Origin of the sequence: Streptomyces sp. NPDC002698 (assembly GCF_042888945.1) — a bacterium.
Taxonomy (GTDB): Bacteria; Actinomycetota; Actinomycetes; order Streptomycetales; family Streptomycetaceae; genus Streptomyces.
In genome coordinates, this window is record NZ_JBIAQM010000014.1 from 1 (window position 1) to 56,393 (window position 56,393).

50 protein-coding genes (1 of these 50 running past the window's edge) are annotated in these 56,393 nt (G+C 72.5%); 29 read left to right on the forward strand and 21 right to left on the reverse strand.

Going from position 1 to position 56,393, the window contains the following annotated elements:
• Together ACFYW9_RS20795 and zapE are read right to left on the reverse strand one after the other, a co-directional pair.
• A partial coding sequence (locus ACFYW9_RS20795; protein ID WP_389152200.1) for an SPFH domain-containing protein occupies positions 1–235 on the reverse strand: 235 nt, incomplete at its 3' end.
• 135 nt (positions 236–370) lie between these two features.
• Positions 371–1,516, reverse strand: a complete 1,146-nt coding sequence (gene zapE / locus ACFYW9_RS20800) for a cell division protein ZapE (RefSeq protein ID WP_389152203.1) — start codon at positions 1,514–1,516, stop codon at positions 371–373.
• On the opposite strand from zapE, the gene ACFYW9_RS20805 reads away from it, so the two are divergent.
• The 5 genes from ACFYW9_RS20805 to ACFYW9_RS20825 all read left to right on the forward strand — a co-directional run bounded on the left by ACFYW9_RS20805 (position 1,515) and on the right by ACFYW9_RS20825 (position 6,421).
• Entirely contained in the window at positions 1,515–2,327 is an 813-nt protein-coding gene (locus tag ACFYW9_RS20805; RefSeq protein ID WP_389152206.1) for a pyrimidine reductase family protein, read from the forward strand. The two genes, zapE and ACFYW9_RS20805, sit on opposite strands and share 2 nt — an antisense overlap.
• Before the next feature lie 113 nt (positions 2,328–2,440).
• Positions 2,441–2,914, forward strand: coding sequence for an indole-3-glycerol phosphate synthase (locus tag ACFYW9_RS20810; protein ID WP_351861417.1), 474 nt, complete (start codon positions 2,441–2,443; stop codon positions 2,912–2,914).
• Between the two features lie 204 nt (positions 2,915–3,118).
• Positions 3,119–4,507, forward strand: a complete 1,389-nt coding sequence (gene murC / locus ACFYW9_RS20815) for a UDP-N-acetylmuramate--L-alanine ligase (RefSeq protein ID WP_389152210.1) — start codon at positions 3,119–3,121, stop codon at positions 4,505–4,507.
• 46 nt (positions 4,508–4,553) lie between these two features.
• The gene (gene msrB / locus ACFYW9_RS20820; RefSeq protein WP_351861413.1) at positions 4,554–4,961 is read left to right on the forward strand and encodes a peptide-methionine (R)-S-oxide reductase MsrB; all 408 of its coding nucleotides are present in this window, start codon (positions 4,554–4,556) and stop codon (positions 4,959–4,961) included.
• A gap of 503 nt (positions 4,962–5,464) precedes the next feature.
• Positions 5,465–6,421, forward strand: a complete 957-nt coding sequence (locus tag ACFYW9_RS20825; RefSeq protein WP_389152214.1) for a hypothetical protein — start codon at positions 5,465–5,467, stop codon at positions 6,419–6,421.
• On the opposite strand, the gene ACFYW9_RS20830 is transcribed toward ACFYW9_RS20825, so the two are convergent.
• Complete coding sequence (locus ACFYW9_RS20830) at positions 6,407–7,135, reverse strand: hypothetical protein (RefSeq protein WP_389152217.1); 729 nt, start codon at positions 7,133–7,135, stop codon at positions 6,407–6,409. The genes ACFYW9_RS20825 and ACFYW9_RS20830 overlap by 15 nt on opposite strands.
• Positions 7,136–7,202: 67 nt before the next feature.
• A complete protein-coding gene (locus ACFYW9_RS20835) occupies positions 7,203–8,309 on the reverse strand; it encodes a lysylphosphatidylglycerol synthase domain-containing protein (protein ID WP_389152220.1) in 1,107 nt (368 codons plus the stop codon).
• A 752-nt stretch (positions 8,310–9,061) separates the two neighbouring features.
• Between ACFYW9_RS20835 and ACFYW9_RS20840 the strand changes: the two genes are divergently transcribed.
• The gene (locus tag ACFYW9_RS20840; protein ID WP_389152223.1) at positions 9,062–10,489 is read left to right on the forward strand and encodes a YhgE/Pip domain-containing protein; all 1,428 of its coding nucleotides are present in this window, start codon (positions 9,062–9,064) and stop codon (positions 10,487–10,489) included.
• A gap of 34 nt (positions 10,490–10,523) precedes the next feature.
• On the opposite strand, the gene ACFYW9_RS20845 is transcribed toward ACFYW9_RS20840, so the two are convergent.
• Entirely contained in the window at positions 10,524–11,393 is an 870-nt protein-coding gene (locus ACFYW9_RS20845) for a LysR family transcriptional regulator (protein WP_389152226.1), read from the reverse strand.
• 193 nt (positions 11,394–11,586) lie between these two features.
• Complete coding sequence (locus ACFYW9_RS20850; protein ID WP_389152230.1) at positions 11,587–12,555, reverse strand: helix-turn-helix domain-containing protein; 969 nt, start codon at positions 12,553–12,555, stop codon at positions 11,587–11,589.
• A 209-nt stretch (positions 12,556–12,764) separates the two neighbouring features.
• Between ACFYW9_RS20850 and ACFYW9_RS20855 the strand changes: the two genes are divergently transcribed.
• From ACFYW9_RS20855 to ACFYW9_RS20875, 5 genes are read left to right on the forward strand one after another with little or no spacing between them, the layout of a single operon-like run.
• Entirely contained in the window at positions 12,765–14,201 is a 1,437-nt protein-coding gene (locus ACFYW9_RS20855; protein WP_389152233.1) for an ATP-binding protein, read from the forward strand.
• On the forward strand, positions 14,198–14,611 hold the full coding sequence (locus ACFYW9_RS20860) for a roadblock/LC7 domain-containing protein (protein ID WP_351861396.1): 414 nt from the start codon (positions 14,198–14,200) through the stop codon (positions 14,609–14,611). Before ACFYW9_RS20855 ends, ACFYW9_RS20860 begins: the two co-directional genes overlap by 4 nt.
• Complete coding sequence (locus ACFYW9_RS20865) at positions 14,608–14,973, forward strand: DUF742 domain-containing protein (protein ID WP_389152236.1); 366 nt, start codon at positions 14,608–14,610, stop codon at positions 14,971–14,973. Before ACFYW9_RS20860 ends, ACFYW9_RS20865 begins: the two co-directional genes overlap by 4 nt.
• On the forward strand, positions 14,951–15,553 hold the full coding sequence (locus ACFYW9_RS20870) for an ATP/GTP-binding protein (protein WP_389152239.1): 603 nt from the start codon (positions 14,951–14,953) through the stop codon (positions 15,551–15,553). Before ACFYW9_RS20865 ends, ACFYW9_RS20870 begins: the two co-directional genes overlap by 23 nt.
• Before the next feature lie 38 nt (positions 15,554–15,591).
• Positions 15,592–16,950, forward strand: coding sequence for a cytochrome P450 (locus ACFYW9_RS20875; RefSeq protein WP_389152649.1), 1,359 nt, complete (start codon positions 15,592–15,594; stop codon positions 16,948–16,950).
• Between the two features lie 130 nt (positions 16,951–17,080).
• On the opposite strand, the gene ACFYW9_RS20880 is transcribed toward ACFYW9_RS20875, so the two are convergent.
• From ACFYW9_RS20880 to ACFYW9_RS20890, 3 genes are all read right to left on the reverse strand, one after another.
• Positions 17,081–18,325 carry a cytochrome P450 gene (locus ACFYW9_RS20880; RefSeq protein WP_389152242.1) on the reverse strand — a complete coding sequence of 415 codons (1,245 nt, stop codon included), beginning with the start codon at positions 18,323–18,325 and terminating at the stop codon, positions 17,081–17,083.
• A gap of 189 nt (positions 18,326–18,514) precedes the next feature.
• A complete protein-coding gene (locus ACFYW9_RS20885) occupies positions 18,515–18,934 on the reverse strand; it encodes a DUF6114 domain-containing protein (protein WP_351861388.1) in 420 nt (139 codons plus the stop codon).
• Complete coding sequence (locus ACFYW9_RS20890) at positions 18,928–19,599, reverse strand: DUF6230 family protein (protein ID WP_351861386.1); 672 nt, start codon at positions 19,597–19,599, stop codon at positions 18,928–18,930. The genes ACFYW9_RS20885 and ACFYW9_RS20890 overlap by 7 nt, the downstream gene beginning before the upstream one ends.
• 716 nt (positions 19,600–20,315) lie before the next feature.
• Between ACFYW9_RS20890 and ACFYW9_RS20895 the strand changes: the two genes are divergently transcribed.
• A complete protein-coding gene (locus tag ACFYW9_RS20895) occupies positions 20,316–20,981 on the forward strand; it encodes a Tat pathway signal sequence domain protein (RefSeq protein ID WP_389152247.1) in 666 nt (221 codons plus the stop codon).
• Positions 20,982–20,999: 18 nt separating this feature from the next.
• Here the strand turns inward: ACFYW9_RS20895 and ACFYW9_RS20900 are convergent, their stop codons facing one another.
• Positions 21,000–21,956, reverse strand: a complete 957-nt coding sequence (locus tag ACFYW9_RS20900; protein ID WP_389152250.1) for a lytic polysaccharide monooxygenase — start codon at positions 21,954–21,956, stop codon at positions 21,000–21,002.
• A gap of 398 nt (positions 21,957–22,354) precedes the next feature.
• Here ACFYW9_RS20900 and ACFYW9_RS20905 point away from each other — a divergent pair, with 398 nt between their 5' ends.
• Positions 22,355–23,554 carry a damage-control phosphatase ARMT1 family protein gene (locus ACFYW9_RS20905; RefSeq protein WP_389152253.1) on the forward strand — a complete coding sequence of 400 codons (1,200 nt, stop codon included), beginning with the start codon at positions 22,355–22,357 and terminating at the stop codon, positions 23,552–23,554.
• Positions 23,555–23,740: 186 nt separating this feature from the next.
• Entirely contained in the window at positions 23,741–25,918 is a 2,178-nt protein-coding gene (cyc2, locus tag ACFYW9_RS20910) for a germacradienol/geosmin synthase Cyc2 (protein ID WP_389152256.1), read from the forward strand.
• 21 nt (positions 25,919–25,939) lie between these two features.
• On the opposite strand, the gene ACFYW9_RS20915 is transcribed toward cyc2, so the two are convergent.
• Positions 25,940–27,436 carry a hypothetical protein gene (locus ACFYW9_RS20915; RefSeq protein ID WP_389152259.1) on the reverse strand — a complete coding sequence of 499 codons (1,497 nt, stop codon included), beginning with the start codon at positions 27,434–27,436 and terminating at the stop codon, positions 25,940–25,942.
• A gap of 197 nt (positions 27,437–27,633) precedes the next feature.
• Here ACFYW9_RS20915 and ACFYW9_RS20920 point away from each other — a divergent pair, with 197 nt between their 5' ends.
• The 4 genes from ACFYW9_RS20920 to ACFYW9_RS20935 all read left to right on the forward strand — a co-directional run bounded on the left by ACFYW9_RS20920 (position 27,634) and on the right by ACFYW9_RS20935 (position 31,366).
• On the forward strand, positions 27,634–28,395 hold the full coding sequence (locus tag ACFYW9_RS20920; RefSeq protein ID WP_389152262.1) for a PDZ domain-containing protein: 762 nt from the start codon (positions 27,634–27,636) through the stop codon (positions 28,393–28,395).
• 120 nt (positions 28,396–28,515) lie between these two features.
• The gene (locus ACFYW9_RS20925; RefSeq protein WP_389152265.1) at positions 28,516–29,136 is read left to right on the forward strand and encodes a LysE family translocator; all 621 of its coding nucleotides are present in this window, start codon (positions 28,516–28,518) and stop codon (positions 29,134–29,136) included.
• 94 nt (positions 29,137–29,230) lie between these two features.
• Entirely contained in the window at positions 29,231–30,355 is a 1,125-nt protein-coding gene (locus ACFYW9_RS20930; protein WP_389152267.1) for a M24 family metallopeptidase, read from the forward strand.
• Between the two features lie 63 nt (positions 30,356–30,418).
• Complete coding sequence (locus tag ACFYW9_RS20935) at positions 30,419–31,366, forward strand: aminoglycoside phosphotransferase family protein (protein WP_389152269.1); 948 nt, start codon at positions 30,419–30,421, stop codon at positions 31,364–31,366.
• A 71-nt stretch (positions 31,367–31,437) separates the two neighbouring features.
• Here the strand turns inward: ACFYW9_RS20935 and treZ are convergent, their stop codons facing one another.
• A complete protein-coding gene (gene treZ, locus ACFYW9_RS20940; protein WP_389152271.1) occupies positions 31,438–33,183 on the reverse strand; it encodes a malto-oligosyltrehalose trehalohydrolase in 1,746 nt (581 codons plus the stop codon).
• A gap of 193 nt (positions 33,184–33,376) precedes the next feature.
• Between treZ and ACFYW9_RS20945 the strand changes: the two genes are divergently transcribed.
• From ACFYW9_RS20945 to ACFYW9_RS20955, 3 genes are all read left to right on the forward strand, one after another.
• Positions 33,377–33,940 carry a DUF1707 and FHA domain-containing protein gene (locus tag ACFYW9_RS20945; RefSeq protein ID WP_328446933.1) on the forward strand — a complete coding sequence of 188 codons (564 nt, stop codon included), beginning with the start codon at positions 33,377–33,379 and terminating at the stop codon, positions 33,938–33,940.
• A 219-nt stretch (positions 33,941–34,159) separates the two neighbouring features.
• On the forward strand, positions 34,160–35,485 hold the full coding sequence (locus tag ACFYW9_RS20950; RefSeq protein WP_389152275.1) for a M14 family zinc carboxypeptidase: 1,326 nt from the start codon (positions 34,160–34,162) through the stop codon (positions 35,483–35,485).
• Positions 35,482–35,901: an SSI family serine proteinase inhibitor gene (locus ACFYW9_RS20955; protein ID WP_389152278.1), complete on the forward strand. Its 420-nt coding sequence runs from the start codon at positions 35,482–35,484 to the stop codon at positions 35,899–35,901. The genes ACFYW9_RS20950 and ACFYW9_RS20955 overlap by 4 nt, the downstream gene beginning before the upstream one ends.
• A 1-nt stretch (position 35,902) precedes the next feature.
• On the opposite strand, the gene ACFYW9_RS20960 is transcribed toward ACFYW9_RS20955, so the two are convergent.
• Positions 35,903–37,153 (reverse strand): M14 family zinc carboxypeptidase, encoded by a 1,251-nt coding sequence (locus tag ACFYW9_RS20960; protein ID WP_389152281.1) that lies wholly within the window; start codon positions 37,151–37,153, stop codon positions 35,903–35,905.
• Between the two features lie 642 nt (positions 37,154–37,795).
• Here ACFYW9_RS20960 and ACFYW9_RS20965 point away from each other — a divergent pair.
• A complete protein-coding gene (locus ACFYW9_RS20965; protein WP_389152284.1) occupies positions 37,796–38,887 on the forward strand; it encodes a cytochrome P450 in 1,092 nt (363 codons plus the stop codon).
• Here ACFYW9_RS20965 and treY read toward each other — a convergent pair.
• The gene (gene treY, locus ACFYW9_RS20970) at positions 38,847–41,294 is read right to left on the reverse strand and encodes a malto-oligosyltrehalose synthase (protein ID WP_389152288.1); all 2,448 of its coding nucleotides are present in this window, start codon (positions 41,292–41,294) and stop codon (positions 38,847–38,849) included. The genes ACFYW9_RS20965 and treY overlap by 41 nt on opposite strands.
• A gap of 126 nt (positions 41,295–41,420) precedes the next feature.
• Positions 41,421–43,529: a glycogen debranching protein GlgX gene (gene glgX, locus ACFYW9_RS20975; RefSeq protein ID WP_351861353.1), complete on the reverse strand. Its 2,109-nt coding sequence runs from the start codon at positions 43,527–43,529 to the stop codon at positions 41,421–41,423.
• Between the two features lie 178 nt (positions 43,530–43,707).
• Here glgX and ACFYW9_RS20980 point away from each other — a divergent pair, with 178 nt between their 5' ends.
• From ACFYW9_RS20980 to ACFYW9_RS20995, 4 genes are all read left to right on the forward strand, one after another.
• Entirely contained in the window at positions 43,708–44,529 is an 822-nt protein-coding gene (locus ACFYW9_RS20980; RefSeq protein ID WP_389152292.1) for a Tat pathway signal sequence domain protein, read from the forward strand.
• Positions 44,530–44,585: 56 nt separating this feature from the next.
• Entirely contained in the window at positions 44,586–45,902 is a 1,317-nt protein-coding gene (locus tag ACFYW9_RS20985) for a copper amine oxidase (protein WP_351861349.1), read from the forward strand.
• 119 nt (positions 45,903–46,021) lie between these two features.
• A complete protein-coding gene (locus ACFYW9_RS20990; protein WP_351861347.1) occupies positions 46,022–47,260 on the forward strand; it encodes an SAV2148 family HEPN domain-containing protein in 1,239 nt (412 codons plus the stop codon).
• A 106-nt stretch (positions 47,261–47,366) separates the two neighbouring features.
• Positions 47,367–48,089: a 3'-5' exonuclease gene (locus ACFYW9_RS20995; RefSeq protein ID WP_389152296.1), complete on the forward strand. Its 723-nt coding sequence runs from the start codon at positions 47,367–47,369 to the stop codon at positions 48,087–48,089.
• Between the two features lie 159 nt (positions 48,090–48,248).
• On the opposite strand, the gene ACFYW9_RS21000 is transcribed toward ACFYW9_RS20995, so the two are convergent.
• Both ACFYW9_RS21000 and ACFYW9_RS21005 read right to left on the reverse strand, forming a co-directional pair.
• Positions 48,249–49,112, reverse strand: a complete 864-nt coding sequence (locus ACFYW9_RS21000) for a phosphotransferase enzyme family protein (protein WP_389152299.1) — start codon at positions 49,110–49,112, stop codon at positions 48,249–48,251.
• 260 nt (positions 49,113–49,372) lie between these two features.
• Positions 49,373–51,646, reverse strand: coding sequence for an MMPL family transporter (locus tag ACFYW9_RS21005; protein ID WP_389152302.1), 2,274 nt, complete (start codon positions 51,644–51,646; stop codon positions 49,373–49,375).
• 297 nt (positions 51,647–51,943) lie between these two features.
• Between ACFYW9_RS21005 and ACFYW9_RS21010 the strand changes: the two genes are divergently transcribed.
• The 3 genes from ACFYW9_RS21010 to ACFYW9_RS21020 all read left to right on the forward strand — a co-directional run bounded on the left by ACFYW9_RS21010 (position 51,944) and on the right by ACFYW9_RS21020 (position 53,726).
• Positions 51,944–52,492 carry a DUF1697 domain-containing protein gene (locus tag ACFYW9_RS21010; RefSeq protein WP_389152305.1) on the forward strand — a complete coding sequence of 183 codons (549 nt, stop codon included), beginning with the start codon at positions 51,944–51,946 and terminating at the stop codon, positions 52,490–52,492.
• Positions 52,485–52,877, forward strand: a complete 393-nt coding sequence (locus ACFYW9_RS21015; RefSeq protein WP_389152308.1) for a DUF4440 domain-containing protein — start codon at positions 52,485–52,487, stop codon at positions 52,875–52,877. The genes ACFYW9_RS21010 and ACFYW9_RS21015 overlap by 8 nt, the downstream gene beginning before the upstream one ends.
• 231 nt (positions 52,878–53,108) lie before the next feature.
• Positions 53,109–53,726, forward strand: a complete 618-nt coding sequence (locus ACFYW9_RS21020; RefSeq protein ID WP_389152311.1) for a DsbA family protein — start codon at positions 53,109–53,111, stop codon at positions 53,724–53,726.
• A 37-nt stretch (positions 53,727–53,763) separates the two neighbouring features.
• Here ACFYW9_RS21020 and ACFYW9_RS21025 read toward each other — a convergent pair whose 3' ends face one another.
• The 4 genes in view from ACFYW9_RS21025 to ACFYW9_RS21040 are tightly spaced (at most 36 nt apart) and all read right to left on the reverse strand, a layout consistent with a single transcriptional unit that may run on beyond the window.
• Positions 53,764–54,510 (reverse strand): sirohydrochlorin chelatase, encoded by a 747-nt coding sequence (locus tag ACFYW9_RS21025; protein ID WP_389152314.1) that lies wholly within the window; start codon positions 54,508–54,510, stop codon positions 53,764–53,766.
• A gap of 7 nt (positions 54,511–54,517) precedes the next feature.
• Positions 54,518–55,420 (reverse strand): ABC transporter permease, encoded by a 903-nt coding sequence (locus tag ACFYW9_RS21030; RefSeq protein ID WP_389152317.1) that lies wholly within the window; start codon positions 55,418–55,420, stop codon positions 54,518–54,520.
• Entirely contained in the window at positions 55,407–56,195 is a 789-nt protein-coding gene (locus tag ACFYW9_RS21035; protein WP_389152320.1) for an ABC transporter ATP-binding protein, read from the reverse strand. The genes ACFYW9_RS21030 and ACFYW9_RS21035 overlap by 14 nt, the downstream gene beginning before the upstream one ends.
• A gap of 36 nt (positions 56,196–56,231) precedes the next feature.
• Positions 56,232–56,393, reverse strand: the 3' end of a protein-coding gene (locus ACFYW9_RS21040; RefSeq protein WP_389152323.1) for an aliphatic sulfonate ABC transporter substrate-binding protein. 957 nt of this gene lie beyond the right edge of the window; 162 of the gene's 1,119 nt are visible here — the last part of the coding sequence; its start codon lies off the right edge, out of view — the gene reads right to left on this strand; the stop codon is at positions 56,232–56,234.

Here is a 56,393-nt window from a genome sequence, read left to right on the forward strand (position 1 = left end):
TGATGCCCTCCTGGGCCGGGATGGGCAGGGTCACGATCTGCATGTTGACCTTGCGCAGCCGGTCCACGAACGGCACGACCATGGTGAAGCCGGGGGAGCGGACCTCTCCCGCGAGCCGCCCGAGGCGGAAGACGACCCCGCGTTCGTACTGCTTGACCACCCGGGCGCCGGCCGCGACGTAGATCACCGAGGCGGAACAGGCCGCCGTGATCGCCACGATGAGTTCCTGGACCATGACGACCCCCTTCCGAGCCGCCTGACAAGTCTGGCCATTCCACTCTACGTCGCGGGGGCACGGTTGTTGCCGGGTCGGCGAGGGGGTTCCTGGTGCCCTGCCCCGCGTCCCGCCGCATCATCCCAACGACGGACCCTAGGCTCCCGGGCCCTCCACGAGCCCCTTCGCGTCGCGGGCGAGCGCGGTCAGCCGGGAGATCGCGCGGAAGTACTTCTTGCGGTAGCCGCCGTTCAGCATCTCCTCGCTGAACAACTGGTCGAAGGGCATTCCGGAGGCGAGGACCGGTACCTCGCGGTCGTACAGCCGGTCGGCGAGCACGACGAGCCGCAGCGCCGTCGACTGGTCCGGGACGGGCTGGACGTCGGTGAGGCAGACCGCCTGGATGCCGTCCGTCAGGGCGCCGTACCGGCTGGGGTGTACGCGGGCGAGATGGCCGAGCAGGTGCGGGAAGTCGTCGAGGGACGCGCCGTCGGTGGCGTACGCGGCCTTGGTGACCTGCTCGTCGGAGAACGGGGCGGGCGCCTCGGGCAGCCCGCGGTGGCGGTAGTCCTCGCCGTCGATGCGCAGCGGGCGGAAACGCGCGGACAGGCCCTGGATCTCCCGCAGGAAGTCGGCGGAGGCGAACCGGCCCTCGCCGAGCTTGCCCGGAAGCGTGTTCGAGGTGGCGGCGAGCGCCACGCCCGCGTCGACCAGCTTGCCGAGCAGGGTGGAGACGAGGACGGTGTCGCCCGGGTCGTCGAGTTCGAACTCGTCGATGCACAGGAGGCGGTGCCCGGAGAGGGTCTGCACGGTCTTCTGGAAGCCGAGCGCGCCGACCAGGTTGGTCAGCTCGACGAAGGTGCCGAACGCCTTGAGCGCGGGCTCCGCCGGGGTCGCGTGCCACAGCGAGGCCAGGAGGTGGGTCTTGCCGACGCCGTAACCGCCGTCCAGGTAGACACCCCGGGGACCGGCCGGCGTCTTCGGGGCCTTGCCGCGGCCGAACAGCCTCCGCTTGGGCGTACCCACGGCGTGCGCCCCGCCGAGACCCCCGGCGAAGGCCTCCAGGATGCCTACGGCCTCGACCTGGCTGGGCTGGTTCGGGTCCGGGATGTACGTGGCGAAGCGGACCGAGTCGAAGCGCGGCGGCGGCACCATCTCGGCGACGAGCCGGTCGGCGGGGACGTGCGGCTCGCGGGCGCACAGGGACAGCGGGGCCGCTTCGGCTATCGGGTCGATCGCGGAGGCGGTGGAGGTGGACGACACGGTTACCCACTCTATGCGCCGTGCCACACTGCAACCCATGCGACGCCTGTTCCCTGTGACCTACGAAACAGCAGCCCAGCCCTCCGGCGAGGCTTCCGGGACGGATGGGACGGAGCGTGAGTGGGAGCTCGGGGAACTGGCCGAGGCGTACGCCTACCCCGACGTCCGCCTGCCCTGGCTCCGGGCCAACATGGTCTCCACGCTCGACGGCGCCGCCCAGCACGACGGGCGCTCGCAGCCCATCTCGAACGCCACCGACATGAGGATCTTCGGTGTGCTCCGGGGGCTCGCGGACGTCGTGGTCGCCGGCGCGGAGACGGTGCGGCAGGAGGGCTACCGGCCGGCCCGCGCGCGTGAGGCCTTCGCGGCGCCGCGGGAGGCCGCTGGGCAGGGCCCCGCGCCCGCGATCGCGGTGGTCACGGCGAGCCTCGACCTGGACTTCTCGCTGCCGCTGTTCACCTCGCCCCTGGTGCCCACGCTGGTGCTGACCGGTGCCGCGGCGGCCCCGGACCGGGTCGCCGAGGCCGAGCGGGCGGGTGCGCGGGTGGTGATCGCCGGGGACGGCGTGGGGATCGATCCCGCGCGTGCCGTACGGGTCCTGGGCGACCTCGGGCACACCAGGCTGCTGACCGAGGGCGGGCCCAGGCTGCTGGGTCAGTTCGTCGCGGCCGGTGTCCTGGACGAGATGTGTCTGACGCTGGCCCCGATGCTCGCCGCGGGTGACGCCCAGCGGATCGCGGGAGGGCCCTCGGTGTCGGTTCCCCAGCACTTCGAACTGGCGTCGCTGCTGGAAGAGGCCGGGTTCCTGTACAGCCGGTACCGTCGATCCGGCCGACAGTCGGAACAGTAGATTCCGTTTCTCTTCGGACGGGCACACTAATTCGCGCAGTACCCGTGCTGTCACGGGGCAGGATGGTTTCCGCAGGGGGCCGGGACGGCCCACGGACGAGAAGGGCGCCTGGCGTGTTCACGAGCGTATTGATGATCGAGAAGGCCCTGACGTCCGCCGACGTGGAGTTCGTCACCACCTTGCACGGTGACGAGGCGGTCACTTTCCATGTGCTGCTCCAGCCCCGGGGCGACCAGGCGGACCGGCTGCTGCGGGCCATCGACGACGTCGCGATGGGCGAGCTCGACGAGGCGACCCGCGAAGGCGAGACGCCGGAGGGCGAGGAGGCCGTCGGCCAGGGCGAGCGGGCGCTGGAGGTGTCGCTGACGGCGCTGCGCGGGTCCGGCAGCACGGCCGAGGGCCGGCTGATCGAGGACCACCCCCTCGACGCGCTGAAGACCTTGGTCGACCAGGTGGAGGCCGACGAGGTCATCGTGCTGACCGACCCCCACTACGTGGAGGAGTTCTTCCACCGCGACTGGGCCTCCCGGGCCCGCCACAAGGTGGGCGTGCCGGTCCTGAAGCTGTTCTCGCACAGCAAGGCGTGAGCCGGCTCCCGGTGCCGGGGACCGGTGTGAGCAGGCTTCCGGTTCCGGGGACATGGGAGCGGCCCGGGCGCGTGTCCCCGGGCGTCCGGGCCGGTCCGCCGGTGTCCCTTGTGAGGCGCCGTCCGCCGCACCCAATAGGCTGGGCCCGCGTTCCCCTCGGGAGAACGCGCCCACCTTCGTACCGGATCTTGGGGAGATACACGCATGGCACCCGGCCTTCCTACCGCGATGGACCGACCGCACTTCATCGGCATCGGCGGCGCCGGGATGTCGGGCATCGCGAAGATCCTCGCGCAGCGTGGAGCCCAGGTGGCGGGCAGCGACGCGAAGGAGTCCGCCACCGCCGAGGCGCTGCGCGCGCTGGGCGCCACGGTCCACATCGGGCACGCGGCCGGCCACCTCGCCCCCGACGCCACCTGTGTCGTGGTCTCCTCCGCGATCCGCGCGGACAACCCGGAGCTCGCCCGCGCGGCCGAGCTCGGCATCCCGGTCGTCCACCGCTCGGACGCCCTCGCCCGGCTGATGGACGGCCTGCGCCCGATCGCGGTCGCCGGCACGCACGGCAAGACGACCACCACCTCGATGCTGGCCGTGTCCCTGTCCTCGCTCGGCCTGGCCCCGTCGTACGCCATCGGCGGCGACCTCGACGCCCCCGGTTCGAACGCCCTGCACGGCGAGGGCGAGATCTTCGTCGCCGAGGCCGACGAGTCGGACCGCAGCTTCCACAAGTACGCGCCCGAGGTCGCGATCATCCTCAACGTCGAACTCGACCACCACGCCAACTACGCGTCGATGGAAGAGATCTACGAGTCCTTCGAGACGTTCGTGGACCGCGTCACCGAGGGCGGCACGCTGGTGATCTCGGCGGACCACGAGGGCGCCCGCGAGCTGACCCGGCGCCTCACCGGCCGTGGGGTGCGCGTCGTGACGTACGGCGAGTCCGCCGACGCGGACGTCCGGGTGCTCTCCGTGGTCCCGCAGGGCCTGAAGAGCGAGGTGACGGTCCTGCTGGACGGCGCCGAGCTGACCTTCGCGGTCTCCGTACCCGGCCGCCACTACGCGCACAACGCCGTGGCGGCGCTGGCCGCCGGTGTCGCCCTGGGCATCCCGGCCGCCGAGCTGGCCCCCGCGCTCGCCTCGTACACCGGCGTGAAGCGCCGCCTCCAGCTCAAGGGCGAGGCGGCCGGCGTCCAGGTCGTCGACTCCTACGCGCACCACCCGACCGAGATGACCGCAGACCTGGAGGCCATGCGCGCCGGCGCCTCGGGCCGCATCCTCGTGGTCTTCCAGCCGCACCTGTTCTCCCGCACCCAGGAACTGGGCAGGGAGATGGGCGAGGCCCTGTCGCTGGCGGACGCCTCGGTCGTCCTGGACATCTACCCGGCCCGCGAGGACCCGATCCCCGGGATCACCAGCGAGCTGATCATCCAGGCCGCGCGGACCGCGGGCGCGGAGGTGACGCCGGTCCACGACAAGGCCGAGGTCCCGTCCGTCGTCGCGGGAATGACGAAGCCCGGTGATCTCGTTCTCACCATGGGCGCCGGCGACGTGACGGATCTCGGACCCGAGATCCTCGCCCGCCTGGCCGAGTGACCGTGGCCCCTCAGTGGGCCTCCTTGAACGTGAGGGGTTGAGCTTCATGTCGTACGACATCGAAAAGCCGGACGAGCAGTGGCGCGCGGAGCTGACCCCGGCCGAGTACACGGTGCTGCGCAAGGCGGGCACCGAGCCCGCCTTCACCGGTGAGTACACCGACACCAAGACGACGGGCGTCTACTCCTGTCGCGCCTGCGGCGCCGAACTCTTCACCTCCACGGAGAAGTTCGAGTCGCACTGCGGCTGGCCGTCCTTCTACGACCCGAAGGACTCGGACGCCGTCGAGCTGATCCAGGACCGTTCGCACGGAATGGTGCGGACGGAGGTGCGGTGCTCCCGCTGCGGGTCGCACCTCGGCCATGTGTTCGAGGGTGAGGGGTATGCGACGCCGACGGACCAGCGGTACTGCATCAACAGCATCTCGTTGCGGCTGACGCCGGACGAGGGCTGACGCGGCTTCGGCCCCGAAGGCGCCTCGGCGCCTTCGGGGCCTGACCGGGGCCGGCTCCATGAAGGCTCGCTCCGGTGCCGTGCCCTCGACGCGGTGGCATCGCGGGGCCTACCTTCTAGGTCCCTCGTTCTTCCCGTGCAGGGGGACTCCATGCCGTCGCTCAGACCCGGGCCGCTCACGGCGGTACGGTTGCTCCTACGCCTTCAGATGATGTTCTCCGGAGGCAAGTTGCCGGGATTCGGCTGGCCTCTCGCGAACGCGCGCCTGTTCATCTGCACGGCGCCCGAGGGATGCCGCTGGGCCCGGTTCCTGCTCCATCCCACGAACCGTGATCACTGTCCGGATCACGGCCTGGGCACCCGCCATCCGGCCGAGGACGGTGACCGGAACCTGGACGTGAGGTGCCCGGAGCCCGGGTGTGCCGTGGAGACGCGCATCGACGCCTACGACGAGGCACGTCACCACGCGTCCTTCTTTCGCTGCGCGAGCCATGGGGAGAGCGGATGAGTCAGCTGAGCGCGCTGGGAGTCGTGGACGCCGACCTCACCCCGAGGCTGAAGTTCGTCAACATCCTTCCCTCCGCCCTGCTCATCACCGTGGTGGTCGCGCTGGTTCTCGGCGGTGCGCCTTCCCACGCTCCCACCATGAGCCTGCTTCTCCGCAACGCCGGTTCGCACGGCTGGGCCGGTGCCGTGGTCGCGACAGCGGGCGCGCTCGTCGCCGGGCTGCTGCTGCAGCCGCTCGAGCTCGCCTCCATCCGGCTCCTGGAAGGCTACGTCAGCCCCACGGGCCCGCTCGGGCCACTGGCCCGGCTGCGCACCTGGGTGCACGAGAACCGCAGGTCCAGGCTTGCCTGGCAGAAGACCCACCTGCGGGACGAACCGGGCACCGAGACCGCGCGGTCCAGGCTCGCCCTCATGCCGGACCAGGCGCCCGTCCTGCCCACCACCCTGGGCAACCGGCTTCGCGCGGCCGAGGAACGGGCCGGCCGCCCCTACGACCTCAAGGCCCTGCTGGCGTGGCCGCGCCTGTACTACGTCCTTCCCCAGGACGTGCTGCGCTCGATCTCGGACGACCGCAACCAGCTCGACACCGCGGCCCGGTTGTGCCTCTCCTTCGCCCTCACCTCGGCCACCACGGCCGGGCTCCTGCTGCCGCACCCTCGGTGGCTGGTGCTTCCGGCGGTCTTCGCGGTGCTGTCGTGGTGTGCCTACCGGGCTTCCGTCCACGCGGCCACGACATACGGGGAGTCGGTCGCGGCCGTGTTCGATGTCTACCGGTTGAAGCTGTTGCAGGAGATGAACCTCGCGATTCCGGCCGACACGGCGAAGGAACGCGTGCTCAACAGGCGGCTCATGGACTACTGGTCACGGGACGACGACACCGCACGGCCCCGCCCGCTGACGTACGACACCGGCAGCGGCGGATCCGGCGGACAGGGCGGTTCAGCGGCTCCCTGACGCCTCGTCGGACGTACGGATCTCGATCCCGCCGAGCAGCGAGAGCCCCTTGATATGGAGGGTCGGCTTCGCCGGCGGACCGGGATCGAGCGGCTGCGGTCGGCGCCAACCGGCGGAATAGCGCTCGACCTTGAGATCCCAGTCCGCCGGGACCACTATGTCGATTCCGCTGAGCACGGCCGTCACGTCGAGTCTGGCCTCGTGTCCGACCCTGCCGTTGCTGTCGACCGTTTCGTGGAGCCGTGCTCCCCGCAGGTCGATCACACACCCGCTGGCGATCGCGGTGACCGTGGCGAGGGAGAACACCCCGCGCGGCCACACCACGCTTCTGGCCTCCGCCACCGAGACCAGGCGTGTCACGAGCGGCCCGTCGGCGGGGGGCGTCGTGACCGCCATGCCGACGAGCATGAACGTGCCCGCCAGCAGCAGTGCCAGTGGCCACAGGTAGGGGCGGACGGAGTCGGGGAGGGGGTCGCGGGTCAGGAGGAGGAGCAGAGCGCCTGCGAAGGTCACGGCCAGGGGGCCGCGGAGGACGTTCTTGGCGGCGAGGAGGAGCCGGAGGGTGCCGCCGAGTCCGAGGGCCACCAGGGCGAGGGGCCACCAGTCGCGCAGGAGGGTGAGGAGGTGCGCCGTGGGCGCGAGCCGGTCCACCAGGGCAGCGAGACCGGTGGCGGACAGCGCCAGTGCGATCCATATGCGCAGATGGCTTCTCACGGAAGCGAACGTTAGCCCATCGTCCGTACACCGAGTGCGGGTGGCGGACGCTTCGCCGTCGCGCCGTTCACAGCACCTTGCGGTGCACCAGGGCTGACAGGATGAGCGTGCCGGGGAGCAGCGGGATCCAGACCGTCAGGACGCGGTAGCCGATGACGGTGGCCGTCGACAGGCCCGTCGGGGCGCCCAGCGAGACCATCGTGAAGACCATGGCCGCGTCCACGGGGCCGATTCCGCCCGGTGCGGGCACGGCGCCGACGGCGGTACTCGCGATCAGCAGCGCGAACACCACCTGGGCCCACGACAGCGGCAGCCCGAGCGCGAAGCCGACCGCCGCGATCGTGCTCCCCTGGAGCACCGGGGCGACGGCCGAACCGCCCCAGAGGGCGAGCACGCGGCTGGGCCGGGTGTGCAGGATCCGTACATCGGTCAGCGCGGTGCGGACGAAGTCGACGGCCGGGCGGCGCAGTGGACGGACCGTCGTCACGAGCAGGCAGACGGTCGTGAGACCGAGCGCCGCGCTTCCTGCCGCCGTCAGCAGCGTCGAGCGGTCCGGGGCGAGCGCGCCGAACCGCAGGGTGTCTCCGACGGCCACCAGGAAGACGATGAGCACCGGAATCCTCGCCACCGGCTTGACCAGCGAATACAGGGCGAGCGAGGCGGTCGCGCGGGCCAGGGGTATGCCTCTGCCCCGCAGGAAGCGCAGGGTGACCGCGTGGGCGCCGATGCTCGCCGGCAGCACGTGGTTGGCGGCGCCGGCGGCCAACTGCGACGCCAGCAGCAGGCCGGGCGGCAGCCGTTCCGGCAGGGCGCCCTGCCGGACGCACGCGGCGACGACCCAGCCCAGCAGGGTGAAGAGGAACCCGGCCAGCAGCCACCAGGGATCGGCGTCGCCCAGCCGGGCGACGCCGTCGAGCACGGCGCTCCGGTCCAGCGCCGCCCACGTCCCGATCAGCAGCAGGGGGAACAGCGTCACCACCAGGCGGGTGAGGCGCGAGAGGGACGTGGGGCGGGCGGCGGCGGGAGGGGAGCAGGTGGTTGTCGACGGGGAGTGCGCCGATGCGGGGTGGGCGGGGCAGGACACGTCGCCGGCCGCGGGGATGGTGGTGCGTGTGGGTGACGGTGCCGCTGGGGGCGTGGTGGCGGGGAGGCTGTCGAGCGGAGGCAGGGACACGGCGCACGTCGTCCTTCCGCGTCACGCCCGGGTACGGACGGACGGATCCAAGGCGAAGCAACGGGGACGGGGGAAACGTGCCCGCCCGGTGTGACGCCACGGTGTCCGGGAGTGGAAGGGGGACCAGCGCGTGAGCGACACGGCGCCCGGCAACGGAGCGGCAAGGGAGGGGAACGGCGCGAGACCGCCACGGCCGAGGTGCCGCCCCCGGTGCCGGACGCCCCGCGAACCCCGGTGGTCGAGGTGTCGTTCCCGGTGGCGGATGCCTGGTGAACGCCGGGTTCGGGCGCTCTGCCGACCACGGTGACGGAGGTGTTGATCCCGGTGGCGGATGCCTCGTGGTCCCGGTGGTCGAAGCGCCGTTCCCGGTGTCGGATGCCCGGTGGACCCCGGTGGTCGAGGTGTCGTTCCAGGTGGCGGGTGCCTGGTGGACGCCGGGTTCGGGCGCTCTGCCGACCACGGTGACGGAGGTGTTGATCCCGGCGTCGGGTGCCCCGTGGTCCTCGGTGGTCGCTCGGCGGACTCCGGTGCCGGACGCCCCGCGAACCCCGGTGTCGGATGCCCGGTGGAGCCAGGTGGTGTGGGTCCGGTCGGCCCCGGTGACGGACGTCCGTGCCCGGGGAATCGGCGAGTCGCCGTCCGAGGCACACGCGCACCCCCGATCCTGACCTGACGCGCGGCCCTGGACTCCCCGGCCCGAGGGCCGCGCGCCCATCGCCGCTCCCGTGCCGCCCCGGAACCTACGGAGAACCATGGACGCCGACAGCAATCACCCCGCGGACGACGGCGCCGAGGACCCCACGGGCACCGCGGGCGAGGACGACGGTGCCGTCACCCGCCCCGGCGGACGCGACGGTACGGACGACGGCGCGGCCGCCCCCGCAGGCGCCCCCGTCCAGGCGCGCGCCGCCACGCTCCTGCGCCACCCGAAGCTGTGGCTGGTGCCCACCGTGCTGACGGGGCTGCTCGCGCTGCTGCTGTCGCTGCTGTACATGGGCGGCATCGTCGACCCCAGCGGGCATCTGCGTCACCTGCCGATCGGCCTGGTCAACGAGGACACCGGCGAACCCCCTCCGGGGCAGCGGCAGAACGCGGGAACCCAGGTCGCCGCGGCCGTCGTCGCGAGCGACACCTCCGGCACCGTGCGCTGGCGCAGGCTCACCCGCGCTCAGGCCCAGGACGAACTCGCCTCCGGCAAGATCTACGGCGCTCTCGTCGTCCCCCGGAACTTCACCGACTCGCTGACCGCGCTGACCACGGCGAACGCCACGGTCCGGCCCACCATGACGGTGCTGACCAACCCCGGTACGGGCAGTCTCGGTTCGTCCCTCGCGAGCCGGATCACCACGGCGGCCGCCCAGCGGAGCTCCACGACCATCGGCAAACAGCTGACGGCGTCCCCGGCGACCGCGAAGGCGGACGCCACGACACGACTGCTCCTCGCCGACCCCGTCCAGGTCGTCACCCGCATCGGGCACCCCATCGGCACGCACAGCGGCCTCGGGCTGAGCGCGTTCTACTACACCCTGCTCCTGGTGCTGGCCGGCTTCCTCGGCGGCAACCTCATCGGCACCGGCGTCGACACGGCCCTCGGCTACGCCGACACCGAGATCGGCCCCTGGCACACCCGCCGTCCGACCGTGCCGATCAGCCGCACCCAGACCCTGCTCCTGAAGATGGTCATGACCGCCGGGATCACCGTGCTCACGGTCTCCCTGGTCATGCTGGCCACCGTCGCGATCCTGGGCATGGACGCCACGCACCTGCCGTTGCTGTGGATCTACTCCTACTGCGCGAGCCTCGCCGTCGGACTGGGCGTCCAGGCGATCAACGCGGCGTTCGGCGGGATCGGGCAGCTCGTGTCCATGTTCGTGTTCATCGTGCTGGGCCTTCCGTCCTCGGGCGCCACCGTCCCGCTCCAGGCGGTCCCCGGCTTCTACCGGTTCCTGTCCGTCTTCGAGCCCATGCGCCAGCTCAGCGACGGGGTGCGCGCCATCCTCTTCTTCGACGCGCGGGCCGACGCCGGGCTGGGCCGCGCCTGGCTCATGATCGGCGTCGGCGCGGTGCTCGCCCTCGTCTTCGGCTTCGCGATGACCCACTACTACGACCGCAAGGGCCTGGACCGGCTGACGCCCCAGCCGCCCACCCGCCCGGCCACCCGTCCCGCGGCGTCCACCTGACCGGGCCGGCGGCTACGCGCGGTCGGGCCCGTCCTCAGGTCAGGTGGCGCAGGAGCGCGCGGACCGCGGGAGGGGGATCGCCACGGGGGTGCACCATCATGATCTTCCAGTGCGGGGCGTGCCGGGCGAACGCGTGGGTGCCGAGGCCCGGGAACCGTCCCGCGATCGAGGCGGGCATGACACAGACGCCCAGGTCGTCGCGGACGAGTTCGGCCGCGGCCACGATGTCGTCGACCTCGAAGACCGCCTCCCGTTCCACACCGGCGGCACGGAACGCCCGGTCCACGCAGAGACGGATCGCCCAGCCCGGCGCGAAGTCCACCAGCGGCAGCCGGGCCGCCTCGGCGAGGGTGACCGTACCGTCCGGGCCGGCTCCGGAGAGCGGGCGTGAGGGGGCGGACACCAGCACCATCTCCTCGTACGACAGCAGCCGGGTCACCAGGCCCCGCTGCCGCTGCCGGTCGAGTGCGACCACGGCCAGGTCGACGCTGCCCTCGCGCAGCCCGTGCCGGATGTCGGCCATGGACCCCTGCCGCAACCGCACCACCACGCCCGGATGCTCGGCCCGCAGCGCGGCCAGCGGCCGGTGGAGGTCGGCCCAGACACCCCGCGCCGTGCCGATGGTGACCCGGCCCCGCAGCTGCCCCCGGACCAGGTCGACGGTCGCCCGCGCCTGTTCCGCCGCCCGCAGAGCGGCGCGCGCCGCCGGGACGAAGGCCTCGCCCGCCGGGGTCAGGACCACCCGGTGCGTGGTGCGGTCGAACAGAGGGGTGCCCAGCTCCCGTTCCAGCGCGAGGACGGCGCTCGACACGGCGGACTGCACCACGTGCAGCCGCTGGGCCGCGGCGGTGAAACCGCCCTCCTCGGCCACCGCGACCACGACCTCCATCTGCCGCAGATCCATCTCCGCTCCCGGGGCAGCAGCCCGTCGTGTACCGGGATCCCGTACTGGAGCGGGATTCCGTCCCGTACCGATCGTCGGTACCGATCGTCCGTACCGATTGTCCCAGGACGTGATCGTCCGTGGGGGCGGCGGAAGCGGCGGCCGGGGCAGGCGCGGGCGGGTGGATGTACGGGGGAGGGGATCGGGTGAGCGGTCACGTCCCGCGGACACCGTTGCGCATCTCGCGCGGGCTCACCCCGAAGCGCTGCCGGAAGGCGGTGCTCAGCGCGCTCGCCGACGAGAACCCCGAGGCGTAGGCCAGATCGGTGATCGTGAGGCGCTCGCAGTCGCCGCACCGGAGCCGTTCGCGGACCAGCCGCAGCCGCTCCTCGCGGATCAGGTCGCGGGGGGTGGTGCCCGCGTGCTGAAGGGCGAGCTGGATCTGGCGCAGCGACCAGCCGAGGGCGCGGGCCATGGACGTACCGGTGAGGCCGGGGTCGGCGGCGTTCTCGCGGACGTGGCGGCGCACCACCGTCTCCACGTCGGACAGGTGACGGGCGCCGTCGGGGCGGTCGTCACCGGCGGTGAGCATGCACAGCAGTTCCACCACCCGGTCGGACACGGCGTTGAACTGGGCGTCGGTGAGGTCGTCGCGCTCGGCGTGCAGACCGTCGAGCATCGAGCGGACGACACGGCCGAGGCCCCTGCTCAGGTCGAGGCCGGTGGCCAGCGGCGACTTGCGGTTCAGCGGGCCGTCCAGCTCGCGGGCCGGGATCGTGAGGACGAACGCCTGCGTGGCGGCGTCCTGGACGCACTGGAACGGCGACCCGAACGAGACGATCGTGCCCGTCCCCGGCGTCAGCCGTGCCTCCTGACCGTCCTGCCGCAGGAGGATCTGCCCGGTCAGCGGCAGCAGTAACCGGTAGTCCCCGTCGGGATCCTCACGGATCTGCCCCACGGTCCTGCTGTACTCGATCTCGTCCGACCGGAACCTGACGAGCTGATACGCCTCGGTGCGCTGTCGGACCGTCTCGCCGCGGAAGTCGTCGGTGCGGCTGTACCGGTAGTCCATCCGGGGCTGGTACGACCCGATGTGCTCGCTCCAGAAGTCGGTCCGCTCCGACGATTCCACCGCACCCGTCGACCGGGTTTCCACCAGGTAGTTCCCCGTGGGCAAGGCCACCATCGACTCCCGTGCGGGTGAGGGCAGTTACACGGTGTCAGCCTAGTGCACACAGCCGGTGCGCATGGCGGCAACTTCCTTGCGCGCAGGGGAAAGCGCGAACGCCGACGCGCGGCTACCGTCATGCGCCCCGCCAACTCGCACCACATCCCTCACTGTTCCAGCTCGTGCCCCAGCAATGCGTTTCCGCATAAGAGGACTTGAGGACCATGACCGAACGGATACCGGAGGCCGCGTCCTGGTGCCTGGCGGCCGGGCTGCTCGCCGTCACCGTGCTGCTGCTGCGCCAGCGCGGGATCAGTTCGCGGCAGCGCCGGCGGACCGGCGATCTCACGGAGGACCTGCGCGCCCGCGACGAGGAGCTGCGCCACCTGGCCGAGGTCCGCCTGCCCACCCTGGAGGACACCCCGCACCAGCACGTCACCCCGGGTGCTCCGCCCACCGCTCTGCTCGACGCCCGCCTGGCCGGCACGGACTTCGCGAAGCACCTCGACGGCGTCCTCGAACGCTTCTCGGAGGCGGTGGGACACGCACAGGCGCGGGCCGACCGGTCCGCGAAGTCCGCGCTCAAGGCGTCGATGCGCTCGATCCAGGCCCTCGCCAACGAGCAGCAGGTGTCCATCGCCGAGATGCAGGACCGGCACGATCACCCCGACGTGCTGCGCGATCTGCTCGAGATCGACCACACCAACGCCCAGTTCGGCCGCCGAGCCCAGGCGATCGCCGTCCTGTGCGGCTCCTGGCCCGGCCGGCAGCGCGGTGCCTCGGAGCTGATCGAGGTGGTGCGGGGCGCGACCTCCCGCGTCCGTGACTACCGGCGCGTCCGCGTCAACGGACAGGTCGACGTCGCCGTCGAGAGCCGCGCGGTGGAACCGGTCGTCCTCGCCGTCGCCGAACTGCTGGACAACGCGGCACGCCACTCACAGCCCGGCACCACCGTCGAGGTCACCGTCCAGTCGGCGCACAACGGCGCCTGCGTGGTCGTCGACGACGCCGGTGTCGGCATGGACGGCGGAGCGGTCGAGCGCGCGGCCGGGCTGCTGACCGGCCGCGACCTGGTGGACGTGACCCGGCTCGACGACCCTCCGCAGTTCGGCTTCGCCGTCATCGGCGTACTCGCCGCACGGTACGGATTCAGCGTCTCGGTGGACACCCGGTCCCCGTACGGCGGCGTGCGAGCGGTGGTCTTCCTGCCCACGACGCTGCTCACGCATCCGGCCCCGGCCGTGACGGTGCCCCCGTGGGCCGGGCCCACACCGACGGCCGGAAGGCCGACGGGCGCGCCGCCGGTGCTTCCCACCCGGCGGTCGGCCGAGCCCGTCGAGACGACGACGGCCGGTGGCCTGCCGAAACGGCGGCGCCGGGTCCCGGCGCCGCCGGGCCTCGCGGGACAGTCCGCCGCCGTGCCTGCCGTGCCTGCGCCCGCCGAGGACGTCAGCGCACGGTCGGCCGAGGAGAACGCCCGGCGCATGGGGGCGTTCGCCCGCGGCACCCGCTTCGGCCGCGCGGAGCAGGACACCACCGGGACCCGGGCCGTCCCGCAACCGCCGCACGCCCCCGGCACCCCCGGTAACCCTGGTACCTCCGAGACCTCCGAGACCCCGTACGGAACACCCCACTCGATCGAAGGGAGCACACAGGGATGACCGCGCCCATGACCAACGAGCTGGGGTGGATGCTCGACGAGGTCCTGAAGGTGCCGGAGGCCCGGCACGCGATCCTGCTGTCCACCGACGGCATGCTCCGCGCCCACTCCGCGGACATCGGCCGGGACGACGCCGAGCGGCTGGCCGCCGGCCTGTCCGGCGTGCAGTCGATCAGCCGCAGCACCGCCGAGTTCTGCGGCAGCCCGGACACGCCCTGGCGGCAGACCCTGATCGAGTTCGCGCACGGATACGTCTTCCTCGTCGCCGCGGGAGAGGGCACCCACCTCGCGGTGTCCACGACCGAGAACGTCGACATGGAGGCGGTCAGCTACCGCATGCACAAGATGGTCGACCGGCTCGGCAAGGAGCTGACCAGCCCCGCCCGCGAGGACACCGGCAGCCCGGCATGACACCGCCCGGACGTCGTCCCGGGGAACGGCTGGTGCGGTCGTACGTCGTCACCGGCGGCCGCTCGCAGCCCTCACGCAACACCCTCGACCTCGTCACGCTGCTGATCGCCGCCGCCGGCCCGCCGCTCACCGGGCTGAGCCCCGAGGCGCGGCGGCTGATGGAGCTGTGCCGGCCCGGGGCCCTGTCGCTGGCCGAGGTGGCGGGCCATCTGGAGCTGCCCGTCAGCGTCACCAAAGTGCTGGTCGCCGACCTGATGGACAGCGGTCACCTCGTCACCCGCGCGCCGATCCCCTCCGCCGGGCCGTCGTCCGACACCCGCATCCTCAAGGAGGTGCTCGATGGACTGCGCTCCCGCCTCTGAGACCGCGTATCTGCCAGAGGGCGTGCGGACCGCCGTGAAGCTGCTGGTCGTGGGCCACTTCGCGGTCGGCAAGACCACGTTCGTCGGCGCGCTCTCCGAGATACGCCCGCTGCGCACCGAGGAGGTCATGACCCAAGCCGGTTCCCTCGTCGACGACTTGACGGGATCCCGGGACAAGACCACCACGACGGTCGCCCTCGACTTCGGCCGCGTCACCCTCAACGACACCCTGGTCCTCTACCTGTTCGGCGCCCCGGGACAGCGGCGCTTCACCGGACTCTGGCGGGACCTGACATGCGGAGCGCTCGGCGCGCTCGTTCTCGCCGACACCCGCCACCTGGACCGGTCCTTCGAAGTCATGGGCCTGCTGGAGGAGTTGGGGCTCCCTTACGCCGTGGCCCTGAACGACTTCGACAACAGGCCCGCGTACGGCCTCGACGAGGTGCGCGAGGCTCTCGACCTGCTGCCCTCCACCCCGCTGCTGCGCTGCGACGCCCGCGACCGGGTCTCCGCCACCGAGACCCTGATCGCCCTCGTCACTCATCTGCTGGCCCGCACCGGCGAACTGGAGAACGCGTGAACGCCGTACCTCCCCCCGGCTGCCCGGCCCGCCGGTCCCTGTACGGGCCGGAGTTCGCGGCCGATCCGAGGGCGGTCTACCGGCTGCTGCGGGAGTCGGGACCCACCGCGCCCGTCGAACTCGCCCCCGGCGTCCGGGCCACCCTTGTCACCGGGTACGACGCCGCGCTGCACGTCCTGCGCAGCCCGGAGACCTTCTCCAAGGACCCGCGGCACTGGAAGGACCTCGCCGGCGGTACCGTCCCGGCGGACAGCCCGGTTCTCCCGATGATGACGTACCGGCCCAGCGCCCTGTTCACCGACGGCGAGGAGCACGCCCGGCTGCGGGGCGCCATCACCGACACGCTCGCCCGCGTCGAGTCCGGCACGCTGCGCGGCTATGCCGAACGCGGCGCCGACACCCTCATCGACCGGTTCGCGCCGCGCGGCACGGCGGATCTGCTCGGCGAGTACGCACAGGTCCTGCCCCTGCTCGTCTTCAACCACCTCTTCGGCTGCCCCACCGGGCACGGTGTCCGGCTCGTCGAGGGAATGTCCGGGATGTTCGACGGGGTGGACGCCGAGAAGGCGTACGAACTGCTCATCGACACTCTGCTCGACCTGGTCGCGCTGAAGCGGCGCCGGCCGGCCCCCGACCTGACGTCCTGGCTGATGGAACACCCGGCCGCGCTGACCGACGAGGAGCTGATCCACACCCTCGCCGTGCTGATGGGGGCAGGCACCGAACCGCAGCAGAACCTGATCGCGAACGGCCTGCGCCTGCTGCTGTCCGACGACCGCTTCGCGGGCGACCTGTCCGGCGGGACCCTGCCGGTGGAGGACGCCCTCGACGAGGTGCTCTGGACCGACCCGCCGATCGCGAACTACGCCGTGCACTATCCGCGGTACGACGTCGTGTACGAGGGCACGCCCCTGCGCGCGGGCGATCCGCTGGTGGTGAGCCTCGCCGCCGCGAACACGGACCCTGCGTTGACGAGCCGTCAGCGCACCGGCAACCGGGCCCACTTGGCGTGGAGCGCCGGTCCGCACACATGTCCCGCGCAGGGTCCGGCACGGCTGATCGCGTCCGTCGCGGTGGAGAAACTCCTGGACCGGATCCCCGACATCGAGCTGACGGTTCCCGTGGAGGAGCTCCAGTGGCGTCCGGGCCCGTTCCACCGCGCGCTCGCCGCCCTGCCGGTGAGCTTCCCGCCCGTCCCGGCCGTCGAACGCTCGGAGAACGGACGCTCGGAGAACGGACGCTCGGAGAACGGACCGCCCGGGGGTGGACGCGCCGACGGCCCGGAGCGGCCGTCGGTCGACTCCTTCCCGCCGCCCGCGTTCGAGCCCTGGGCCCCGGGGACCGGCCGCCCGCGGAGCGCCTGGGCGCGGGCGGCGGCCTGGTGGCACGGGGAGTGACCCGGTCCCGGTGAGGCCGGACATCAGGCACAGGACCCTGGGAACCCGACCCGAGGAAGGAACCCGACCCGAGGAACCCAACCCCAGGAACCCAGGAACTCGAACCCAGGAACCGACCTGGGAAAGCGCCCTAGGAAAGACGGACCGGCAGTGAGCGGTGGCCGTTGGAGATGAAGGAGCCGACCGGCCTCAGCTCCTCCTCCGGGACGGCGAGCCGGAGGTCCGGGAAGCGGCCGAACAGGGCCGGCAGGGCGATCCGGGCCTCCAGGCGGCCCAGCGGCGCTCCCAGGCAGCGGTGCACGCCGTGGCCGAAGGCGAGGTGCTCCTTGTCGGCGCGGGTGACGTCGAACTGATCGGCGTCCTTGCCGTGGCGCTCGGGATCACGTCCGGCGGCGGCGTAGGCCACGAGGATCGCCTCGCCCTCGGCGATCACGGTCCCCTCGGGGCCGCCGAGTTCGGACAGGGCGATGTCCTCGACGGCGTACCGCAGCGGCAGACTCGCGACCGGCGCGTCCGCCCGCAGGGTCTCCTCGACCACGTCGTCCCAGTCGGCGCGGCCCTCCCGGACGTGCGCGAGCTGGGCGGGACGGGTGAGCAGGGCGTGCACGGCGTTGTCGATGAGGTTGACCGTCGTCTCGTGACCGGCGCTGACCATGAGGCTCAGGGTGTCCAGCAGTTCCTGTTCGCCGAGCGCGGTGCCGTTCTGGTCGTCCCGGGCGGCGATGAGCCCGGACGTCAGGTCGTCGCCGGGCGACTTCCGCTTGGCGGCGACGAGTTCGGCCAGGACGGCGAGCAGCCGGCCGTGGGCGGCCGTCATCTCGCCGGGGTCGGCGGAGGTGTCGAACAGACGGTCCACCAGCTCGCGCAGCTCGGGACCCCGTTCCTCGGGCAGTCCGAACAGTTCGCTGATCACCTGGATCGGCAGCGGGTAGCAGAACTCCTCGCGCAGGTCGACGACCCGGGAGCCGCGTCCGGCCTCCTCCACGCGGTCCAGGAGCTGCCGGGTGATCTCCTCGACGCGCGGCTGGAGTGCGGCCGTCCGGCGGGCGGTGAACGCCTTGGAGACCAGCGTGCGCAGGCGCCGGTGCTCACCGCCGTACGCCGTGAACATGTTCTGTACGGTCACCCAGGTGAACAGCGGCCACTCGGGCGTGATCGTGCCGTTCGCCAGCAGGGGCCAGTGCTGCTTCGCGTCCTTCGACACCCGGGGATCGACGAGCAGCCGCTTCAGGAGTTCGGGGCCGCTCACCGCCCAGGCCTCGACGCCCCCGGGAAGCTCCACCCGGGCCAGTGGCCCGCTCTCGCGGATCCGGGCGGCCTCCTCGTGGATGTCGCGTCCGGTCACGTCGATCACCAAAGGACGTGGACTTCCCATCAGGAACCTCCCGGCAGTCGAACTCCGATGTGCATACGGCGCGTCACGGTACGCGATGGCGCGGGATCGTCCGCAGGCGCCGGTGCCGGATGCGTACGGTGTCAACTTCCTTGCGCGTAGGGGCAATTACGTCTTCCCTGCGTGTGCGGGCAAGCCAGTGGGGGTCCGGATCACGCCGGGCCTCCCGCCTCAGGCGTGCTCGCGGCGCAGCAGCCGTCTGCGCGGCTTCTGATCGGGGAGCCAGCCGAAGGCGAGGCAGCTTCCGACGACCCCGAGGAGCAGGCCGATGAAGAAGCCGCCGAGGTTGGAGGTGACCCAGGTGCCGAGCGACAGCAGGATGCCCAGCAGGGAGTAGAACAGGCGCTGGGCCGGGTTGAAGAGGATCAGCAGGCCGCACAGCAGCATCACGGTGGGCAGCAGGTAGCCCGCGAGGCCCTGCATCCCGATGTGCAGGACGACCTTCAGCGACGCCTTCTCGGTGAGCAGGATCTCCGCCCCCGCCAGGGTGAGCAGCAGCCCGCCCCAGAAGGGGCGGTTCGCGCGCCACCGCCGGAAGGAGCCCCTCAGGTCCCGGGAGTCGTCCGTCCGCGCTTCGGTGCTCATCAGCATCCTTGGTCGCTGAAGCGGAGCTTGAGGCCCGGGAGCTTGAACACCCCGGCCGTCGTCGCGTAGTTGGTCTGGCGCAGGTTCGCGATGCGCACGGTGTCGGCCTGCTGGCTGAACACGCCCTTGGGGCCCTGGACCCCGGCCTTGTCGAGCGTGCTGGCGTCGTTGCCGATCTCGATGTTGTTGAAGGAGGCGTTGCCGGACAGTTCCGTGGAGTCGGTGGTCAGGTTGGTCGCCTGGACCTTGTCCGCCCCGCTGCCGGCCGTGATGAGCAGGTTCGTGCCCCCGAGGTCGACGCTCTGGCACAGGTGGTCCAGGGTCGCGTTCTTGATCGCCGAGGTGACGATGAGGACCTGGCCGCCCGTGTCGCCGGCGTTCGGGCTGTCCTCGGCCATGTTGTCGAGGCCGCCGAACTGCTCGAAGCCGGTACCGTTCAGCTCGGTCGCGGTGACCGTGAACGGCATGCCGGAGATGGCGAACTGGACACCGAGGGCCCCCTGCGCCGTCGCGATCATCAGCCCCGCGGCGACCGCGGTGGCGGGTATCGCCATCACGGCGGCGCGGCGCAGCCGGACCCGCCCGCGTCGGTCCTGTCCGGCGGCTGAACCGCTTTCCGGGGTCTCGGGCGTGGAACCGTTGGACGCCGTGGCGTCCGAGGACGAAGCCATGTCTGCTCCCTGGGCACGTTCGATGCGGGTATCGATGCGGGTTGGGCTCAGTGGCGCGTTGTCCTGGCGCGGACAGCGGCTGCCGCGTACGCCTCCTCGCGCCTCCCGGCGGTTGCAAGGGCTTTCTCGTTACGCGGCAGTAGCCTTCGAGGAAGTTACCGGGGGTTACACGCACGGTCAAGGCACGTGTGGGAAACCCGTGCCCGTTGTGCCTCACCTGTGAACACGCGTCGGCCGGAGAGTCGTGCTGACCTCCAACTTCCTTACAGCGCCTTGACGTTGACCCTTCATCAGGTCTACAACTCTCCCTGTTTCCCGGATCCGTGGCGCCGGATCCGTCCGCCGACGCGCCCGTCACCTCCCGGACCCCGCTCTGCGGGGCGGTCATGGCGTGTTCCGGAGCGGCCCTGACGCGTACGCCGAAAAAGGCACGCCCCTCGGCCGATCCCCGAACCCGTGGCACCGGCGCGGTCACCTTCCCCCGAGGGCCGTACCGGTCGCCCGGCTGTCGCCGCCGGTCCGTGACGTACGGAGAAGGCGTCACGGACCGGCGGCGGTCCATCACCGCACCACTCCCGCGGGCGGGCCCGGTATTCCGGCCCGTCGTCGCGCGCGGCCCGTTCGACCCCGCACACCCGCGCCACCTTCTCGACCCGCACCCCCGCGCCCCGGCGCGGTCAGGCACCCACACCCCCATCGGAGAAGAGGCACCCCCCATGCGTACTCGATCCCTGCTCGCCCTCGCCGGCGCCGTCGCGGCTCTCTCGGCGTCCGCCGTCGTCCCCGCCTCCGCGGACGACGTCGCGGTGCTCACCACCGGCAGCGCCGGAGGAACCCCCGTCGCCGTCGGCGACGTCCTCACCGCCTCGCTGGCGAGCGGCACCAACGCCACGCTCTACTCCAGCAGCACCGGAACGAGCGGCGTCTCCTGTTCCGCGTCGACCTTCACCGCGACCGCCGCCGACAATCCGGCGTCCCCCGGCACGGCCACCGAAACCCTCACGGGCCACACCTTCGGCGCCAGTTCGTGCAGCAGCAACGTCGTCGGCGTCCTCGGCGTCACCAGCATCACGGTCGACAACCTGCCCTACAGCACCGCGGTGGGCTCCGACGGAAGCGTCACGGTCACCCCGGCCGCCGGCTCCAGCATCCAGACCACGGTCAAGCTGCGCTCCCTGCTGGGCACGCTGACCTGCGTCTACCGGGCGGCGAGCCTCACCGGAACGACGGACAACTCCGACAACAGCCTCAGCTTCACCAGCCAGCAGTTCACCAAGTTCTCCGGCTCGTCACTGTGCTTCGCGAACGGCTTCTTCACCGCGAAGTACGCCCCCGTGACCGACACCAGCCAGGCGGGCAGCCCGGCTGTATTCGTCAACTAGCCCCCGCGGGAGCCCGGTTCACTGCCGGCGTCGTAGCACGACCGCGACGCCGGCAGTGAGCAGCAGGGCCGCGCCGGCTCCTCCGGCGACCAGGGGGAACGCGGGGCCGCCGCCCGTGGTGCTCTCGGCGGCGGGCGCCAGCCGGTCGGTGCCCGCCTGCGCGGCCGCCGAACCGGCCTCAGGAGAAGGCGAGTCGGCGGACGGCGACGGGGCGGTGGGGCTGGGTGCCGTGGATGCCGGCCGTGTCGCCTTGGGGGATTCCTTGGTGCTCTTGCCGGCGGAACCACTCCCGGCGGTCCCCGGGGTCCCGGCGGTCCGGGCCGGCTTCGACGTCCCGCTCCCGCCGGAGAACACCACGTCCGAGCACGAGTAATAGGTGTCCGCCGTACTGGAGTTCTGCCAGATCGTGAACAGCATCTGGCGGCCGGTGCGGTCGGACGGCAGCGTCGCGTTGATCCGGTAGGCGCCGCCGACCAGGGCGGGATCGGTGACCGTGGCGAACGGCCTTTCCGGCAGGTCGGACCACTTCAGCGACCGCGTCGGGCTGTAGCCCTGCTTGGTCAGATAGAGCTTGAACGTCCCCGTGTGCGCGATCGTCGAGCTGTACTTCATGGTCATGGCCGCACCGGGCGTCAGACGCGTGGCCGGGAAGTCGGAGCGGGCCAGGTCGAGGCCCTTGTAGGCGGGCAGACCGCCGCTGCACAGCTTTCCGTCCGGGATCACCGAGCGGTCCCGGCCGTTCACACCGCCCACCCGCAGGTTGTCCCACGCCGTGAACGGCGAGCCGTTCGCCGCGATCGCCGCCCGGCAGGCCGCCGTGCCCTGGCTGCCGCCCTCGGGCGAGCACGCGTACACCCGGCTGACCGGGGACGTCGGCGCGCCGTGCGCCGACGCGGTCCCCGCCGCCCACGTCGTGAGCAGCAGCGGAGCCGCCAGGGCGACAGCGGCCGCGGTGGCGGTGCGGTAGGCGGTCATCCGGAACGTCTCCTCGGTGCGTGGGCGAAGCGGCGCGCCACCGCGCGCGGCCGGGACGCACTCCTCGCACGGGGCACGGGGGGATACGGATCCGGAGCGCGGAGTGTTCAGCCGGATCCGCAATCCGTGCGAATCGGGACCACCTCGCCGCGTCACGGGCGGGCGAGGGCCGAACACCGCCCGGATCGAGGGTTTTCCCGCTATCCCTCCGCCGGGCCGCCTGCCTATCGTTCAGCGCGACCGCCGGGGGGCGCCGCACCCCGGATCATGGGCACGACCGCGCGGCACCCGCAACGGCCGACAGCTCGAAGTCGACCGCTGGGCTCTACGGGGGGAGGGGCCGCTCGGCGCGCACCGCGTCGGACGGCCCCTTCTGTTCTGCCGGTACGGTGAGCCGCATGCGCGATCCCGACGCCCCCGCCCCCTCGGCCGCCGATCCCGACGACGCCCCGGTGGTCGTGAGCTCGGAGCGGGGCTCGTTCCCCTGGAGCGTGCTGGCGCAGCGGCATCCGGCGCTCATCCGGAAGGTGCGGGACGCCTTCCCGTACGGTCCCGAACAGCGCCACGCGCTCGACGCCCTGCTCGGGAACTGCGCCGAGGGGGTCGTCGAACCGCTCATGGAGCCGGCGGCGGACCGCGGCCGGTGGGATGCCTGGGGTGGCCGGGAGTACTACGGCCGGTCCTGGTTCGACCTGCCGTTCCTGTGGTCCGAGAGCTACTTCTACCGCAAGCTCCTCGAAGCCGTCGGCTACTTCGAGCCGGGCCCCTGGCAGGGCATCGACCCCTTCCGCCCCTTCAAGCTCGCCGAGCTCGACACCCCGGAGGCGGACGAGGAACTCGCCGCGCTGGACGACCTCGCGCGGCGGCCGGCCGGGGAACAGGAGGAGGCGCTGCTGCACGGCTCGCTGTGGGGCAACCGCGCCGACCTCGGGTTCAGCCTGGCCGGCACCGGGGGCGGGACGGCGGCCGAGTCCCAGCTCGTGGCGAACGACGCGGACGTGCTGCGGTCCCTGCTCGACGGCGGCACCCTCTGTCTCGTCGCGGACAACGCGGGCCGGGAACTCATTCCCGACCTCCTCCTCGTCGACCACCTGCTCCGGCACGGCCGGATCGGGCGGGCCGCCCTGCACGTGAAGCCGTACCCGTACTACGTCTCCGACGCCACGACGGCGGACGTGCTGGACGCCCTGCGCCGGCTCACCACCGCGAAGGGAGCGGCCGGCGAGGCCGGGAACCGTCTCTGGGCGGCCCTGTCCGAGGGCCGGCTCACCGTCCGGACCCATCCCTTCGCCTGCGGCCCGCTGCCGTACGCCGATCTGCCCGACGACCTCCGGCGGGAGTTCGCCGCGGCCGACGTGACCATCCTGAAGGGCGACCTGAACTACCGCCGGCTCATCGGCGACCGGCTCTACCCCGCCACCACCCCGTTCGCCGCCGCCACCGCCCGTTTCCCCGGCGCGGTGGCCGCGCTGCGCACCCTCAAGTCCGATGTCGTCGTCGGGCTCACCCCCGCCGTCGAGGCGGCCCTCGACGCCGCCGAGGACGACCGCTGGCGCACCGGCGGAACCCACGCGCTGATCCAGGCGAGACGCGGATGACCACACGCCGGGCTCCCGGAGCCCGTGGCGCCGGCTGAAGCGGCAGGGACGGGAACGGCGAGGCGGCGGGGTGGTCCCGACCTGATGGAGAGGCCGTCGTGCGCGGCTTTCGGCGCGGTTCACGCGATGGTGTGATCATGTCCTGGCCTGCGGATGTGCGTGCGGGGCCCTGGGTAGGGCCCGGCCATGACGCAGCCGTTCGAACTCCCCCACTTCTACATGCCGTACACCGCCCGGCTGAACCCGCACCTGGACGAGGCGCGGGCGCACTCGGTCGAGTGGGCCCGCGACATGGGCATGCTCGAAGGCTCGGGCATCTGGGAGCGGTCCGACCTCGACGCCCACGACTACGGCCTGTTGTGCGCCTACACCCACCCCGACTGCGACGGACCGGCCCTCTCCCTCATCACCGACTGGTACGTGTGGGTGTTCTTCTTCGACGACCACTTCCTGGAGACCTTCAAGCGCACCCAGGACCGCGGCGGCGGCAGGGCCTACCTGGACCGCCTGCCCCTCTTCATGCCGCTCGACCTGTCGACCCCCGTCCCCGAGCCCGAGAACCCCGTCGAGGCGGGACTCGCCGACCTGTGGGCCCGCACGGTGCCCTCGATGTCCACGGCATGGCGCAGGCGGTTCGCCGTGTCCACCGAGCACCTGCTCAACGAGTCGATGTGGGAGCTGTCCAACATCGACGAGGGACGGATCGCCAACCCCGTCGAGTACATCGAGATGCGCCGCAAGGTGGGCGGAGCCCCCTGGTCGGCGGGGCTCGTCGAGTACGCGACCTCCGAAGTGCCCGCGTCCGTAGCGGAGTCGAGGCCGCTGCGCGTCCTCATGGAGACGTTCTCCGACGGAGTCCACCTGCGCAACGACCTCTTCTCCTACCAGCGGGAGGTCGAGGACGAGGGCGAGCTCAGCAACGGCGTCCTCGTCCTGGAGACGTTCTTCGGCTGCACGACCCAGCGGGCCGCCGAGACCGTCAACGACGTACTCACCTCACGGCTCCACCAGTTCGAGCACACCGCGCTCACCGAGGTGCCCGCCCTGGTCGCCGAGAAGGGGCTCACCGCGGCGGAGACCGGCGCCGTCGCCGCGTACACGCGGGGCCTCCAGGACTGGCAGTCCGGCGGACACGAATGGCACATGCGCTCCAGCCGCTACATGAACAAGGGCGTCGTCGAGGAGGCGCGGCCCTTCGGCACGGGCGGGTTCGGGACATCGGCGGCGGACGTCGGGGCGCTGCTCTCCGCGGCCGGGGCGGAGCGGCTGCGCGCGTACACCCACGTCCCGTTCCAGAAGGTCGGACCCTCCGTGCTGCCCGACTTCCACATGCCCTTCGAGGTCACCCTCAGCCCGCACCTCGCGGGTGCCCGGGACCGCCTCGTCACCTGGATGCACACCACGGGCATGCTCCAGGAGGGCGTCTGGGACGAGGACAAACTCATCGCCTACGACCTGCCTCTCTGCGCGGCGGGCATCCACCCCGACGCGACACCCGAGGCCCTCGACCTCAGCTCGCAGTGGCTGGCCTGGGGCACCTACGGCGACGACTACTACCCGCTGCTCTTCGGCAACCGCCGCGACCTGGCCGCCGCCCGGCTGACCACGACGCGCCTGTCCGCCTGCATGCCCGTCGGGGGTGAGGAAGCGCCCGTCCCGGTCAACGGCATGGAACGGGGACTGATCGACCTGTGGCGGCGCACCACCGCGGACATGACCCCGGACGCCCGGAGCACCCTGCGCGCGGCGGTGGACGTGATGACGGAGAGCTGGCTGTGGGAGCTGTCCAACCAGACGCAGAACCGCGTCCCGGACCCGGTCGACTATCTGGAGATGCGCCGGGCGACGTTCGGTTCCGAGCTCACCATGAGCCTGTGCCGCCTCGGACACGGCCGGACGGTCCCGCCGGAGGTCTACCGCAGCGGCCCCGTCCGTTCGCTGGAGAACGCGGCCATGGACTACGCGATGCTCCTGAACGACGTCTTCTCGTACCAGAAGGAGATCGAGTACGAGGGGGAGATCCACAACGGCATCCTCGTCGTGCAGAACTTCTTCGGCTGCGACTACCCGGCCGCGCTCGGCGTGGTCCATGACCTGATGACCCGGCGCATGGAGCAGTTCCAGCACGTCGCCGCCCACGAACTTCCCCTCCTGTACGACGACTTCAAGCTCTCGGAGGAGGCGCGTGGGATCATGCGGGGCTATGTGGCGGAGCTGGAGAACTGGCTGGCCGGAATCCTGAAGTGGCACCAGGACTGCCGCCGTTACGGCGCGGCGGACCTGGCCCGGCGCGCCCACGGCTTCGTGCCGGACCGGGTTCCCGCGCCGCCGATGGCCCTTCGGGCGCAGCCCGTCGCGCTCTGACGGATCCGCGGGGCGCGGGAGTCAGCGCCGGACGCTGCGGCGGGCCGCCTCGGAGAGCTCCGACAGGAGGACCGCCGCGGCCTCGGTGACCTCGCGGACCTCCTCCGCGAGGCCCGGGTCCGTGGCGGCCGCGCGGGCGACCTCGTGGTGCTCGTCGACGATGAACACGCCGAGGTTCGTGCCGCGCCAGTGCTTCAGCGAGTTGCCGGGCACCTGCGCGGTCTCCCCGGAGCCCGGTTCCGCCATGAGCGTCTCTCTGAGCCGCGCCAGGGTCCGGGCGGCCTCACGGGGCCGGCCCGCCTCCCGCTCCAGCCGGGAGAGCGTCAGGAGCGCCGAGACCCTGCTCCGGCCGATGCCCTGGAGCGAGGTGTGCAGCCGCTGGGCGCGCAGCGCCTGCGACGTGTCGCCCAGATCCATGAACTCCCGTGCCAGTCCGGACAGTTCGGAGATGCCCGACCCGGCCGACTCCCGGGCTTGGGCCCGCAGGTCGATGCCGTCGAGCCGCCGGATCAGCGCCACGCGCGCCACCTCGTCCATTCCCTGCTCGCGGGCGAGACCGGTCCAGGTGGACTCCGGTTCGTCGCCCGGATCGGTCCCGAAGAACGAGAAGTCGAGGCCGCGTGCCCACTCCCGCAACTCCTCGCCGCTCGCGCCCGGTTCCGGTATCCCGCCGAGTCCGCACCAGGTGTCGTACGTCGTCTCGCGGACGGTGTGCAGCAGCGGGAGGTCCTCGGCCAGGCCGTGCAGACCCACGAGGACGGCGGCGAGCCGCAGTTCGTCGGTCATCGAGGCCTCGGCCTCGTGCGCGAGGAGGTGGCGCAGCAGGGGCAGGTCGGTGTCGCGCCTGTCGTACTGGGCGGCGCGCAGCGCGAGCGCACGGCGGACCGGGTCGCGCGCCACCTCGTCCCGGGCGGTGCCCTGCCGCAGGAGGGCGAGGTCGGCCCTGCCCTGCCCGAGCACGGTGTCCCACAGGGGTGTGCGGGGGTGGTGGTCCAGCAGTTCGTAGGCCCCGCCCTCCTCCGCGTTGAGCAGCAGGAAGTCAGGCTCGGTGCGCAGCAGGGCCGCATGCAGCATGCCGACCAGTTCCACCGGTGAACGCTCGGGCAGTCCCAGCGCCGCGCGGAGTTCGGCGCGCTCGGCGTCGATTCCGTAGGACTCGCGTATCTCCTCCTCGGTCTCGGCGACCGCCGCGAGGATCACCTCAGGGCCGTCGGCGGGCGTCAGGTCCAGGTGGTCGTGCCAGCCCGGCAGCCCGATCACCGTCTCCAGCGCCTCGTCGACGCTGTTTCCGATGATCCCCGCACGGCCCTCGGAGTCGGCGTACAGCACCGAGCCGTCCGCGCACACGAAGTACGTGCCCCCCGTGTCGTCGCCCGCCACCGGCTCCAGCGGGCCTCCCGAGGCGAGCCGGACGTCCTCGCAGTGGTCGGCGCGGTCCAGGTCGAAGTCGAAGGGGAAGGCCGCCAGTTCGGCCAGGCGCGAGGTCTCGCGGAGGAGCCGCAGGGCGTGATCGCTCATGTCACAGAACGTAACAGCCGCCACTGACAAGGGGCCGGCCGTCTCCTGGGTCGGAGACGGAGACGGAGACGGAGACGGGGTCGGAGGCGGGCGGGGGCGGGGCGGCAGTCTCACTCGTTCGGGGATCGTCGTGGGCCGGAGCGCGGGGTAGAGCATCAGCCGAAGGCGGTCCGTAGAACATCTGCCGGAGGCGACCCATGGAACAGACCGCGCTGCGTCCCAAGCCGATGCCCGGCGGGGATCCGTCCGGCGGCACCCGTCCGTACGACAGCACCCGTCCGTCCGGCGGAGCCCGGCGCCCGCACGCGGCGCGGCGTCGTGGAAGGCGTCTGATCACCGTGGTGGCCGGGGTGTCCGCCGGAGTGGTCCTCGTCCTGTCCGGCGTGGGGCTCGGCGCGGTGGGCGCGACCGTGATCGGCGTGAGCAGGCTGGCGGACCTGCAGAGGCAGACCGGCGCGGCCGGGCAGCCACATCAGCCCTCCGCCGCCTCCGAAGCGCCGAAGCCGGGCGGTTCCGGGGCGCCGGGGCCGGGCGGCACCGGAGTGCCGAGGCCGGGCGGTTCCGGGGCGCCGGGGCCGGGCGGCACCGGAGTGCCGAGGCCGGGCGGTTCCGGGGTGCCGCGGGCCGGTGGGGTCACGGCGGAGTCCGGCGGCGGACCGGTCCGGCCGGGGGAGTCCGAGCGGCGGTCCGCACGGGGGACCCTCGGGGTCGAGGCGGTTGACGCCCCCGGCGGCGCGGGCGCGCTCGTCGTGGGGGTGCACCTCCCCGGTCCCGGCTACAGCGCGGGCCTGGTGCGCGGCGACACCCTGCTCGCCCTCGACGGGACCGGGATCACCTCGGCCGCCGACCTCGCGCGCGCGGTGGCGGACGCGGCGCCGGGCGTCGAGGTCACCCTGCGCGTGCGCCACGCGAACGGCAGCCGCGGACAGCTGTCCGCCGTCCCGGGCACCGCGACCTGAGACCCGGAGCCGCCGCCCCCGCCCGGGAGCCCGGAGCCGCCTCGCGGGCACGCACCCCGTTCCGGTGGGGCCGGGAGAAACATGCTGGTCAACGGCTCCGCGGCCCGCCATGATGGCCGCATGCTGAGCACCCTCGTCGCCTTCCTCGGCGCCTGCACCCTCATCGCGGCCTCGCCCGGACCGAGCACCGTGCTGATCATCAAACGGTCCCTGGGAAGCAGGCGGTCCGGTTTCCTGACCGTGCTCGGCAACGAGACGGGCGTCTTCCTGTGGGGCGCCGTCGCCGCGTTCGGCCTCACCGCCCTGCTCGCCGCCTCCGAGATGGCCTACGGCGTCATGCGGATCGTCGGCGCCGTGGTGCTCGTCGGCTTCGGCGTACAGACGCTGTGGCAGGCACGCCGCTCCAAGGGCGCCGCCGACGGCGGCTGGGAGGGCGCGGAGAGGAGCGGCTGGGCGTCCTACCGGGGCGGGCTGCTGCTCAACCTCGCCAACCCGAAGGCGGCCGTCTTCGCGATGTCCTTCCTGCCGCAGTTCGTGCCGGAGGGCGCCCCGCACCTGCCCGCCATGCTCGGCCTCGCCGCGCTCTGGGCGGTCTACGAGGTGGGGTACTACGGCGTCTACGTGTGGTTCGTCGGCCGGATGAAGGCCGTACTGTCCCGGACGGGCGTGCGCCGGCGCCTGGAGCAGGTCTCCGGAGGCGTCCTGCTGCTCCTGGGCGCCCGCCTCGCCCTGGAGGGCTGACCGGGCGCGGGCACGACCGGCTCGCGTACACCCCACCGGAGGGGCAGGATGCTGCCGTAGCCCCCTGGGGAACTCCGCACACACGGAGGCATGGATGACCGCCGCCACACCCGAGCCCTTCACCGCCGACGACTACGAGGCCCGTATGCGGCGTGCCGCCGAGGCCGCGGCCGACGCCGGGCTCGACGGCGTCCTGGTCGCGCCGGGACCCGACCTGGTGTGGCTGACCGGGTACCGCCCGGTGGAGACGGAGCGGCTCACCCTGCTGGTGCTGCGGGCGGGACAGGACCCGGCCCTCGTCGTGCCCACCCTGGAGGCGCCCGACGCGGCCAAGTCGGCCGGCGCCCCCGCGCTGACCCTGCACGCCTGGACCGACGGCACGGACCCCTACGCGGCCGCCGAGCCCCTCATGGGCCGCGCAGGCCGCTTCGGCATCAGCGACAACGGCTGGGCCCTGCACCTGCTGGGCCTTCAGAAGCTGCTCCCCGCGACCCGCTACTCGGCCCTGACCGAGGTCCTGCCGATGCTCAGGGCCGTCAAGGACGCGGCCGAACTGGAGCGGCTCGCGGCCGCCGGAGCCGCCGCGGACGAGGCGTTCGAGGAGATCCGCAAGGTGCGCTTCGCGGACCGCAGGGAGTCGGAGGTGTCCAAGGACCTCGCCGATCTGCTGCGCCGGTTCGGACACTCCCAGGTGGACTTCACCATCGTCGCCTCGGGCCCCAACGGCGCCAACCCGCACCACGAGGCCGACGAGCGGGTGATCGAGGCCGGCGACATGGTGGTCCTGGACTTCGGCGGACTCAAGGACGGCTACGGCTCCGACACCTCCCGCACGGTCCACGTCGGCGAACCGGACGACGAGGAGCGCAAGGTCCACGACATCGTGCGCGAGGCGCAGGAGGCGGGCTTCCGCGCCGTGCGCCCCGGGGCCGCCTGCCAGGACATCGACCGCGCCGCGCGCGCCGTCATCGAGGCCGCCGGGTACGGCGAGTACTTCATCCACCGCACCGGGCACGGCATCGGCGTCACCACCCACGAACCGCCGTACATGGTCGAGGGCGAGGAACAGCCCCTGGTCCCCGGCATGTGCTTCTCCGTGGAGCCGGGGATCTATCTGCCCGGCCGTTTCGGGGTCCGTATCGAGGACATCGTCACGGTGACCGAGGACGGCGGACGCCGGCTCAACAACACATCCCGCGAGATGGTGATCGTCGACTGACATGCGCCCGCACACCGCGCGGCGATCCCTTCGCCCCCGCCCCCGGACGACAAGGGCGCGACCATGAACCCGACACCGGCACCGGCCCCCGTACCGACCTCCGAGACCGTCCGCCAGCTGGTCCGCGCCCTGCTCTCCGACGACGCCGCGCCCGGTCCGGGACCGGACGTACGGCCCGTCCGCGAGCAGGGCGGGCACACCTGGTGGGTGGGCCGACGCCATGTGCTGCGGCTCGCCCCGGACCGTGAGGCCTCCCTGCGGCAACGCCGTGAACTGCGGCTGCGCGATCTGGTCCGCCCGTTCGTCGGGGGCACCGTTCCCATGAGTGTGGCGCAGGGCGAGTGGGCGAGCGGACTGACCTACACCCTGGACACCAGGGTGCCCGGTGTCCCGGGCGAGGAACAGGCCGTCTCGGCACTCGGCGAGGCCGACCTGGCCGACCTGCTGACCGGGCTGCGCGAGGTCCCCGTACCGCAGGCCGAGACGCTGGGGGTGCCGCGGACCCCGCAGCGCTCCCTGGAGGCCCTGCGGGCCGCCGCCGTACGAGCCGCCGAACGGATTCCCGCGGAGGAGTTCGACCCCGCCCGCTTCGACCAGCTCGCCGCGTCCGCCGCCGTGCAGCTCGGCGCGCAGACCGGCGCCCCGGTGCTCGTCCACCACGAACTCCTCGGCGAACACCTCGTGGTCAGTCCCGACGGCCGGGTACGGGGCGTCCTCGACTGGACCGGCGCGGTGACCGGGGATCCCGCCGAGGACATCGCGGGACTGGCCCTCGCCGTCGGCGCCCCCGCGGCCGTACGCGCCGCCACCCTCGCCGGTTACGGCGCCCGCCCCTGTCTGCGCGGCCTGTGGCTCGCCCGCTGCGACACCGTCATCCGGCTCGCCGACCGCCTCCGCGGCGACGACGCCGGACAACTCGCGCTCGCGGAAGCCCGGTTGGCGCGCACCTGGGAGCCGATCCTGCTGGAGCGGGTCACGGACCTGCGGGACCCGCCGGACGGGACGCCGTAGGGACGCGCCGGACGGGACGCCGCAGGGACGCGCCGGACGGGACGCCGCAGGGACGCCCGTCCGGAACGGCCTCACCCCTGGGTCAGCACCACGCACGACTCGCCCGGCACGTTCAGCACCCCGTCCGTGCCCGGTGCCTCGACGGGGTCCCAGGCCGCGAGGACGCGCGCCCGGCGGATACCAAGGGGAATCGACGCCGGGTCCTTGCCGAGGTTCACGGCGATCCGGACGTCCCCGCGCCGGACGGCGACCCAGCGGGCCCCCGGATCGTGGGCGACCCTGACCGCCGCGAGGTCGGGGTCCGACAGGTCGGCCTGGCTCCGGCGCAGGGCGATCAGGTCGCGGTACCAGGCCAGCAGGCGCGCGTGCGGAGCCCTTTCGGGTTCCGACCAGTCGAGACACGAGCGGTCCCGGGTCGCCGGGTCCTGCGGATCCGGCACGTCCTCCTCGGCCCAGCCGTGCGCCGCGAACTCTCTCCGCCTGCCCCGCCGCACGGCGTCCGCGAGCTCGGGGTCGGTGTGGTCGGTGAAGAACTGCCAGGGGGTCGTGGCGCCCCACTCCTCGCCCATGAAGAGCATCGGCGTGAACGCCGCGGTGAGCGTCAGCCCGGCGGCGCAGGCCAGCAGCCCGGGGGAGAGGGCCGCCGACAGCCGGTCCCCCTGGGCGCGGTTGCCGATCTGGTCGTGGGTCTGGGTGTAGCCGAGCAGCCGCTGCGCCGAGACCCGCGCCCGGTCGAGCGGACGGCCGTGACGGCGCCCGCGGAAGCTGGAATAGGTGCCGTTGTGGAAGAAGCCCGACGTCAGCGTCTTGCACAGCGCGGCGAGCGGGGGGTGCGCGAAGTCCGCGTAGTAGCCCTGCGCCTCGCCGGTCAGCGTGGTGTGCAGCGCGTGGTGGAAGTCGTCGTTCCACTGGGCGTGCAGCCCGAGGCCGCCCTCCTCGCGGGAGGTGATGAGCCGCGGGTCGTTGAGATCCGACTCGGCGATCAGGAAGAGCGGTCGGCCCAGGTCGCCGGCGAGCGCGTCCACGGCCGCCGACAGCTCCTCCAGGAAGTGCACCGCCCGGGTGTCCCGCAGCGCGTGCACCGCGTCGAGACGCAGCCCGTCGAGCCGGTAGTCGCGCAGCCAGGCCAGCGCGCTGCCCACGAGGTACGCGCGCACCTCGTCCGAGCCGGGCGCGTCGAGGTTCACCGCGGAGCCCCAGGGCGTCTGGTGGGTGTCCGTGAAGTAGGGCCCGAAGGCGGGCAGGTGGTTGCCGGACGGGCCGAGATGGTTGTGCACGACGTCCAGGACGACTCCCAGGCCGAGTTCGTGCGCCCGGTCGACGAAGCGCTTCAGCGCCTCGGGACCGCCGTACGGCTCGTGCACCGCCCACAGGGAGACACCCTCGTACCCCCAGCCGTGCCGGCCGGGGAACGGGCACAGCGGCATCAACTCGACGTGGGTGACGCCCAGTTCCGCGAGGTGTCCGAGCCGGTCCGCCGCCGCGTCCAGGGTGCCCTCGGGGGTGTACGTCCCCACGTGCAGTTCGTAGAGGACCGCGCCCGGCAGCGGGCGCCCGGGCCAGTCGGCGCGCCACGCGTACCCCGCCGGGTCGACCACGGCGCTCAGTCCGTCGGGACCGTCCAGCTGACGGCGCGAGCGGGGATCGGGCAGGACCGGCCCGTCGTCCACCGCGAACCCGTACCGGGTCCCCGCCGCCGCCTCCGCCTCGCCCGTCCACCATCCGGCACGCCCGGGATCACGGTCCAACGCGCGCGTGACACCGGCGCAATGGAGCGTCATCCGCTCGGCCCGTGGTGCCCACACCTCGAATCGCATGGACGCTTCCCCCTCGTAGGCTCGCAGTGACTCAGCCCGTCCATGGTGCTCCACCGGAGATCAATTCGCTTTCGTATCCACCCTTTTGCCGCGTGTTCGTCGCCCTTTGGTCGCGCGAACGGCCGCACGCGGCCCCACCAGCCGTTTCCGGGTCTTCTGGACACCCTGTCGTTACTGGCCGACAATCACGAGCGTGACGTCGTCCTTCGAGTTCCACACGTACCCCGCGCGGCTGTCCGACGCGGAGCGCGACCGGGCGCTCAAGTCCCTCCGTGACGGTGTCGCGCTCGGCCGTCTTTCACACGACACGTTCATCCGCCGTATGGAGCTGGTGCTGTCCGCCCGCCGCTCCGAGGAACTCGCCGTGCTCACCGCCGACCTGCCCGGCGACGGGCCCGCCGCGCGGCGCTGGTCGAAGCGGGTGTTCGGCACCGTGGAGGCCGTGTCCGGCTTCACGGTCCGGCTGCGCCGGGCCTGGCAGGCCGAGCGGCTGCCCAAGCTCCAGCTGCCCGACCCGAGGGACGCCTACCCGCTGCGCATCGGCCGCGACCCGGCCAGCGGACTGCGCCTCAACCACGAGACGGTGTCCCGCGTGCACGCCGAACTGCGCCGCCAGGACGGTGTCTGGGTACTGCGCGACCTCGGCTCGACCAACGGCACGACCGTCAACGGGCGGCGCGTCATCGGCGCGTCCGTGGTGAAGGCCGGCGACCAGATCGGCTTCGGCCGCATGCTGTTCCGCCTCGCCTCGGCCTGAGCCGCGGCGCCGCACGGGAGTGCCGAGGAGCCCTGGCGCGCCCGGAGAGCGGGCCCGGCCCCGGGTTCACCCGCCGGCCCCCGCAACATCCTTTCGCTCCCGTGGTGTTGACGTACCCCGGGACTCGTGACTGACTGTGTGTACTTCGTGCACATCAGGTGAACGACGGCACCGTTCGAGTGGAGGTGTGCCCTGCCGCCACTCCGTCGCTACCCGACCGTGGACGAACTCGGCGTCCGCGCCGCCGCCCTCGTCGCCAGGCGCCCCGACGACGCCCGGCTGCGCCGCGTGGGCACCTCCCGGGCGGGCACACCGATGCTGCTCCTGTCCGTCGGACACGGCAGCCGCCAGGTCCTCGTCGTCGCCGGACCGCACGCCAACGAACCCGTCGGCGGCGCGACCGTCCTGCGGCTGGCCGAACGGGCCCTCGCCGACCCCCGCCTCACCGAGGGCGCGGACGCCACCTGGAACCTGCTGCTCTGTCTCGACCCCGACGGCTCCCGCCGCAACGAGGCCTGGCTCCAGGGCCCTTACACACTCGGCCACTACTTCCGGCACTTCTTCCGGCCCGGCTTCCTCGAACAGCCGGAATGGCTGCCCGAGGGCCCGGACGCCGCCGCCCTGCCCGAGACCCGCGTCCTGCTCGCCCTCCAGGACGAGCTGCGCCCGTTCCTCCAGTGCTCCCTGCACGGCGTCGACGTCGGCGGCGCCTTCGTCGAGCTGACCCGCGATCTGCCCGGCCTCTCCCAGCGGGTCGCGCACAGCGCGGCCCGCCTCGGCATCCCGCGCGAACTCGGCCCCTACGACACCCTGTACTGGCCCGCGCTCGGCCCCGCCGTCTACCGCGTCCCGCCGCCGCGCCGGGGAGACCTGGCCGCCGCCATCACGGAGGCCGCGGTCGACTCCACCTGGTTCCACCCCCAGCCGCACGGCACGGTCACCGCGATCGTCGAGGCACCCATGTGGGGCGTCGGCGCCGTCGAGGACCGGGCCCGCCCCGCCGATCCCGACGCGGTGCTGCGTTCCGTCAGCCACACCCTGCGGCACGACACGGCGGTCCTGGAGGACATCCTGGCCCGGGTGCGGCCCGGCCTCGGCGGCTCGTCGGAGGCGGCCCGTCTGCTCGCGCCCGTCGACGACTATTTACTGGTCGGACCCGGACTCGCCGACTCCTGGGACCCCGACGTGCGCGACGCCGACGGGCGCGCCCTGCCCTCGCTCGACACCGCCCGGCTCACCGCCCTGCGCCTGGCCGGGCGCAGGGTCGCGCTGCGCACGGCCGGGCTGCTGCACCAGCTCGTCACCGCCTCCGGCCAGGACCCGTGCGGCGCGCTGCCCGAGCTCGACCGGCTGATCGACGCGTGGTGCGCCGAGTACCGCGACGGCTGCGGAGCACGCTGGATCCCGGTCGCGCGCCAGGTCGAGTACCAGGCCCGGGTCGTGCTGGCCGCGTTCGAACTCGCCGGGCGTCACACCGGCACGCGTTCCCGTTCGGGTGACTCCGGCTGGACCGCGCAGGCCACGGTGCCGATGCACCGGGAATGACGACAACCCTTCGAGCGATCCGCGCCGGCCTGCTCGTCCCGCTCGCGCTCCTCCTGGCGGGCGCGGCCCCCGCCGCCCACGCGGCACCCGGACACGACCTGCCCGGCGACTGGCTCCGCCTCGCCGTCACCCGCGGCGACGCCCCCACCGGCGACGCCCGCGGCGTCCTGCTGCTCTGCGACCCGCCCCGGGGCCACGCCCACGCCGAGAAGGCGTGCCGGGAACTCGCCGCCGCCGGGGGCGACATCGGCCGCATCCCGCGTCGCGCCGGTGCCATGTGCCCGATGCTCTACGCGCCGGTGACGGCGTCGGCGTACGGCGTGTGGGACGGCCGCCGGGTCGACTACACGCACGCGTTCTCCAACTCCTGCGTGATGGGGGCCGAGACGGGCGCGGTGTTCGACCTGCCGGGCTGAGTCAGGCGGCGCCGTCGCGTGCGTGTCGGGCGGCCGCCATCACCGTACGGGCCTGGTGCTCGACCTGGTTCTCCAGCGGCACCCAGCGGGCCCGGAAGCGTTCGGCGAAGGCGTCGCTCCAGCCGGCGACCAGCTGTCCGAGGCGGGGCGCCTCGCGGTCGCCGGCCTCCTGGAGGACGCGCAGCAGCATCGACGCGGCCCGCAGCGGGATCCTCCGGCCGAACGCGTCCACGCTGCCCACGTACGCCATCGTCGTGTCCACGGGGGGTGGCAGCGACCAGTCGGCCGCCAGCCCCGGCACCAGTTCCAGCGCCCACTTCGCGGCCCGCAGCAGCGGCCCGTCGGGACCCCGCAGCCGGGGCAGGGCCCGCCCGAGCACCTCCTCCACCTGACCCGCGTCCGTCACCAGCCGCTGGGCCAGGCGTCGCATCGCCGCCGCGGGCGCGGGGTGCGGCGCAGGGTCGTCCACCAGGTCGCTGGCCCACATCGGCACCTCCACGACGGCCGTCAGACCGCCGTACCGGTGGGCGTGGTACCAGGTGCTGTGCCGGGCGTCGTCCGGCATGCTCGGGTACGCCGTGACCGAGCCCGGCGCCGGCATCACATGCACCCCGGGCCCGGAGGCGGGCCAGCCCGCGGCGTCCGAGGCGGCCGTCTCGACCGGGATGCGCAGCTCCGCCGCCGACTTGGCGAACGGCTCCGCGAGGCCCGGGATGTCCTTGGTCAACTGCACCCAGCTGCCGCCCAGATCGGTCCCGTGCAGCGTCACCTGGAGATAGGGCCGCACCTCGTCGATGACCCGGGTCAGCGCCCGCGTCTCCGGCGGCAGCCGGTCGGGCGGCAGGACGGAGGGCGACCACTCCGGCTGCTCGGGCCCGGCCGGACGGAAGAAGCCCAGGTGGTAGTCGAGGAGCGTCCGGGGCGCGGGTGTCACATGAAGGCTCGCCCCGTCGGGGTCCGCGCACAGCAGGAAGTGCCAGGAGGTGTCCCTGCGCAACTCCCGCCGGTACAGCACACGTTCGGCCAGGGACAGCAGCGTCGAACCGCCCGTCGGTTCGTTGGCGTGGGCCCCCGCCACGACGAGCACCGCGTGCCGGGCGTGACCGACGGACAGCAGGTGGAGGGGTCTGCCCGCGCGGGAGGTGCCCACTTGTCTGAGGACGCACAGGTCTGGCCGGCGGGCCGCCAGCGCCCAGGCGGACGACACGATTTCGGTCACACTGGGGTAGCGCAACTCCGGCAGATGACTCACCCCCGACTTGTCCGCCCTGCGTCGCTTTTGGCAGTACTCCACGGTCTCGGAGAACTGTCAAGGACACGTCTGCGCGGCCGCGAGGGAGTCCAGGTGGCATTTTCCGCCGGCAACGGGCGGTGGAAGGTGCGCGGCCTTTCCCGGCCGGAGCGGACGGCGTCCCGCAGGCCTGCGGCGTACCGGACGGGACTCCCGCAAGGGGCGCTCGGGAGGAGACGGCCGGCGTACGCGCGCGCCACGGGCGGGAGGACCGGGACGACGTACACGATTCACTCGTCCGGGTGTACGGGAACTGCGGTCCGGGGCGGTCGGTGGTCGACTCGGAACAACCGCGCGCGGGTCCGGCGCGCAGACCCGAGGTGGTGGCCCGCGGTGCTGTGTCCACACGGCCTTCCCGGCGAAGGCGCCCCGCCGGCGACCCCCACGGTCCCACCGGCCCCGATCCCGTCACCTCCACCGCCCGACGCGGAATCGTTCCTGCCGTTCGGCGCCGGGACCTTCCCGTCGTCGGACGCCGGGACCTTCCCGCCGGTCGCTGCCCCGGCGCCGGCCCACGCGCCGGTGGTGCCGTTCGCCCCGTCCACCCGCTCGGCGGACGGGCCGTGCGGGCCCTACACGCCGCCGCGCGGGTCGTCCGCGCGCGTGGGCGTACCCGCGAGCCTGCTCGATCCGGGAACCGAACGTGACCCCCACCCGCTCTACCGCACCCTGCGCGGAAACTTCCCCCTGGTCCACGACGAGCCGTTCGGCGCCTGGCTGATCAGCAGGTACGCCGATGTGCGCGCCGCGCTCGCGGACCCGCGGCTCGTCGCGCCGTCACCCGGCCCGGTACCGGCGCACGGGGAGCGCCGCACGCACGACGCGTACCGGGCCCTCGCCTCCGCGGCGCTGAGGAACCAGGTGTCGGCCGCTCTCCGGGCGGGCGTCGAGCGCACCGCCCACGTCCTCGCGAGCCGCCTGGCGTCCCGTCAGGAGGCCGACCTCGTGTCCGAGTTCTGCCGATGGCTGCCCGCCGCCGCGGCCGTCACCGCGCTCGGACTGCCGTACGAGGACACCCTGCGCGTACACGCCTGGTGCCGGACGGGACTCGACCACCTCGGCGGTCACCGCCCCGGACTCGACGCCTACCTGCGCCCCCACCTGGTCCGCCGCCGCGCCCACCCCGGTGACGATCTGCTGTCCGCGCTGTGCGCGGCCCGCCTCGACGGACGGCCGCTGCCGGACGGGACCGTGACCGAGCTCGCCGGTACCGTGCTGGGCGCGGCCGGCGAGACGACCGCGCGCGCCCTCGCGTCGTTCCTCGCCAACCTCCTCGACCGTCCGGGCCGACTCGACCTGATCCGCGCCCGGCCCGGGCTGGCGGGCGCCGCCTGGGCCGAGTCGCTGCGCCGCGACCCGCCGCTTCAGATCGTGGCCCGCCGGGCACTCGAACCCATCGGCCCGATACCCGAGGGCGCCACCGTGGCGTGTCTGCTCGGCGCCGCGGGCCGCGACCCGGCCCGGTTCGCCGACCCGGACCGCTACGACCTCTTCCGCGCCGACCCGGGCGACCTCGCGTACGGCTCGGGACCGCGGCACTGCCTCGGCGCCGCGCTGGCCCGGCTCACGGCGGAAGCCGGGCTGCTCGCCCTGCTCACCGTGCTGCCGGGCCTGCGCGGGGCCCCCGGACCCCGGCCGCGCCCCGAGGGTCTGGTCAGCCGTTCTCCCCGGACCCTTCCGGTGTGTCCGCGCTGACGCGCTCCAGCAGCACGACGGGTGACCTTCCGAAGAGGTCCGCCACGCGCGCGCGGCCCGTGAACTCCCGCTCCGCGGAGCCGGAGGTGAGCACATCGGCCCACCGCCCGCCGGGGAGCGCGAGCACGGTGTCCCGCCAGCCGCCGGCCTCGGCGAGCCCCAGCGACAGCCGGGTGACGGCCGTGATCACCTCTCCCGACCGCACGAACGCCACGCAGTGGTCGGCGGCCGGCCCCTCGGCCCACAGCGGCGCGTACGTCGCCGCGTCGCCGAAGACGTCGGGCCGCCGGGCGCGCAGCCGCAGCGCGGCGGCCGTGAGCGCGGGCTTCTCCGCGGCCGGGTCGCGCGGCGCGAACGCCTCCCGGTTGTCCGGGTCCACCAGCGCCCGGTACTCGTCCTCGGTGCCCTGGTACACGTCCGGCACCCCGGGCATCGTCAGATGGACCAGGGCGGCGCCCAGGACGTTCGCCCGCACGTGCGGTCCCAGCGAGGCCCGCAGGGCGGCCACGTGCCGTCCAGGGGGCCCGCACGGCCCGTCGGTGACGAACGCCGCCACCGCGTCCTCGTACGCGGGGTCGCGTTCGGTCCAGGCGGTGCGCGTGCCGGCCTCCCTGACGTGCTTCAGCAGGGCGTCCCGGACGCGCTCCGTGCGGACCTCGGCCCCCTCCCCGGCGGTGGCCGGGCCGAGCCCGAACACCGTCTGCCACGCGGCCCACGCCACCTGCGGGTCGGGGCTCCCCGGTCCCTCGCCGGTCACCTCCGCCAGGACCTCGGACCAGGCCTCCGGGCACTGGGTGAGGACCGAGACGGCGGCGCGCACGTCCGCGCTGCGTTTCGTGTCGTGGGTCGACAGGACGGTTCCGGTGGCGGGCCAGTCGCGCTGCACGCGCGCGCAGTAGGCGTGGAAGTCGTCCGGGGACACCGCGGGCCGGCCCGGATCGCCGCCCACCTCGTTCGCCGACAGCAGCGGCACGTAGCGGTAGAACGCCGTGTCCTCCACCGACTTGGCGCGCAGCGCCGACGACGTCTGCGCGAACCGGGCCCGGAAGGCGGCCTCCCCGGGTCCGTCGCCGTCGCCGATCAGCAGATCCCGTACGACGTCCACGGCATGTGCCTCCTCGGGCACCCGGAACGCCGACCTGGCCTCGGCGGCGGCCCGCTCGGTGACCACCCGGGACGCGTCCGTGGACGGGTAGGGCCGGTACACCTCCAGCCGGACCAGGAGTTCCCGCAGCGCGGCGCCCAGGGCCCAGGGCGCGTGGTCGCGGGCGGCGGGGTCGGGGGCGGCGGCGCACAGCGCGCTCACCTCGCGGGTGAGGCGCTCGACCTCCGTGGCCAGTTCGTACGTGATCACCTTGTACGCCGCCCGGCGCACCGTGCTCTCCCAGTGGCCGCCCCGGTCGGCCTGCGGGCCCGCGAACCGCCGGTAGCGGCCGAGCATCCGGCTCGCGCCCGCCTCGTCCGTGAAGAGGCCGTCGACGTACCGCAGCGCGTCGTAGCCGGTGGTGCCCGCCACGGGCCACGCGGGCGGGAGCGGCTCGCCGTCCGCGAGGATCTTCTCGACCACCGTCCAGCGGCCGCCGGTCGCCTCGTGCAGCCGGCGCAGATAGGCGTCCGGGTCCGCCAGTCCGTCCGGGTGGTCCACGCGCAGTCCGTCGATCACGCCGTCGGCGACGAGCTGAAGGATCTTCACGTGGGTCGCCGCGAACACCTCCGGGTCCTCGACGCGCACCCCGATGAGCTCCGAGATGCTGAAGAAGCGCCGGTAGTTGAGCTCGGTGCGGGCCAGCCGCCACCACGCCGGGCGGTACCACTGGGCGTCCAGGAGCCGGGGCATCGGCAGATGCGCGGTGCCCTCGCGCAGCGGGAACACGTGGTCGTAGTAGCGCAGTATGTCGCCGTCGACCTTCAGCTCGCCGATCTCGGCGCCGAGGCGGTCCCCGAGCACCGGCAGCAGCAGCCGCCCGTCCTGGGCGTCCCAGTCGATGTCGAACCAGCGGGCGTACGGCGACCCGGGGCCCTCGCGCAGCACCTCCCACAGGGCGTGGTTGTGGCGCGGGGCCATCGCCATGTGGTTCGGCACGATGTCCACGACGAGGCCGAGGCCGTGCTCCCGCGCGGTGCGCGCCAGGGAACGCAGCCCCTCCTCACCGCCCAGTTCGGCCCGTACGCGCGCGTGGTCCACCACGTCGTAGCCGTGTGTCGAGCCGGGGACGGCCTCCAGGACGGGGGACAGATGCAGGTGGGAGACGCCGAGCGAGGCCAGATAGGGCACGGCCGCCTCGGCGCGGCGGAAGGGGAACTCCGGCTGGAGCTGGAGCCTGTAGGTGGCGGTCGGCACGACGGGGACGACCGGGCCGGGGACGACCGAGTCCGCGATCGCCGGTTCGGGGCGCTCAGGGGTCATGCGCATCTACGTACCCCTCCGGCCGGCTTTCTGTCAGCGCGGCCCGAGGAAGGGCACGCACGGCCCCGCCCCGAGCGCGTGGGTCCGCGTCGTGGACCCACGCGCCCGGGCGGGGAAGAGGCCGCCCTAGGCGGGCCGCTGGAGCACCGTCATGCTCCGGTCGACCAGGGTCAGCCGGTCACTGGCCGCGACCTTCGCGCCCGTACCCGGGGCCACTCCCTCCGGGAGGGACGTGTCCACGACGACCTGCCACTGGCGGCCGTGGTCGACCGGCACGACGAATTCCAGGGGCTTGGGGGAGGCGTTGAACATCAGCAGGAAGGAGTCGTCGGCGATGCGCTCCCCGCGGGCGCCCGGCTCGGAGATCGCGTTGCCGTTGAGGAACACGGACAGCGCCCGGGCCTGGGCGGAACCCCAGTCGCGCTGGGTCATCTCCTGGCCCTCCGGGGTGAACCACGCGATGTCGGAGAGCTCGTCGTGGGTGCCCTGGACGGGCCGCCCGTGGAAGAAGCGCCGCCGCCGGAAGACGGGATGGTCCCGGCGCAGCCACACCATCGCGCGCGTGAAGGCGAGGAGCTCGCAGTCCTCCTCCGGCCACGGCACCCAGGCCAGCTCGCTGTCCTGGCAGTACGCGTTGTTGTTGCCGCCCTGGGAGCGCGCGAACTCGTCGCCGTGGCTGAGCATCGGCACCCCCTGGGAGAGCATCAGGGTGGCGATGAAGTTGCGCCGCTGCCGGGCCCGCAGCGCCAGCACGTCCGGGTCGTCCGTCTCGCCCTCGGCACCGCAGTTCCAGGAGCGGTTGTGGCTCTCGCCGTCCCGGTTGTCCTCGCCGTTGGCCTGGTTCTGCTTGTTGTTGTACGACACGAGGTCGTTCAGGGTGAAGCCGTCGTGGCAGGTCACGAAGTTGATGGAGGCCAGCGGACGGCGTCCGTCGTCCTGGTAGAGGTCGGAGGAGCCGGTCAGGCGGGACGCGAACTCGGCCAGCGTGCGCGGCTCACCGCGCCACAGGTCCCGCACGGTGTCGCGGTACTTGCCGTTCCACTCCGTCCACAGAGGGGGGAAGTTGCCCACCTGGTAGCCGCCCTCGCCGACGTCCCAGGGCTCGGCGATCAGTTTCACCTGGGAGACCACCGGGTCCTGCTGGACGAGGTCGAAGAACGACGACAGCCGGTCCACCTCGTGGAACTGCCGGGCCAGCGTGGCCGCGAGGTCGAAGCGGAAGCCGTCCACGTGCATCTCGGTGACCCAGTAGCGCAGCGAGTCCATGATGAGCTGGAGCACGTGCGGGGAGCGCATCAGGAGCGAGTTGCCGGTGCCCGTGGTGTCCATGTAGTAGCGGGGGTCGTCCGCCAGCCGGTAGTACGAGGCGTTGTCGAGGCCCCTGAAGGAGAGCGTCGGTCCCAGGTGGTTGCCCTCGGCCGTGTGGTTGTAGACCACGTCGAGAATGACCTCGATACCGGCCTCGTGCAGCGCCCGGACGGCCGACTTGAACTCCAGGACCTGCTGTCCCCGGTCGCCCCAGGAGGCGTAGGCGTTGTGCGGGGCGAAGAAGCCGATCGTGTTGTAGCCCCAGTAGTTGTTGAGGCCCATGTCGACCAGCCGGTGGTCGTTCACGAACTGGTGTACGGGCATCAGCTCCAGCGCCGTGACGCCCAGCTTCGTCAGGTGTCCGATGATCGCCGGGTGCGCGAGCGCCGCGTACGTGCCGCGCAGCTCGTCCGGCAGCTCCGGGTGCAGCATCGTGAGGCCCTTCACATGGGCCTCGTAGATCACCGTGTGGTGGTACTCCGTTCGGGGGCGCCGGTCGTCGCCCCAGTCGAAGTACGGGTTGACCACGACCGACGACATGGTGTGCGGCGCCGAGTCGAGGTCGTTGCGCTTGTCGGGTGAACCGAACGGATAGCCGTACACCTCCTCGCCCCAGCTGACGGAGCCCGCGATCGCACGCGCGTACGGGTCGAGCAGCAGTTTCGCGGAATTGGCGCGCTGCCCGCGCTCGGGCGCGTACCGCCCGTGCACCCGGAAGCCGTACCGCTGTCCGGGCATGACGCCGGGCAGGTACGCGTGGCGCACGAACGCGTCGGTCTCCCGCAGTTCCACGGCCGTCTCCGAGCCGTCGTCGTGCAGAAGACACAGCTCAATACGGTCGGCGGCCTCCGAGAAGACCGCGAAATTGGTGCCGGCGCCGTCGTACGTGGCACCGAGTGGATACGCCTCACCAGGCCAGACCTGCATGGATATGACTCTTCCAGTAGTGCCGTGCCCCTGGGGGCGAGTCCGAGCCGAGTCTCCCCGAAAGTGATGGAACCTCACATGACTTACATCCCTCTTACCCCGCGACCAGGCATATCTCGTATGCCGAACCAGTGGGACTCGAACGACTCCTGGGGACGTAGGGGGAGTAGGGGGAAATGTGCGCAAGATAGTGCACCGCCATCTGGGCAAGGTGGTGGCGGGTGCGGCCATCGCGGTGGCCGGGACGGCCGTGATGATCGGAGTCACCCTTCCGGGGGCGGCGGGGGCCGAGGAACAGGGCGGGGGCCTTCGGGCCGACGGGACCGCGCAGCAGGCGGCGCAGGACGGGCAGGGCGAGCAGGACGGAGCCGTTCGGCCCGGCGTCGTCGAGCGGGCGCCGGCCGAGGGTCAAAAGGGCAAGGGCCGTGACCCGCTGACCGACGACGAGATGCGGCGCGCCGAGCGGATCGCGGTGAACCGGGCGCTCTTCGACTCCAGCGAGAACGTCGAGGGCGCGCGCGGACCACAGCGCATCGGAGTCGACCTCGCCGAACCCGACACGGCCGATCTGGACAACCCGAACGCGCCGCGCCGCGCCGACATCACGTTCTACGACTACAAGGACGACACGCTCGTCACCAAGACCGTCGACCTCGACACCGGGAAGGTCGACCGGACGGGCGTCCAGCACGGTGTGCAGCCGCCGATCAGCCGTGACGAGATGGCCGAGGCCGCCCAGCTGCTGATCGCCGATCCGCTCGGCGCCGGCCTGAAGGCCGACTTCAAGGACGCGACCGGCAAGGAACTCACCTCGCCCGACCAGCTGATGCTCAACAGCATGGTCTACCGCGCGACACCCGGCGTCCGGCCCGCCGCCCTCGGCGTCTGCGGCGAGCACCGGTGCGTGCGGCTCTTCCCGAAGGTCAAGAACGGGCCCTGGATCGACAGCCGTGACCTGGTGATCGACCTGAGCGCCCGCAAGGTCGGCAAGCTCGGCTGAGCGCCGCCCGTCTTTCCTTCCCACCTTCACAGCTTTCCGCAAGGAGTCATCTCTTCATGCGCGTCAACAGAAACAGCCGTGCCCGCAGCCGGGCCGCCGTGGGCCTCTCGACGCTCGCCCTGGCCGCCGGCGCGACGACGGCCGCGGGACCGGCCGTCGCACAGCCCAGGTCCGCACCCGCCCCGGCCGCCGACTGCAGCGCCGCCTACCGGATCGAGCAGAAGCTCGCCACCGGCACCACCTGGCGGATGTGCTGGCACTACGAGAGCGAGGCCGGGCTCGTCCTGGAGAACATCTCCTACCAGCCCCCCGGCGAGGCCCAGCCGATCAAGGTCCTGAGCACGGCCAAGCTCGCCCAGATCGACGTCCCCTACGACGACGGCTCGGTCGAGTACAGCGACCTGACCGGCGCGGGCTTCGGCCAGGGACTGGTCGACATGGTCCCCGCCGAGTGCCCCGGCGGCGCCATCAAGACGGTCAAGGTCCCCGACGCCTGGGACCCGCAGCACGCGAACGTCAAGGGCCTGTGCACCACGACCCGTTCACGCGGCCACGCCTACCGGATGGAGTCCGAGACCGGGAACAAGGTCTTCCAGAAGCAGGGCAAGGACCTGCTCGTCTACACCGTCAACAAGGTCGGCTGGTACGAGTACATCACCGAGTGGCGCTTCCAGGACGACGGCACCCTCAACATGAACGTCGGCGCCACCGGCAGCCTCTCGCCCTTCGACTACGACGCGGGCGACGGCCGCGGCTGGCCGCTGGGCAAGGGCGCCAAGGACTACGCCACGAGCCACAGCCACAACGTCTTCTGGCGGCTCAACTTCGCCTTGGACGGCTCGTCCAAGGCGAAGGTCGAGCAGTACGACTCCGTGGTCAGCCCGCCCGCGCAGGGCGCCCAGGCCCCGAGCAACAAGACCACGGTCACCAAGGTCACCAAGGAACTCGCCGGCGACGCCAAGAACATGCGCTGGTGGCGGATCGTCAGCAACTCCGGCAAGAACAAGGACAATCACGCACGCTCGTACGAGTTCGTCCCGGGCGCGACCACCAAGTACCTCGGCCGTGCCTTCACCAAGCACGACATCTACTTCACCGAGTACAACAAGTGCGAGCAGTTCGCGAGCGACAACCTGCGCAACTGCGGTGCCGGGCACGGAAAGTCCGTCGACAAGTGGGTCGACGGGCAGACGCTCACCCACCCCGTGGCCTGGGTCAACGTGGGTTTCCACCACGTCGCCCGGGACGAGGACCAGCAGCCGATGCCGGTCCACTGGCAGGGATTCTCCATCGCCCCGCGTGACGTGACCGCTATGAATCCGCTCACTCCTCCGGAGCTCGCGAACCAGAACGGGCATGTCGAACCAAGGTAGTTGGGAAACGACATGTGCATCGGGCTGCACCGCTCGCCGCTCCCGGAGTACCCTTCCTTGATCGTTGATTGGGGCTTGGCCCCTGGGGAGTGCTCGGGGGAGCGGAAGGCGGTGCGCGGGTGGGCTCGGGAGGGCTGGAGCTGCCTCCTGGTGACGAGGGTCACGAGGGGAACTCCACAGATGTCCCACCCGGCGCGGTGTCACTGGCGCGGCCGATGGAAATGGGATCCATCGGACCGGAACTGGACTGGGGCGCCGACGCCTGGGGCGAGGTGCGTACGCGTGCCCAGCGGGCCGGGCGCGCCTACATCTGGCTGAACCTGGTCGAACAGCGGCTGCGCGCGGTCGTGGCCGCTGTTCTCCGGCCCGTCTACGAACCCGTCCACGGCGACGACTGGGTGGTCGCCGCCGCCGGCCCGGCCGGCCAGGAATGGGTGCAGCGCGCCGTCGCCGTACGCGAAGTCAGCCGCCGCAAGGGCTACTTGCTCGACCCGGCGGACGACAACGTGCTGAGTTTCCTCACGTTGCCCCAGTTGCGCGAGCTGATGGTGCAGCACTGGCCGTGCTTCGAGCCGTACTTCGACGAGCGCAGGGACGTCGAACTCGCCCTGGACGAGCTGGAAGTGACCCGGAACGTCGTCTCGCGCAACCGGGCGCTGTCCGAGGCCGTCCTGAACCAGGCCGAGCGGGCGGCGGCGAAGCTGCTGGAGATCCTGGGCGCCGGGAGCGACGTGCCCTCCGCGCGCCGGCTGCCCGTGGACGCCGTCGAGGAACTCGTGGGCGACCGCTACGCGGACGTCGTCGGGGTGCACTCCGACCGCGTGCGGCTGCTGCGCCAGTTCCCCGCCGAGGACCTCTTCGGCGGAGCCCGCCGGCTCGACGCGATCGGCATCGGCCTGAACCTGCTGGTGCAGAACTTCTCCGGGCGCCGGCTGGTCCGCCTCGCCGAGTCCGGCTGCCGGACACGGCTGCTGTTCCTGAACCCCGCGTCCAGCGCGGTCAAGCGGCGCGAACGCGAACTCGGCATCAAGCGCGGCGAGCTCAGCCGGTCGGTCGAGATGAACATCCTGCACATGCGCCGGGTGCGGTCCCGGCTGCGCGACCCGGACGCCTTCGAGATCCAGGTGTACGACGAGACGCCCCGCTTCACCGCGTACCTCGTCGACGGGGACGGCTCGGACGGCGTCGCGGTCGTGCAGTCCTATCTGCGCCGGACGCGGGGCATGGAGGCGCCGGTCCTGGTCCTGCGCGGCGGAAGCCGGGTGCTCAAACCGGACGAGATCGGCGAGGAGGGGCTCTTCCCCACCTATCGCGAGGAGTTCGAGGTGGCTTGGGCCGATTCGCGGCCTGTGTCCTGAAAGGCCGTTTCGTCCGGTCCGATGGAACGCGGTCCCCGGATTGTCAGTGGCCCGTGGGATCGTGGAGACCACTGGGGGAAAGCACCACGAAGAAGGGGGGCCACCCATGGGCTGGCACCGGGAGCTGCTGATCGGCTTCGACCTGGAGACGACCGGGACCGATCCGCGCGAGTCGCGCATCGTCACGGGCGCCGTGATAGAGGTCAAGGGCGGAGAGCCGCTGGGCCGCCGCGAATGGCTGGCCGATCCGGGCGTGGAGATCCCGGTCGACGCGGTGGCCGTGCACGGGATCACCAACGAGCGCGCGACCGCCGAGGGCCGCCCCGCGGACGAGGTCGCCGACGCCATCGCCGAAGTCCTCGTCACCTACTGGCGCACCGGCGTCCCGGTCGTCGCGTACAACGCCGCCTTCGACCTCACGCTGCTCTCCGCCGAGCTGCGGAGGTACGGACTGCCGTCGCTGGGCGAGCGGCTCGGCGGCGTCGACCCGGCTCCGGTCATCGACCCGTACACGATCGACCGCTCCGTGGACCGCTACCGCAGGGGCAAGCGCAACCTGGAAGCGGTCTGCACCGAGTACGGGGTGGTCCTCGGCTCCGCCCACGACGCCTCGGCCGACGCCCTCGCCGCCGCCCGGCTCGCCTGCGCGATAGCCGGCCGCCACCCCAAGGTCGCGGCCCTCGGTCCCGTCGAGCTGCACCGGCGCCAGATCGAGTGGTACGCGGAGTGGGCGGCGGACTTCCAGTCCTTCCTGCGCCGCAAGGGTGAGACGGACGCGGTGGTGGACGGGACCTGGCCGCTGCGGGACCTGGCGGACGAACACGTCTGACCCGGCCGGGGGCAGGGGCGCGCCCCTCGTGCGGCCCTGGGCGGGCGGGCACCCGGTATCAAGGTGGGTGCCCGGCACAAGGCGGGCACCCGGCATCCGGGCGGCCCCGGATGGGCACCCGGCCTCAGGGCGGCCCTGGGCGGGCATCCCGGCGGCAGGTCAGAACGGGTACCAGCGCACCGTCTCGTCACCGTCCCGCAGTGACGCCACCCGGCGTTCGAACTCGGCCAGCGCCTTCGGGTTCGCCGGCGCGTGCTGGGCGACCCAGGCGCAGCTCGCGGTCTCGCGGGCGCCCCGGAGCACCGAGCAGCCCTCCCACGCCCGGACGTCCCAGCCGTACGTCTCGGTGAAGGAGTCGTAGGCCTCGGCGGGGAGCCCGTAGCGGTCGCGGGACAGGGCCATGACCACCAGGTCGTGCTCCCGCAGGTCCGCGGCGAAGGTCTCCAGGTCGACCAGGACCGGCCCCTCCGGGCCGACATGGACGTTGCGGGGCAGCGCGTCGCCGTGGATCGGGCCCGGCGGGAGCCGCGGGGTGAGCGCGGCGGCCGCCGCGGCGAAGCCGTCGCGCCGCTCCCGCAGATACGCCGCGTCCGCGGGGGCGATCGCGTCGCCCGCCAGACGCAGCCAGCGCTCCACGCCGCCGAGGAGTTCCCGGGGCGGCAGGGAGAAGGATGGGGAGGGCAGCGCGTGCACCACGCGCAGCAGCTCCGCCAGATCGCGCGGTTCGGCGGGGCGGACGGCGTCGGGCAGCCGGTGCCACACCGTCACGGGGTGTCCGTCGACCAGCAGCGCTTCCGGCTCGGCGGCCCGCACCGCGGGGACGCCCGACTCGGCGAGCCAGGCGGCGACGGCCAGTTCCCGGCGTGCCCGGTCGTGGAGTTCGGCGTCGCGCCCCACCTTGACGACCAGGTCACCGGCGCCGAACACCGCGTTCTCGCCGAGGGCGAGGAGCGACGCGTCCCGCACCGGTCCCGGCAGCACCTTCGCCGCGGCCAGTACGTCCCGCGCCCGTGCCTCGTCCATCGCTCGCCTCCGTGTGCTCGCATGCCGCCCGCGCGGCCCTCGCGTACGACGGCTCCGGGTGCGCGCCGTCCCGTCGGCCAGTCTCGCATTGCCCCAGGCCGGACCGGGCGAAGGGCCTGTCGGTCCCCTCCGGGAGGAGGGGACCGACAGGCCCTGGTGGTGTGCGGTTCTCCCGGCCGCCGACCGACCGACCGACTGACCGGCCGAGTGTCGCGGCGGCGGTGGTGGTCGTCCGTGGCCGTTGCCGGCCGGGACAGGTCCTAGACCCCGGCCCGCTCGCCCTGGCGCACCGGCGGCGCGACCGCCTCGGGGGCCTCGTCGTGGGTGAGGTCGGGCATCCGGTTCAGCCACTTCGGCAGGTACCAGTTGCGCTCGCCGAGCAGCGCCATCACCGCGGGGAGCAGGACACCCCGGATGATCGTCGCGTCGATGAGCACCGCGGCCGCCAGGCCCACACCCATCTGCTTCATGGACTGCATGGACAGCGTTCCGAAGATCGCGAAGACGGCGACCATGATGACGGCGGCGCTGGTGACGACACCGGCCGTGGTGACCACCCCGTGCCGGATCGCGTCCTTGGTGCTGCGGCCGCGCAGCCGGGCCTCACGGATCCGGGAGACCACGAACACGTGGTAGTCCATCGAGAGCCCGAAGAGGATCACGAAGAGGAACAGCGGCAGCCAGGTGACGATCGCGCCCACACCCTCCGCGCCCACCAGGGAGGCACCCCAGCCGTGCTGGAAGACGGCGACCAGGATGCCGTAGGCGGCCGCCACCGAGAGGAGGTTGAGCACGATCGAGGTGATCGCGATCGTCAGCGAGCGGAAGGAGAGCAGCATCAGGACGAAGGCGAACACGACCACGAAGGCGAACACCGGGGTCACCGAGCCGACGAGCTGGTCGTTGAAGTCGTGCGATCCCGCCACCTGACCGGTGATGGGCGCCTCCAGCCCGTCGACCTTGCCGAGTGTCTGCGGGCGCACCTTGTCACGCAGCAGCTCCAGGCTCTTCTCCGCCTTGTCCTGGTCGGAGCCGCCGACCAGCGGGACGTAGACGAAGGCGACGTTGTGCTCCGCGTGCACCTTGATGTCGACCGGGCCGCGCGAGGCACCCGAACTGACCGCCGCCGCACGGAAGTCGGCGAGCGCGGCCTTCACGTCGGCGGCATCGATGTCCCGCGCCTTGACGACGACCTCGGCCGGCTCGGAGCCGCCGGGGAAGGCCTCGTTGACCCGGTTGTAGGTGCCGACGATCGCCAGTGAGTCGCCGAACTCCTTGTCCAGGGTGAGCTGCTGGGTCTTCATGCCGAGCGCCGGAGCGGCGACGGCGAGCAGCGCGCCCGTCGCGACGACCAGCGAGATCAGGGGCTTGGAGAGCACCACGCGCAGGACGGCGCTCCAGAACCGGCTGCCCTCGTCGGCCGGACGGCGGCCGTTCCGGCCGTCGTCCGCGCCGCGCCCCTTGGCCCGGCGCAGGAACGGAAGGCGGCCCTTCTCGACGCGGTCGCCGAGGAGGGAGAGCAGCGCCGGCAGCACGGTGACCGAGCCGACCATGGCGACGGCGACGACCATCAGGGAGGCCAGGCCCATCGCCTCGAACTCGGCGAGCCCGGTGAACAGCATGCCCGCCATCGCCACGCACACGGTGACTCCGGAGACGATGATGGCGCGGCCACTGGTCGCGGCGGCGATCCGCAGGGCCGTGGCGGCGTCACGTCCGGCCTCGCGCTCCTCGCGCTCACGCCGCAGGTAGAACAGGCAGTAGTCGACGCCGACGGCCAGACCCACCAGCAGCATCACGGAGTTGGCCGTGTCGCTCATCGGCATCAGATGGCTGACGATGCCCATCAGACCCATCGTCGCCATGATCGCGGTGACCGCGAGCGCCACCGGCAGCAGTGCCGCCACCAGCGCGCCGAACGCGATCAGCAGGATGCCCAGCGCCACGGGGACGGCGGAGAGTTCGGCCTTCTGGAAGTCGTCGCCGAACGCGTCGTCGTACTGCTTCATCATGCTCGCGCCGCCGATCTCCTCGATCCGCAGCCCTGCGTGGTCCTTCTGCACGCCCTTGACGGCGTTCAGCACGGGCTCGACGCGGTCGCCCGCCGTCTCCGAGTCGCCGCGCATGTCGAACTGGACGAGCGCGCTGCGTCCGTCCTTCGAGATCGTCTTCGTGTCGTACGGGGAGGTCACGTCCGTGACCTCGCCGGTGGCGCCGACCGCCTCGACGACCGCGGCGACCGCGCTCCTGAACTCGGCGTCCGTGGCCTTCGTGCCCGCGTCCTTCGCCTGGATCAGGACCGTCTCACTGGCCGGCTCCTTGATGTCGGCGTCCTCGATGATCTTGGCCGCGGTGTGCGTCTCGCCCTTGAGCTGGTCGCTCTCCTTGACGTCGACGCGGCCCGCCGCGGAGCCGAGGCCCATCGCCAGGACGACGAACAGCACCCAGATTCCGACGGCCGCCCATCGGTGGCGGGCGCTCCAGCCGCCTGCTCGCGCGGCGATGCCGCGCACCCGTGTGTCTGCGTTCCCCATGACGGGCCTGCCCCCTTGCGCACGGTGACAGCCCCCTGCCGCCACCTTTCGTATGACGGTAGGGGCTCGGCAGGGGCGTCTCCTCGTACTGTCCGGTGAACCGCCGGACCCCCCGCTCCTCCCCGCGGACCCCGGGTTCTCCGCACTGGGGAGGACGGAAGCCCCTTACACCTAACGGCACTTCTCGGGGGTGCCGCTCAGGGATCGGCCCTGTCGCCGGAAGCCCGGCGGGCGGCCCCAAGGGCAGGACCGTCGTGCCCACCCTCGGGGGCGCGGCACCCGGCCTATGGTGTTCGGATGACGACGACGTACGCGGCGCTGTTGCGCGGCATCAACGTGGGCGGCGCGAAAAAGGTGCCGATGGCCGAGCTGCGCACCCTGATGGAAGGACTCGGGTACGGCGACGTCCGTACCTATCTCCAGAGCGGAAACGCGGTGTTCAGCAGCGACGGCGGGGACGAGGAGTCCCTCGCCGAGGAGCTCTCGGGCGCCATCGAGAAGCACTTCGGCTTCGGCGTCGGCGTACTCGTCCGCGATCACGCGTACCTGCGGGCCGTCAGGGAGGCCTGCCCGTTCCCGGCCGCCGAGCTGGAGGGCAGGCAACTGCACGTCACCTACTTCTCGGAGCCCGTCGACGCCGAGCGCTTCGTCTCCGTCGAGCCCGCGGCCTTCCTCCCCGAGGAGTTCCGCCTCGGCGACCGCGTCCTCTACCTCTACGCGCCCGACGGCCTCGGCCGCTCCAAGCTCGCCGAGGCCCTGGCGAAGCCCAGACTGCTCAAGGGCGTCCTCGCCACCACACGGAACTGGAACACGGTCGTCAAACTGGAGGAGCTGACCGGTGTTTGAGCGCAATGCCGCCGTCGAGGCCGCCATCGAGAGCGAACTGCGCCTGCTCGATCCGACGGTCCGCCGCTCGGCCGACCTCGTCGCCGCGCTGCTGCACCCCGGCTTCCACGAGTTCGGCGCGTCCGGCCGCGTCTGGGACCGCGACTCGACCGTCGCGTCGCTGGCCGCCGGGATGGAGGACGGCGGCCGCATCACGACCTCGCGGATGAAGGGGGTGCAGCTCGCCCCGGACCTGGTCCACCTGACCTTCGACACCGACAACAACGGCCGCCGCGCACACCGGAGTTCACTGTGGCGGCTGTCCGGGAACGAATGGCTCCTCTACTTCCACCAGGGCACTCCGTACGACCCCGCCGAGGATGACGTGTCCGTCGAGGAGGCGTGAGTCACGGGATCCTGAGGAGACAGGGGCCCCGCGTTCCCGAGGAGGCGGGGGCCCGCGTTCCCGGCGGGGAAGCGCTCCGCGGCCGCCACGACGGCGCCGCCGACCCGACGGACGGGCTGAGCCGATGGACGAGCCGAGCCGGCGACCGGGCCGGGCCGGGAGAATTGGCCCAAGATTTCCGTGCGGGATTGGGCCGGGGTTCTGCGCCACCGCGTGACTAGCCTCGACGGTATGACGACCACATCGCCCACGCGGGTCGACTTCTGGTTCGACCCCGCCTGCCCCTTCGCCTGGATCACCTCGCGCTGGATCCTGGAGGTCGAGCGCAGCCGCCCGCTCGACCTCCGGTTCCACGCCATGAGCCTCTATCTGCACAACCTCGGCAACGAACTCCCCGACTGGTACCGGGATCTGGTGGACAGGTCCATCGGTCCGGTACGGGTCGCGGTCGCCGCGGCCGAGACGCACGGCGAGAAGGTGCTGCGCGATCTCTACACCGCCCTCGGCACCCGCATCCACCAGCGGGGAAACAAGGACTTCGACGCGGTGACCGCCGAGGCGCTCGCCGAACTGGGACTCCCGGCCGTCCTCGCCGACGCGGCCCACGACCCCGCGTACGACGAGGCGGTGCGCCGCAGCCATGACGCCGGAACCGAGGCGGACACCGGCGCCTATGTGGGAACGCCCACCCTCCACGTCGACGGAACGGTGTGGTTCGGCCCCGTGCTCCGGGCAGTCCCGCGTGGCGAGAAGGCCGCCGAACTCTTCGACAGCTTCCGTGTCCTCGCCGCCCACCCCGACTTCTTCGAGCTCAAGCGGACCCGGACGGGCGGCCTCTCCTTCGACTGATCCCGGCGGAGCACCGGGCCGCCCGCGAACCCGGGAGTCAGGCTCCCAGCGCCGCCAGCGACGGCATCCGCGCCTCGTCGTACCGGTCCAGCAGGGCCCGCGCGACCTCCGGCGCGGGACCGAGGACGTCGGCGAGCACGTCCGCCCCGGCGGCGCCCCGGGCGATGCGGTCCGGCAGGAAGCCGGGGGCCAGGACGTACGGGGCGACGGCGACGCGTTCGCAGCCGAGGGCGCGCAGCTCACGGACGGCGTCCTCGGTGCGGGGAAGGGATGCGGAGGCGAACGCGGGCCGCACGGCGCACCAACCGGTGTGCCGCCACTCCCGCGCGATTTCTGCGATCACCGCGATCGCCTCCGGGTCGGTGGACCCCGCCGAGGCCAGTACGACCCCGGTCGAGGACTTGTCGGCGGGCGTCAGCCCGGCCTCGTACAGCCGGCGTTCGAGCGCGGCCGTCAGCAGCGGGGACGGGCCGAGCACCTCCGCCTGCCGGATCCGCAGCCGCGACGGTGCCTGGCGCAGCACCGCCGGGATGTCCGACTTGGCGTGGAAGGCGCGGGTCAGCAGCAGCGGCAGGGCCACCACGTCGCGAACGCCCTCGGCCGCCAGGGAGTTCAGCACCCCCTGCACGGAAGGGACGTTGAAGTCCAGGAAACCGGTCTCCACGCGCAGGCCGGGGCGCTGGGCGCGCACCCTTCGTACCAGGGCGTGCACCGTCGCGGCGTGCCGCGGATCGCGGCTGCCGTGGGCGATGACGACGAGGACGGGACGCTCCGGCCTGCTCATGACGGGGTCAGCCCTTCACCAGGAGTCCGCGGCTGCGCAGCACCCACCGCTCCACCGGGCTGAAGACGATCAGGTCGATGGCGATGCCGACGAACAGGATGAGGAAGATGGCGAGGAAGACCATCGGCATGGAGCTGGCGTTGCGGCCGTTCTCCAGCAGCTGGCCGAGGCCCACGCCGAGGTCGGGGGAGGAGGCGATGATCTCCGCGGCCATCAGGGAGCGCCAGGAGAACGCCCAGCCCTGCTTCAGACCGGCCAGATAGCCGGGCAGCGCGGCCGGCATCACGATGTGCCAGGTACCGCGCAGGCCCGTCGCGCCCATCGTGCGGCCCGCCCGCAGGAACAGAGGCGGCACCTGGTCCACGCCCGACACCAGCCCGTTGGCGATCGACGGGACGGCGCCGAGCAGGATCACCGCGTACATCATCGAGTTGTTCAGACCCAGCCAGATCACCGCCGGCGGCACCCAGGCCACCGAGGGCAGGGACTGCAGGCCCGACAGGATCGGGCCGATGGCGGCGCGCACGAACTTCACCCGGGCCACCAGCAGCCCCAGCGGGGTCCCGATCACCAGGGCGAACAGGAAGCCGAGCAGACCGCGCGAGACGCTGGTCCAGATGTAGTCGAGCAGCGTGCCCTGGAGCCAGGCGTTCTTGACCTCGCTCCAGACCTCGGACGGCGAGGGCAGCTTGGTCGGGTCGTCGACGATCTTGAAGGTGATCAGCGCCTGCCAGGCCGCCAGAACGATCACGAACGCGACCAGTGGCGGCAGGACCTTCTGCCGGAAGGTCGTGCCGAAGGAGCGGTGCCCGGCCTCGGAGGACTCCAGCGCGTCGAGGCCCGCCTCCAGACCGCCGAGGCCGTCGGTGTCCTCGACGGCCGCGTCCGACTTCGTCTCAGTGCTGGCCATGACGGCGGATCTCCCCACGCAGTTCTTCGGTGATCTCGATGGACAGTTCCGCCACGGGGGCGTCCTCGATGCGGCGCGGCTGCGGGATGCCCACGGTCCATTCGCGGGCGATGCGCCCCGGGCGGGAGGACAGCAGGACCACGCGCTGGGCGAGCCGCACGGCCTCGCGGACGTTGTGGGTGACGAAGAGGACGGACAGTCCCGTCTCCCGCCAGATCCGCGTCAGTTCGTCGTGCAGGACGTCCCGGGTGATCGCGTCCAGTGCCGCGAACGGCTCGTCCATCAGCAGGATCCGGCTGTCCTGGGCGAGCGCCCGGGCGAGTGCCACGCGCTGGCGCATACCGCCGGACAGCTCGTGCACCCGCTTGCCGTACGCGCCCTTCAGCCGCACGAGTTCGAGCAGCTCCTCGGCGCGCCCGCGCCGCTCGGCCTTCGGAACTCCCCTCAGTTTCAGGGCGAGTTCGATGTTCTTGCCCGCGGTCAGCCACGGGAAGAGGGCGTGCTCCTGGAACATCAGAGCCGGGCGCCCGTTGGTCGTGATGGTGCCGGTGGAGGGCTTGTCCAGCCCCGCCACCAGGTTCAGCAGTGTGGACTTGCCGCACCCCGAGGCCCCCAGGAGGGTGACGAACTCGCCCGGCGCGACATCGAGGGTGATGTCGTCGAGGACGAGCTGGGGTCCCGCGGGTCCGGCGAAGGACTTCGAGACGTGCTCGATGCGGGTGGCGTACTCCGTCGTGTCGGCGCCGTCGGCGGCCTTGGCGAGTGTCGTTGCCATGGTCGTCACCTCCTGGGAACTCATCGGGATACGGGCTTACTTGACGCCGAGACCGGCGTCGTCGACCGTGCTCTCGCCGACGGCGGCGAGGACCTTGTTCAGGAGCGACAGGTCGTAGATGCCGGTCAGGTTCGGCTTGTCCAGGAGACCGGCCTTGACCGCGTGGTCCGCCTCGGTGTTGAGCGTGGAGGCCAGCGG

Bases quoted from the DNA above. Each gene is read 5' to 3' on its own strand.
- ACFYW9_RS20915 (WP_389152259.1), bottom strand. From the start codon at position 27,436: ATGAGCGATCACGCCCTGCGGCTCCTCCGCGAGACCTCGCGCCTGGCC.
- ACFYW9_RS20890 (WP_351861386.1), bottom strand. From the start codon at position 19,599: ATGGCTTCGTCCTCGGACGCCACGGCGTCCAACGGTTCCACGCCCGAG.
- treZ (WP_389152271.1), bottom strand. From the start codon at position 33,183: ATGCGATTCGAGGTGTGGGCACCACGGGCCGAGCGGATGACGCTCCAT.
- ACFYW9_RS20935 (WP_389152269.1), top strand. From the start codon at position 30,419: ATGAACCCGACACCGGCACCGGCCCCCGTACCGACCTCCGAGACCGTC.
- ACFYW9_RS20895 (WP_389152247.1), top strand. From the start codon at position 20,316: ATGCGTACTCGATCCCTGCTCGCCCTCGCCGGCGCCGTCGCGGCTCTC.
- ACFYW9_RS20885 (WP_351861388.1), bottom strand. From the start codon at position 18,934: ATGCTGATGAGCACCGAAGCGCGGACGGACGACTCCCGGGACCTGAGG.
- ACFYW9_RS20865 (WP_389152236.1), top strand. From the start codon at position 14,608: ATGACACCGCCCGGACGTCGTCCCGGGGAACGGCTGGTGCGGTCGTAC.
- ACFYW9_RS20900 (WP_389152250.1), bottom strand. From the start codon at position 21,956: ATGACCGCCTACCGCACCGCCACCGCGGCCGCTGTCGCCCTGGCGGCT.
- ACFYW9_RS20905 (WP_389152253.1), top strand. From the start codon at position 22,355: ATGCGCGATCCCGACGCCCCCGCCCCCTCGGCCGCCGATCCCGACGAC.
- murC (WP_389152210.1), top strand. From the start codon at position 3,119: ATGGCACCCGGCCTTCCTACCGCGATGGACCGACCGCACTTCATCGGC.
- ACFYW9_RS20860 (WP_351861396.1), top strand. From the start codon at position 14,198: ATGACCGCGCCCATGACCAACGAGCTGGGGTGGATGCTCGACGAGGTC.
- ACFYW9_RS21030 (WP_389152317.1), bottom strand. From the start codon at position 55,420: ATGGCCAGCACTGAGACGAAGTCGGACGCGGCCGTCGAGGACACCGAC.
- ACFYW9_RS21035 (WP_389152320.1), bottom strand. From the start codon at position 56,195: ATGGCAACGACACTCGCCAAGGCCGCCGACGGCGCCGACACGACGGAG.
- ACFYW9_RS21000 (WP_389152299.1), bottom strand. From the start codon at position 49,112: ATGGACGAGGCACGGGCGCGGGACGTACTGGCCGCGGCGAAGGTGCTG.
- ACFYW9_RS20870 (WP_389152239.1), top strand. From the start codon at position 14,951: ATGGACTGCGCTCCCGCCTCTGAGACCGCGTATCTGCCAGAGGGCGTG.
- zapE (WP_389152203.1), bottom strand. From the start codon at position 1,516: ATGGGTTGCAGTGTGGCACGGCGCATAGAGTGGGTAACCGTGTCGTCC.
- msrB (WP_351861413.1), top strand. From the start codon at position 4,554: ATGTCGTACGACATCGAAAAGCCGGACGAGCAGTGGCGCGCGGAGCTG.
- ACFYW9_RS21010 (WP_389152305.1), top strand. From the start codon at position 51,944: ATGACGACGACGTACGCGGCGCTGTTGCGCGGCATCAACGTGGGCGGC.
- glgX (WP_351861353.1), bottom strand. From the start codon at position 43,529: ATGCAGGTCTGGCCTGGTGAGGCGTATCCACTCGGTGCCACGTACGAC.
- ACFYW9_RS20805 (WP_389152206.1), top strand. From the start codon at position 1,515: ATGCGACGCCTGTTCCCTGTGACCTACGAAACAGCAGCCCAGCCCTCC.
- ACFYW9_RS20855 (WP_389152233.1), top strand. From the start codon at position 12,765: ATGACCGAACGGATACCGGAGGCCGCGTCCTGGTGCCTGGCGGCCGGG.
- ACFYW9_RS20840 (WP_389152223.1), top strand. From the start codon at position 9,062: ATGGACGCCGACAGCAATCACCCCGCGGACGACGGCGCCGAGGACCCC.
- ACFYW9_RS20880 (WP_389152242.1), bottom strand. From the start codon at position 18,325: ATGGGAAGTCCACGTCCTTTGGTGATCGACGTGACCGGACGCGACATC.
- treY (WP_389152288.1), bottom strand. From the start codon at position 41,294: ATGACCCCTGAGCGCCCCGAACCGGCGATCGCGGACTCGGTCGTCCCC.
- ACFYW9_RS20825 (WP_389152214.1), top strand. From the start codon at position 5,465: ATGAGTCAGCTGAGCGCGCTGGGAGTCGTGGACGCCGACCTCACCCCG.
- ACFYW9_RS21020 (WP_389152311.1), top strand. From the start codon at position 53,109: ATGACGACCACATCGCCCACGCGGGTCGACTTCTGGTTCGACCCCGCC.
- ACFYW9_RS20955 (WP_389152278.1), top strand. From the start codon at position 35,482: ATGACGACAACCCTTCGAGCGATCCGCGCCGGCCTGCTCGTCCCGCTC.
- ACFYW9_RS20845 (WP_389152226.1), bottom strand. From the start codon at position 11,393: ATGGATCTGCGGCAGATGGAGGTCGTGGTCGCGGTGGCCGAGGAGGGC.
- cyc2 (WP_389152256.1), top strand. From the start codon at position 23,741: ATGACGCAGCCGTTCGAACTCCCCCACTTCTACATGCCGTACACCGCC.
- ACFYW9_RS20930 (WP_389152267.1), top strand. From the start codon at position 29,231: ATGACCGCCGCCACACCCGAGCCCTTCACCGCCGACGACTACGAGGCC.
- ACFYW9_RS21005 (WP_389152302.1), bottom strand. From the start codon at position 51,646: ATGGGGAACGCAGACACACGGGTGCGCGGCATCGCCGCGCGAGCAGGC.
- ACFYW9_RS21025 (WP_389152314.1), bottom strand. From the start codon at position 54,510: ATGAGCAGGCCGGAGCGTCCCGTCCTCGTCGTCATCGCCCACGGCAGC.
- ACFYW9_RS20985 (WP_351861349.1), top strand. From the start codon at position 44,586: ATGCGCGTCAACAGAAACAGCCGTGCCCGCAGCCGGGCCGCCGTGGGC.
- ACFYW9_RS20925 (WP_389152265.1), top strand. From the start codon at position 28,516: ATGCTGAGCACCCTCGTCGCCTTCCTCGGCGCCTGCACCCTCATCGCG.
- ACFYW9_RS20920 (WP_389152262.1), top strand. From the start codon at position 27,634: ATGGAACAGACCGCGCTGCGTCCCAAGCCGATGCCCGGCGGGGATCCG.
- ACFYW9_RS20995 (WP_389152296.1), top strand. From the start codon at position 47,367: ATGGGCTGGCACCGGGAGCTGCTGATCGGCTTCGACCTGGAGACGACC.